The sequence below is a fragment of the Alkalihalobacterium alkalinitrilicum genome (genome assembly GCF_002019605.1).
In the GTDB taxonomy this organism is placed as follows: domain Bacteria; phylum Bacillota; class Bacilli; order Bacillales; family Bacillaceae_F; genus Alkalihalobacterium; species Alkalihalobacterium alkalinitrilicum.
The window spans coordinates 2,257,245-2,314,915 of sequence record NZ_KV917368.1; the positions used below are offsets into that span (position 1 = coordinate 2,257,245).

Annotated in this window: 59 protein-coding genes, 2 pseudogenes and 3 riboswitches (2 of these 64 cut by a window edge); of the genes and pseudogenes, 10 read left to right on the plus strand and 51 right to left on the minus strand. The window is 36.1% G+C overall.

Annotation, left to right across the window (positions count from 1 at the left end):
- The 23 genes and pseudogenes from BK574_RS27000 to BK574_RS10645 form a co-directional block, all read right to left on the minus strand.
- Nucleotides 1-303 (minus strand): annotated as a pseudogene (locus tag BK574_RS27000) (IS200/IS605 family accessory protein TnpB-related protein); it reaches 443 nt to the left of the window's first position.
- Nucleotides 304-554: 251 nt separating this feature from the next.
- Nucleotides 555-1,874: a diaminopimelate decarboxylase gene (gene lysA, locus BK574_RS10540; protein ID WP_078428575.1), complete on the minus strand. Its 1,320-nt coding sequence runs from the start codon at nt 1,872-1,874 to the stop codon at nt 555-557.
- Between the two features lie 97 nt (nt 1,875-1,971).
- A riboswitch (Lysine riboswitch) is annotated at nt 1,972-2,150 on the minus strand.
- 96 nt (nt 2,151-2,246) lie between these two features.
- Nucleotides 2,247-3,725 carry a spore germination protein gene (locus BK574_RS10545; RefSeq protein WP_078428576.1) on the minus strand — a complete coding sequence of 493 codons (1,479 nt, stop codon included), beginning with the start codon at nt 3,723-3,725 and terminating at the stop codon, nt 2,247-2,249.
- A complete protein-coding gene (gene spoVAEA, locus BK574_RS10550) occupies nt 3,718-4,290 on the minus strand; it encodes a stage V sporulation protein SpoVABEA (RefSeq protein ID WP_078428577.1) in 573 nt (190 codons plus the stop codon). The genes BK574_RS10545 and spoVAEA overlap by 8 nt, the downstream gene beginning before the upstream one ends.
- A 4-nt stretch (nt 4,291-4,294) precedes the next feature.
- Entirely contained in the window at nt 4,295-4,645 is a 351-nt protein-coding gene (gene spoVAE / locus BK574_RS10555; protein ID WP_075384869.1) for a stage V sporulation protein AE, read from the minus strand.
- On the minus strand, nt 4,645-5,661 hold the full coding sequence (spoVAD, locus tag BK574_RS10560) for a stage V sporulation protein AD (RefSeq protein ID WP_078428578.1): 1,017 nt from the start codon (nt 5,659-5,661) through the stop codon (nt 4,645-4,647). The genes spoVAE and spoVAD overlap by 1 nt, the downstream gene beginning before the upstream one ends.
- 91 nt (nt 5,662-5,752) lie before the next feature.
- Nucleotides 5,753-6,214, minus strand: coding sequence for a stage V sporulation protein AC (spoVAC, locus tag BK574_RS10565; protein WP_075384871.1), 462 nt, complete (start codon nt 6,212-6,214; stop codon nt 5,753-5,755).
- 18 nt (nt 6,215-6,232) lie between these two features.
- Entirely contained in the window at nt 6,233-6,655 is a 423-nt protein-coding gene (locus tag BK574_RS10570) for a stage V sporulation protein AB (RefSeq protein ID WP_075384872.1), read from the minus strand.
- A complete protein-coding gene (locus BK574_RS10575) occupies nt 6,645-7,268 on the minus strand; it encodes a stage V sporulation protein AA (RefSeq protein ID WP_075384873.1) in 624 nt (207 codons plus the stop codon). Before BK574_RS10575 ends, BK574_RS10570 begins: the two co-directional genes overlap by 11 nt.
- A gap of 157 nt (nt 7,269-7,425) precedes the next feature.
- Nucleotides 7,426-8,184 carry an RNA polymerase sporulation sigma factor SigF gene (gene sigF, locus BK574_RS10580; protein WP_078428579.1) on the minus strand — a complete coding sequence of 253 codons (759 nt, stop codon included), beginning with the start codon at nt 8,182-8,184 and terminating at the stop codon, nt 7,426-7,428.
- A gap of 12 nt (nt 8,185-8,196) precedes the next feature.
- Nucleotides 8,197-8,637: an anti-sigma F factor gene (spoIIAB, locus tag BK574_RS10585; protein WP_075384875.1), complete on the minus strand. Its 441-nt coding sequence runs from the start codon at nt 8,635-8,637 to the stop codon at nt 8,197-8,199.
- 2 nt (nt 8,638-8,639) lie between these two features.
- On the minus strand, nt 8,640-8,990 hold the full coding sequence (spoIIAA, locus tag BK574_RS10590; RefSeq protein WP_075384876.1) for an anti-sigma F factor antagonist: 351 nt from the start codon (nt 8,988-8,990) through the stop codon (nt 8,640-8,642).
- A 298-nt stretch (nt 8,991-9,288) separates the two neighbouring features.
- Nucleotides 9,289-10,452 carry a D-alanyl-D-alanine carboxypeptidase family protein gene (locus BK574_RS10595; protein ID WP_075384877.1) on the minus strand — a complete coding sequence of 388 codons (1,164 nt, stop codon included), beginning with the start codon at nt 10,450-10,452 and terminating at the stop codon, nt 9,289-9,291.
- Between the two features lie 217 nt (nt 10,453-10,669).
- Nucleotides 10,670-11,971 (minus strand): pyrimidine-nucleoside phosphorylase, encoded by a 1,302-nt coding sequence (locus BK574_RS10600; protein ID WP_142247943.1) that lies wholly within the window; start codon nt 11,969-11,971, stop codon nt 10,670-10,672.
- A 13-nt stretch (nt 11,972-11,984) separates the two neighbouring features.
- Nucleotides 11,985-12,812, minus strand: coding sequence for a purine-nucleoside phosphorylase (locus tag BK574_RS10605; protein WP_078428580.1), 828 nt, complete (start codon nt 12,810-12,812; stop codon nt 11,985-11,987).
- A gap of 16 nt (nt 12,813-12,828) precedes the next feature.
- Nucleotides 12,829-13,629: a purine-nucleoside phosphorylase gene (locus tag BK574_RS10610; RefSeq protein WP_420796992.1), complete on the minus strand. Its 801-nt coding sequence runs from the start codon at nt 13,627-13,629 to the stop codon at nt 12,829-12,831.
- Nucleotides 13,630-13,662: 33 nt separating this feature from the next.
- Nucleotides 13,663-14,844 carry a phosphopentomutase gene (gene deoB / locus BK574_RS10615; RefSeq protein ID WP_078430837.1) on the minus strand — a complete coding sequence of 394 codons (1,182 nt, stop codon included), beginning with the start codon at nt 14,842-14,844 and terminating at the stop codon, nt 13,663-13,665.
- Between the two features lie 205 nt (nt 14,845-15,049).
- A complete protein-coding gene (gene xerD, locus BK574_RS10620; RefSeq protein ID WP_078428581.1) occupies nt 15,050-15,940 on the minus strand; it encodes a site-specific tyrosine recombinase XerD in 891 nt (296 codons plus the stop codon).
- Between the two features lie 30 nt (nt 15,941-15,970).
- Nucleotides 15,971-16,201: a YqzK family protein gene (locus tag BK574_RS10625; protein ID WP_075384880.1), complete on the minus strand. Its 231-nt coding sequence runs from the start codon at nt 16,199-16,201 to the stop codon at nt 15,971-15,973.
- A 243-nt stretch (nt 16,202-16,444) separates the two neighbouring features.
- The gene (gene fur / locus BK574_RS10630; RefSeq protein WP_078428582.1) at nt 16,445-16,909 is read right to left on the minus strand and encodes a ferric iron uptake transcriptional regulator; all 465 of its coding nucleotides are present in this window, start codon (nt 16,907-16,909) and stop codon (nt 16,445-16,447) included.
- A gap of 113 nt (nt 16,910-17,022) precedes the next feature.
- Nucleotides 17,023-17,670, minus strand: coding sequence for a stage II sporulation protein M (spoIIM, locus tag BK574_RS10635; RefSeq protein WP_078428583.1), 648 nt, complete (start codon nt 17,668-17,670; stop codon nt 17,023-17,025).
- Nucleotides 17,671-17,744: 74 nt separating this feature from the next.
- Nucleotides 17,745-18,905 (minus strand): endonuclease Q family protein, encoded by a 1,161-nt coding sequence (locus BK574_RS10640; protein WP_078428584.1) that lies wholly within the window; start codon nt 18,903-18,905, stop codon nt 17,745-17,747.
- 5 nt (nt 18,906-18,910) lie between these two features.
- A complete protein-coding gene (locus tag BK574_RS10645) occupies nt 18,911-19,456 on the minus strand; it encodes an NUDIX domain-containing protein (protein ID WP_075384884.1) in 546 nt (181 codons plus the stop codon).
- Between the two features lie 96 nt (nt 19,457-19,552).
- Between BK574_RS10645 and mciZ the strand changes: the two genes are divergently transcribed.
- Entirely contained in the window at nt 19,553-19,684 is a 132-nt protein-coding gene (gene mciZ, locus BK574_RS10650; RefSeq protein ID WP_078428585.1) for a Z-ring formation inhibitor MciZ, read from the plus strand.
- On the opposite strand, the gene BK574_RS10655 is transcribed toward mciZ, so the two are convergent.
- Both BK574_RS10655 and BK574_RS10660 read right to left on the minus strand, forming a co-directional pair.
- A complete protein-coding gene (locus BK574_RS10655; RefSeq protein WP_078428586.1) occupies nt 19,681-20,760 on the minus strand; it encodes a DUF3866 family protein in 1,080 nt (359 codons plus the stop codon). The two genes, mciZ and BK574_RS10655, sit on opposite strands and share 4 nt — an antisense overlap.
- A gap of 164 nt (nt 20,761-20,924) precedes the next feature.
- Entirely contained in the window at nt 20,925-21,473 is a 549-nt protein-coding gene (locus tag BK574_RS10660) for a TlpA disulfide reductase family protein (RefSeq protein ID WP_075384886.1), read from the minus strand.
- A 199-nt stretch (nt 21,474-21,672) separates the two neighbouring features.
- Between BK574_RS10660 and uppP the strand changes: the two genes are divergently transcribed.
- Entirely contained in the window at nt 21,673-22,503 is an 831-nt protein-coding gene (gene uppP / locus BK574_RS10665; RefSeq protein ID WP_075384887.1) for an undecaprenyl-diphosphatase UppP, read from the plus strand.
- Between the two features lie 79 nt (nt 22,504-22,582).
- On the opposite strand, the gene BK574_RS10670 is transcribed toward uppP, so the two are convergent.
- The gene (locus BK574_RS10670) at nt 22,583-23,548 is read right to left on the minus strand and encodes a CobW family GTP-binding protein (protein ID WP_158211616.1); all 966 of its coding nucleotides are present in this window, start codon (nt 23,546-23,548) and stop codon (nt 22,583-22,585) included.
- Nucleotides 23,549-23,741: 193 nt separating this feature from the next.
- Here BK574_RS10670 and BK574_RS10675 point away from each other — a divergent pair, with 193 nt between their 5' ends.
- Nucleotides 23,742-24,761: a permease gene (locus BK574_RS10675; protein WP_078428589.1), complete on the plus strand. Its 1,020-nt coding sequence runs from the start codon at nt 23,742-23,744 to the stop codon at nt 24,759-24,761.
- 26 nt (nt 24,762-24,787) lie between these two features.
- Nucleotides 24,788-25,726, plus strand: coding sequence for a TIGR03943 family putative permease subunit (locus BK574_RS10680; RefSeq protein WP_078428590.1), 939 nt, complete (start codon nt 24,788-24,790; stop codon nt 25,724-25,726).
- 269 nt (nt 25,727-25,995) lie between these two features.
- On the opposite strand, the gene trpB is transcribed toward BK574_RS10680, so the two are convergent.
- Together trpB and cimA are read right to left on the minus strand one after the other, a co-directional pair.
- Entirely contained in the window at nt 25,996-27,168 is a 1,173-nt protein-coding gene (trpB, locus tag BK574_RS10685) for a tryptophan synthase subunit beta (RefSeq protein WP_078430838.1), read from the minus strand.
- A 100-nt stretch (nt 27,169-27,268) separates the two neighbouring features.
- Nucleotides 27,269-28,897 (minus strand): citramalate synthase, encoded by a 1,629-nt coding sequence (cimA, locus tag BK574_RS10690; protein WP_078428591.1) that lies wholly within the window; start codon nt 28,895-28,897, stop codon nt 27,269-27,271.
- Between the two features lie 232 nt (nt 28,898-29,129).
- On the opposite strand from cimA, the gene BK574_RS27465 reads away from it, so the two are divergent.
- Entirely contained in the window at nt 29,130-29,306 is a 177-nt protein-coding gene (locus tag BK574_RS27465; protein WP_158211617.1) for a hypothetical protein, read from the plus strand.
- Nucleotides 29,307-29,641: 335 nt separating this feature from the next.
- Here the strand turns inward: BK574_RS27465 and BK574_RS10695 are convergent, their stop codons facing one another.
- The 5 genes from BK574_RS10695 to BK574_RS10715 all read right to left on the minus strand — a co-directional run bounded on the left by BK574_RS10695 (nt 29,642) and on the right by BK574_RS10715 (nt 34,151).
- The gene (locus BK574_RS10695; protein WP_078428592.1) at nt 29,642-30,829 is read right to left on the minus strand and encodes an acetyl-CoA C-acetyltransferase; all 1,188 of its coding nucleotides are present in this window, start codon (nt 30,827-30,829) and stop codon (nt 29,642-29,644) included.
- A 190-nt stretch (nt 30,830-31,019) separates the two neighbouring features.
- Complete coding sequence (locus tag BK574_RS10700; protein WP_078428593.1) at nt 31,020-32,621, minus strand: carbon starvation CstA family protein; 1,602 nt, start codon at nt 32,619-32,621, stop codon at nt 31,020-31,022.
- A gap of 16 nt (nt 32,622-32,637) precedes the next feature.
- The gene (locus BK574_RS10705; protein ID WP_078428594.1) at nt 32,638-33,147 is read right to left on the minus strand and encodes a DUF8052 family protein; all 510 of its coding nucleotides are present in this window, start codon (nt 33,145-33,147) and stop codon (nt 32,638-32,640) included.
- Between the two features lie 11 nt (nt 33,148-33,158).
- On the minus strand, nt 33,159-33,467 hold the full coding sequence (locus BK574_RS10710; protein ID WP_274379461.1) for a CC/Se motif family (seleno)protein: 309 nt from the start codon (nt 33,465-33,467) through the stop codon (nt 33,159-33,161).
- Nucleotides 33,468-33,641: 174 nt separating this feature from the next.
- Nucleotides 33,642-34,151: a PTS sugar transporter subunit IIA gene (locus BK574_RS10715; protein ID WP_078428596.1), complete on the minus strand. Its 510-nt coding sequence runs from the start codon at nt 34,149-34,151 to the stop codon at nt 33,642-33,644.
- 284 nt (nt 34,152-34,435) lie between these two features.
- A riboswitch (purine riboswitch) is annotated at nt 34,436-34,537 on the plus strand.
- A 148-nt stretch (nt 34,538-34,685) separates the two neighbouring features.
- Here BK574_RS10715 and BK574_RS10720 point away from each other — a divergent pair.
- On the plus strand, nt 34,686-35,273 hold the full coding sequence (locus tag BK574_RS10720; RefSeq protein ID WP_078428597.1) for a xanthine phosphoribosyltransferase: 588 nt from the start codon (nt 34,686-34,688) through the stop codon (nt 35,271-35,273).
- 18 nt (nt 35,274-35,291) lie between these two features.
- The gene (locus BK574_RS10725) at nt 35,292-36,809 is read left to right on the plus strand and encodes a uracil permease (protein ID WP_078428598.1); all 1,518 of its coding nucleotides are present in this window, start codon (nt 35,292-35,294) and stop codon (nt 36,807-36,809) included.
- A gap of 103 nt (nt 36,810-36,912) precedes the next feature.
- On the opposite strand, the gene BK574_RS10730 is transcribed toward BK574_RS10725, so the two are convergent.
- Nucleotides 36,913-38,301: an MFS transporter gene (locus tag BK574_RS10730; protein ID WP_078428599.1), complete on the minus strand. Its 1,389-nt coding sequence runs from the start codon at nt 38,299-38,301 to the stop codon at nt 36,913-36,915.
- Between the two features lie 271 nt (nt 38,302-38,572).
- On the minus strand, nt 38,573-38,794 hold the full coding sequence (locus BK574_RS10735; protein WP_075384899.1) for a YdbC family protein: 222 nt from the start codon (nt 38,792-38,794) through the stop codon (nt 38,573-38,575).
- Between the two features lie 513 nt (nt 38,795-39,307).
- Here BK574_RS10735 and BK574_RS10740 point away from each other — a divergent pair.
- Entirely contained in the window at nt 39,308-40,519 is a 1,212-nt protein-coding gene (locus BK574_RS10740) for an FxLYD domain-containing protein (RefSeq protein ID WP_142247945.1), read from the plus strand.
- Nucleotides 40,520-40,534: 15 nt separating this feature from the next.
- Complete coding sequence (locus BK574_RS10745; protein ID WP_078428601.1) at nt 40,535-41,674, plus strand: S1C family serine protease; 1,140 nt, start codon at nt 40,535-40,537, stop codon at nt 41,672-41,674.
- Nucleotides 41,675-41,723: 49 nt separating this feature from the next.
- Here the strand turns inward: BK574_RS10745 and BK574_RS10750 are convergent, their stop codons facing one another.
- The 10 genes from BK574_RS10750 to BK574_RS10795 form a co-directional block, all read right to left on the minus strand.
- The gene (locus tag BK574_RS10750) at nt 41,724-42,587 is read right to left on the minus strand and encodes a TIGR03943 family putative permease subunit (RefSeq protein ID WP_075384902.1); all 864 of its coding nucleotides are present in this window, start codon (nt 42,585-42,587) and stop codon (nt 41,724-41,726) included.
- Nucleotides 42,588-42,629: 42 nt separating this feature from the next.
- On the minus strand, nt 42,630-43,628 hold the full coding sequence (locus BK574_RS10755) for a permease (protein ID WP_078428602.1): 999 nt from the start codon (nt 43,626-43,628) through the stop codon (nt 42,630-42,632).
- 314 nt (nt 43,629-43,942) lie between these two features.
- Nucleotides 43,943-44,191 (minus strand): spore coat protein, encoded by a 249-nt coding sequence (locus BK574_RS10760; RefSeq protein ID WP_078428603.1) that lies wholly within the window; start codon nt 44,189-44,191, stop codon nt 43,943-43,945.
- Between the two features lie 12 nt (nt 44,192-44,203).
- Nucleotides 44,204-44,431: a hypothetical protein gene (locus BK574_RS10765; protein WP_078428604.1), complete on the minus strand. Its 228-nt coding sequence runs from the start codon at nt 44,429-44,431 to the stop codon at nt 44,204-44,206.
- Nucleotides 44,432-44,491: 60 nt separating this feature from the next.
- The gene (locus tag BK574_RS10770) at nt 44,492-45,496 is read right to left on the minus strand and encodes a CobW family GTP-binding protein (protein ID WP_158211619.1); all 1,005 of its coding nucleotides are present in this window, start codon (nt 45,494-45,496) and stop codon (nt 44,492-44,494) included.
- A gap of 109 nt (nt 45,497-45,605) precedes the next feature.
- Nucleotides 45,606-46,454 (minus strand): class I SAM-dependent methyltransferase, encoded by an 849-nt coding sequence (locus BK574_RS10775; protein WP_078428606.1) that lies wholly within the window; start codon nt 46,452-46,454, stop codon nt 45,606-45,608.
- Nucleotides 46,455-46,607: 153 nt separating this feature from the next.
- Nucleotides 46,608-47,459, minus strand: coding sequence for an ABC transporter ATP-binding protein (locus BK574_RS10780; RefSeq protein WP_238458000.1), 852 nt, complete (start codon nt 47,457-47,459; stop codon nt 46,608-46,610).
- 12 nt (nt 47,460-47,471) lie between these two features.
- A complete protein-coding gene (locus tag BK574_RS10785) occupies nt 47,472-48,551 on the minus strand; it encodes a FecCD family ABC transporter permease (protein ID WP_078428607.1) in 1,080 nt (359 codons plus the stop codon).
- 13 nt (nt 48,552-48,564) lie between these two features.
- On the minus strand, nt 48,565-49,719 hold the full coding sequence (locus tag BK574_RS10790; protein ID WP_078428608.1) for an ABC transporter substrate-binding protein: 1,155 nt from the start codon (nt 49,717-49,719) through the stop codon (nt 48,565-48,567).
- 236 nt (nt 49,720-49,955) lie between these two features.
- Nucleotides 49,956-50,150, minus strand: a riboswitch (cobalamin riboswitch).
- 60 nt (nt 50,151-50,210) lie between these two features.
- Complete coding sequence (locus tag BK574_RS10795; RefSeq protein ID WP_075384909.1) at nt 50,211-51,410, minus strand: GTP-binding protein; 1,200 nt, start codon at nt 51,408-51,410, stop codon at nt 50,211-50,213.
- Nucleotides 51,411-51,534: 124 nt separating this feature from the next.
- Between BK574_RS10795 and BK574_RS10800 the strand changes: the two genes are divergently transcribed.
- Entirely contained in the window at nt 51,535-51,876 is a 342-nt protein-coding gene (locus tag BK574_RS10800) for a hypothetical protein (protein WP_078428609.1), read from the plus strand.
- A 137-nt stretch (nt 51,877-52,013) separates the two neighbouring features.
- Here BK574_RS10800 and tnpA read toward each other — a convergent pair.
- From tnpA to BK574_RS10830, 6 genes and pseudogenes are all read right to left on the minus strand, one after another.
- Nucleotides 52,014-52,444 (minus strand): annotated as a pseudogene (tnpA, locus tag BK574_RS10805) (IS200/IS605 family transposase).
- A 174-nt stretch (nt 52,445-52,618) separates the two neighbouring features.
- Complete coding sequence (locus tag BK574_RS10810; RefSeq protein WP_078428610.1) at nt 52,619-53,011, minus strand: (2Fe-2S) ferredoxin domain-containing protein; 393 nt, start codon at nt 53,009-53,011, stop codon at nt 52,619-52,621.
- 278 nt (nt 53,012-53,289) lie between these two features.
- On the minus strand, nt 53,290-54,219 hold the full coding sequence (locus tag BK574_RS10815) for a CobW family GTP-binding protein (protein WP_078428611.1): 930 nt from the start codon (nt 54,217-54,219) through the stop codon (nt 53,290-53,292).
- A 121-nt stretch (nt 54,220-54,340) separates the two neighbouring features.
- A complete protein-coding gene (locus BK574_RS10820) occupies nt 54,341-55,333 on the minus strand; it encodes a CobW family GTP-binding protein (protein WP_078428612.1) in 993 nt (330 codons plus the stop codon).
- A gap of 67 nt (nt 55,334-55,400) precedes the next feature.
- Nucleotides 55,401-56,564 carry a nucleoside recognition domain-containing protein gene (locus BK574_RS10825; protein WP_238458001.1) on the minus strand — a complete coding sequence of 388 codons (1,164 nt, stop codon included), beginning with the start codon at nt 56,562-56,564 and terminating at the stop codon, nt 55,401-55,403.
- Between the two features lie 48 nt (nt 56,565-56,612).
- Nucleotides 56,613-57,671, minus strand: partial view of an NAD(P)/FAD-dependent oxidoreductase gene (locus tag BK574_RS10830; protein WP_078428613.1) — the 3' portion only. It continues 66 nt past the right edge of the window; 1,059 of the gene's 1,125 nt are visible here — the last part of the coding sequence; its start codon lies off the right edge, out of view; its stop codon occupies nt 56,613-56,615.

Genomic DNA, 57,671 nt, shown 5'->3' on the forward strand with positions numbered 1-57,671 from the left:
CAATAAGCCTACGGCTTGTGGCATACGAATTTAAATCGAACCGAAACGTTTTCTAAATTCAACGTTCATCGGAATTGACCAGTACCCGTCTTTGTCTACTTTCGGAACTTGATAGATTTCGATTATGCGTTTCTCAGTAGTGGAAGAATACTTCGGGAATTGTGGACGACCTGTGAAAGCATCTGAATTCGTCTTCCATTTTTTTAGCGACTCAAAAAAGCTCTTCACGTCCGAATACAACGTTCGGCGAATCGATTGAACGGAGTTTGATTGAACACCCAAATAATTAACATCTGCCTTCATACACTATTTGTTAGTCTAATACTTATTATATCATTGGACAAAAAAATAAGCGAACGTCAGTTCTTTAGAAAATGGAAAATGATTTCAAATAAGCAAAAGGATTAAACCTATCGGTTGACGGCAATTCATCTCCACCTGAATTGTTGGGCTAACGCCCTTAACACAAATCAGATGGAGTCTTCTTGCCTAAAAGGATAAAAAAAGAGCTCACTTCTCATAATTGAAAATAGAGAGTGAGCTCTAAATAATCTTTACACTTTTTCTTTCGTATTTAACGGTAAATCATAGCGAACTAAATCTTCGTACGTTTCTCTTTCTATAACTATCTGCACCTCTCCATCTTCAACGAAAATAACAGCTGGCCGCGGAATTCGATTATAATTATTCGCCATTGAATACCCATATGCCCCCGTACAGAAGACAGCCAAAATATCTTGGTGATTAGCTTGCGGTAACGGTAAATCCCAAATAAGCATATCACCACTTTCACAACATTTTCCAGCAATTGAATACTTCGCTTGAACTGAATCATTGGCACGATTAGCAAGTATTCCTTCATATTTGGCTTGATATAGTGCTGGACGAAGGTTATCAGTCATTCCACCATCTACAGATAAATAGTGACGAACATTAGGAATATCTTTTTGTGAGCCTAGAGTATATAACGTGGTTCCGGCGTCACCAACGAGTGAGCGACCAGGCTCAATCCAAATTTCAGGCATAGATAAGTTCAAGTTCTCTACATGTTTTTGAACAGCTTCAATCGTAGCCTTAACATAATCTCCTACTGGTAATGGCTCATCACCTTCGATGTAACGAATGCCGAAACCGCCGCCTAAATTTAATACTTTCAAATCAAAGTTTAATGTTTTGGACCAGCTTTCAATATAACTATAAAGCTTTTCAACCGCCATCACAAAACCAGTTGTTTCAAAGATTTGCGATCCGATATGACAATGAATTCCGAGTAGATCTAGCTCTTCACAATCCAGCGCCCATTCGATTGCTTGATTGACTTGGCCGCTTAATAAATCAAAACCAAACTTCGAATCTTCTTGCCCCGTAGTAATATAATCATGTGTGTGTGCTTCCACACCTGGTGTTGTTCTTAATAAAATAGATACTTTTCGTTGGTGTTGAACTGCAGCTCGCTTCAACAATTCTAATTCATAAAAATTATCAACAACAAAACAACCAATATTTGCTCGAACTGCCATATCTATTTCTTCAGGACTTTTGTTATTTCCATGAAAATGAACTCGTTCCATCGGAAAACCAGCAACCATTGCCGTATATAATTCCCCACCAGAAACAACATCCAAACTTAACTCTAGTTCATTTGCAAGTTGAACCATTGCAACGCAACTAAATGCCTTACTAGCATAAGCGACTTGATTCTTAACTCCTAATTCGTTAAAAGCCTTCTTAAACGCTTTCGCTTTCTCACGAATTAAAGCTACATCATAGACAAAAAGAGGAGTGCCATATTTGTTTGCAAGTTCAACTGTATCTAAACCACCAATTTCCAGGTGACCTAAGCCATTAATTTTACTTGTACCGTGTAAATGCATCGTTTCTCTCTCCTATCTTCACATCAACTAACCCCAAAAAACAGCTAATGTAGTTACACCAGCTGTTATGACCAAGCCATAGCAAGAGTAACCTCATTTATAGAATAGTACTCCACTGAAATTTCCAGTGACAGTGTATCATTTATTCAATAACACACCAGTAAAAGAATAGATGGTACTATCCCTTTACTTCGGCAAATCGACCTTTCTGTCTGTTTCATTGCTCCCATCTCGCTCATCAGACATACTCATTCTCACTGCACCTCTACCCCGTTTTCATAATGAAATGAGGGACTTATATAATTATTAGGTCCACTTTAACATAATCCTTACTAGGTGGCAATATTCTTTATTGTTAGTCTTTCTATACCTTTAAGGTTGTTTAATTGGATCTTTAGGACTCACGATACTAGGGCGGCGTTTAATTGAAGGTACTGAGACACGAACGAGTATTTGCCAAAACGCCGCAGGGTTAAATGGCATTAATGGCCATAAATATGGTTTATTTAACGATTTAATAGCTGTTAAAAATAAAATAAATAAAGTTGTGCCGATTACAAATCCAGGTAACTTAAAGATCGCAACGACAAATAATAAAACTAGTCTTGCGATTTTCATCGCAATTCCTAACTCATAACTTGGGGTAGCAAATGTTCCAATTGCTCCTAACGCGACGTAAAGAATAACCTCAGGTACAAAAAGTCCAACATTTATCGCAATTTCACCGATTAATAGTGCTGCGACTAAACCTAACGCTGTTGCTAATGGTGACGGGGTATGAATTGCCGCCATTCTCAATAACTCAATCCCTAGCTCGGCAAGCACCATTTGGACAAATATGGGAACATTTGTTGTTTCATTTGGACCGATAAAGTCTAACATTTCTGGTAATAAATTCGGTTGAATAACTAGAAGTAACCAAAGAGGAAGAATAAACATAGCAAGTACCATTCCCGCAAAACGTACCCATCTTAAGAACGTCCCAACTGCCGGAGCTTGTCGATATTCTTCCGCATGCTGGACATGATGAAATAAAGTAGTAGGTGTAATAATGACACTTGGTGATGTATCCACCATTATAAGAACATGACCTTCAAATAAGTGAGTTGCCGCAACATCTGGTCGCTCTGTATAGCGGACTAACGGAAATGGATTCGAGCCTTGTTTAACAATATATTCTTCAACCACTTTATCTGCCATAGTTAGTCCGTCTATTTCTATCGATTCTAACTCTTTTTTTATGATTTTAACTAGATCAGGGTCAGCAACATCTTCAATATACGAAATACAAATATCTGTTTTTGAGCGAACTCCAACTTGCATAATCTCATTTCTTAATCGCTCATCCCTAATTCGCCTACGTGTTAATGCTGTATTTTGAATGATATTCTCGGTATAACCATCGCGAGCTCCTCTTACCACTCTTTCTGTATCTGGTTCATCAGGTCCTCTTCCTGGATAACTTCGAACATCGATAACAAAGGCCTCATCTTCTCCTTCGAGAAGGATAAAGATTAAGCCAGATAACATTTGTGTAATTGCATCGTCTATCGTTTTAACCATTTCAACTTGTTGATGCATTAAATGGTTTTCAATTGCCTGTTTAACATTTGTCGTTTTTTCATTTCTTACATCAAGCTTGCTCAACTCTTTAAATATCTCAATAATATATTGGGTATCACTCAAGCCATTTACAAAATATACTTGTATTTGCTTTCCTAAAATATTGAATTTCCTAATACCTACATCGAAACTTGTTCCAATCCCTATGCGGTTTTTTATCGCAGTTTCATTATCAAAAATATTATTTGTAATCGGTTGTTTCTCTGGATTCAGTAACCGTTTACTCATGCTTCCATCCCCTCCGTTCTAAAATAATTTCTACTGCTTTCCTTGTAATCGGTGCTCCTCTTTCGACAGTATCAAAACCTCCCATTTTCCCAATATCTCCAACACCTACGACAATCGGAATTTTTAATTCATCTAAAATATAAACAGTATCGCCATCTATTCTCCCAATTTCTAAATCTGGTAATCCGTTTTTATCAACACCAAATTCTGTTAATTTCCCGAAGCGATCAATTGATACATCCACTTTTGTCCATTCAGCAAAATGCGTATGAGAAGCTACAGCAATTGCACCTATAACTTCGACGTTTGGATGATTGACTACGTACTTCATCGCTTGTTCTCCTGGACCTTCCATTTTGTATCCACAATCATCAAACATTACTAAAATAGGATCATAAGGAGTTTGTCCAATTAACTTGACAATTTCATCGCCTGTTAACGTTGATGGATTGCCTGCAGAACTAGAAATACATCGTCCACCAATTTCTTTCGCTACATGTTGAACAGCTTTCTTAGCTGATTCATCACCATCGGTAATTAGTATCACTTGTCTTCGTGGTTTCATCCTATTACCCCTTAGGTTTGAATATAACGGCAACTAAAAAACCAAATAAAATTGCCGTGGAAATACCGACAGAAGTGACTTCAAAAATCCCCATCCCCACACCTAAAAATCCGTAACGTTCAGCTTCTGTCATTGCACCATGGACTAAGGAATGTCCAAAACTTGTTATCGGAACCGTTGCACCAGCCCCTGCAAAATCGATAAGCCTATCATATAAATGAAACCCATCTAATAGTGCACCTGCAACCACAAGGGTACTCATCATATGTGATGGAGTCATTTTAAAAACATCGAGTAGTAATTGTCCCACAAAGCAAATTCCACCACCTACTGCAAATGCAATAAAGTATTCCATCACGGATCAATCACCTCTGATTCGAAGACAACTCCGTGCGCTACACACGGGATCGACTCTTTTTGCTGCATCATTGTCGGACTCATTAACGCTCCAGTTGCCACCACTAGCATTCGTCTGATTTTTCCAAGTTGCATCTCTTTTAATAAATGACCATATGTCACAACAGCTGGGCATGCACATCCACTTCCTCCTGCAAAAACAGGTTGATCACGACTAAAAATCATAACACCGCAGTCTTGATAATTATTTCTTAGTTTAATTCCTTGTTCTCTAAGTAACTCTTTCAGAACTTTACTCCCAATGATTGAAAGGTCACCTGTTACGATTAGATCATAATCACTATCTGACCTCCCTGTATCTTTCAAATGCGTCATAATCGTATCTAACGCAGCAGGAACCATTGCTGTCCCCATATTGAAAGGGTTTTTGATCCCCATATCAATCACTCTTCCAACAGTTGCGTGGGTCACTTTAATAGACGTAGGTTTTTTACTAAGAAGTAAGGCACCGGCACCTGTAACTGTAAATGTCGAAGTATCTGGCTTTTGTCCACCAAATTCTGTCGGATACCGAAACTGCCTTTCAGCTGTTGCGTTATGACTACTTGTGGCTGCAATCACTCTGTTACTGAAGCCACCACTAATCAAAGAAGCACCTATTGCTACGGTTTCCATTGCAGTTGCACAAGCTGAAAATGTACCAAGATAAGGGATTTTTAACTGCCTAGCTACATAATTGGATGTGACATTCTGATTTAAAAGATCACCCGCCAGTAATACATTAATTTCTTTTTCTGTTTTATTTGCCTTTTTTAAACAGATCGAAATGGCGTCCATCATTAATTTACGTTCAGCTAACTCCCAGTTATCCTCACCACAATATAAGTTGTCATAGCACTTATCGAAGCTCTCGGTTAATGGTCCATTACTTTCATAAGGCCCTACAGCTGTTCCTGTTGCTTCTACATATATATCCTCCTTGAAGTGCCATGTTTGCTTTTCGTTTATATTCATTCGTTTTCTCCAATTCATTAGTGTTAAAAGGAATACAAATTAAAACCCTTAATGATAAATGAGCAAGTTTGTAATCCAGTGAGCACCATCATTACGTTATTAACGTTTGAACTAATAACCGTGTCAAACCGACTAAATAAGCGGAAACAACTCCAAAAGCAATGACTGCACCTGCAATTCGAAACATATTAGCACCAATTCCAAGAACAAGCCCTTCACTCCGATGCTCTAAAGCCGCACTTGCTATTGCATTAGCAAAACCAGTGACTGGAACAATTGCACCAGCTCCTGCAAACTGACCGAGTCGATCAAATATACCCAAACCCGTCATTAATGCAGCAATCAATATTAGTGTGGCAATTGTTGGACTAACAGCAGTTGTCTCCGTTAAGTCGAAAACTCTCAAATAAAAGTTAGAAATTCCTTGTCCAATGGCACAAATAATACCACCAACAACAAAGGCTTTACTTCCATTTTTTATATAGTGAACTTTTGGTTGGAAAGGTTTAATTTTTTTCTGGAACTCTTTTTGTAACTTGGTATTGTCCTCCATCTCTCCATGACCTTCCTTCTACTGATCTACAAAATAAATCCAATGGAAAAGTGATCCAAATACTTTCCCTAAGACTATCGCCATCATAAGTACGATTATTTTTTCCGCAATTCCAAGACGCTTAGCTAGAATAGGAAATACGTTTAATACTTCTGTCAAGGCTGCTGCTAATAATCCAATAAAAATTCCTTCCGCTAAGCCGATTGGAATAAGTAGTAAAGCACTAAGATGTAAGACGATATTATTTAAACTAAACAACGACCCTGTTAATGCACCTAATATAACTGCCCATTCATAGATATGAATATATTTACCTGTTTTAGATAATTGGGTAAGTCGTGGTACTACTCCAAGTACCGTTAAGAAAGCGACAAAACCACCTCCCACCGCAAACCCACCTGCTAAACCGATAAGAATTGATAATACAGCCTCAATTGTCATTCAATTTCGTTTCACTTTCACTATTTTCATGATACGTAATATACTGATCTAAATCTTGTTGATACTTAAACATCTCAACTTCAAGAGGACTTGGTTCTTCATTCAGTCGTTTACGAAAAACATGATTAAAAAATAGGATCATTCCTAACCCTAACCCTATTGAGTAAGGTATTTGCAATATTAAAGGTTTAGCGATTTCGTTACCGGTTACCGTAATAAACATCCGTTGATGAACTTCTCTCATGCTAACATCCTCATGAAAATTCATGATCGCCATTCCAGCACCTATAAATAAAAGCAACCAAATAAATACAAAGTATACTGGTTCTATTTTTTTAGTAGGTAATCTTACTTCAAGGATTGTATGTGCCGCACCAATGGATTGGACATCACTATCAGGAAATACTTTATTAATGGCTAAGATAACTTTCATTACATCAATTAAAACAAAATTTTTATCACTCGGGTCCACTTTGTGAATTGGAAGATGAATGATCTTTTCTCTTATAGAAGGATCAGCAATGACTTGTGCTAAATCACCGATTTTTACTTGCTGTTTTACTTTTACTTCTACTTTATGCCTCATTCGGATATAGACTACTAGCTCACTCATACCTCTCCCTCCAAAGCATGAAATACTTATATCGTTAGGTTTTGCATTAAATACTAAATTATGTATTTCTAGTTAAGAAAAGCTTCCACATTGCTTTTATACTTATTACGAATTATTGTTTAGAAAGAAATTAAAGGCACAAAAAAAGACCAAAGGGCTATTCGCCCATTTGATCTCTAATTTGTTCGAGTATTTTCTTTTCAAGTCTTGACACTTGTACTTGAGAAATCCCTAAACGATCGGCCACTTCCGATTGTGTTTGATCTTTGTAGTATCTCAAATACACAATTAGACGTTCTCTTTCATCTAAATGTCGGATCGCTTCTGTCAGTGCAATCTTATCGAACCACTTATTTTCCGATTGGTCCGCAATTTGATCTAACAATGTAATAGGATCCCCATCATTTTCATAGACAGTTTCATGAATCGACGTTAAAGAACGACTCGCTTCTCCTGCAAATACAACTTCTTCAGGTGAAATTTCTAATTTTTCTGCAATTTCATTTACGGTAGGTACCCTACCTAGCGTTTTTGATAGTTCATCTTTTACTTTACGGATTTTATTGCCTAACTCTTTAATCGAACGACTTACCTTAACCGTCCCATCATCTCGTAAAAATCGCTGTATCTCTCCAATGATCATTGGTACAGCATAAGTTGAAAACTTCACATCGTAAGAAAGGTCAAATTTATCAACTGATTTGATTAAACCAATGCAACCAATTTGAAATAGATCGTCAGCTTCGTATCCACGATTTAAAAAACGTTGAACAACAGACCAAACTAGGCGAGTATTTCGGTTCACAATTAAATCCCTTGCCTCTGAATCACCTGCTTGACTTCTTTCAATCAACTTTTTAATTTCATCATCTTTTAAGTAGGCATCGTTATTTCCATGCTTAACCTCCACATCCATAGGCAGGACTCCTTAATTGCACATGGCTTTGCTTTTTGATAGATATTTCTTTAAATATACAGTTGTTCCCATCATCGGTTCAGAGATGACTTGAAGCTCATCCATGAAGTTTTCCATAATCGTGAAGCCCATTCCAGACCGTTCTAACTCAGGTTTTGTTGTATACAACGGCTGTTTAGCTTCGTCGATATTATCGATGCCTACACCTTCATCACGAATAATGAGTTCAATTGTATCTTGTTCAAGTGTTACTGAAATAAATACAGTTCCTTCTGGTTGGTTATGGTAGCCATGTATTATCGCATTTGTAACGGCTTCTGAAACCACCGTTTTTATTTCCGTAATTTCTTCCATCGTCGGATCAAGTTGTGCAACAAATGCACCAACAGTTACACGAGCAAACGCCTCATTTTGACTTAAAGCTGAGAACTTTATCTCCATAGAATTCTTCATAATTAAGCCACCCCCAACGTTTGTAAGGCGAACTGTTCACTTTCTTCAAGCCTCACAATTTTAAACAGGCCAGACATTTCAAATAATCGTTTCACTGTTGGTGAAATTGCACAGACTACCATTTCGCCGCCAATATTTTTCACTTGCTTATAGCGACCTAATATAACTCCAAGACCAGAACTGTCCATAAACGAAAGCTGTTCAAGATTTAAGACAATATGCTTCAGTTCTTGCTTTTGAAACTGCTCTTCCACTTGCGTTCTTAACAGCTCAGCAGTGTGATGATCAAGTTCTCCTTCTAGACGAACTAATAAAACACTGCCTTTTTGCTCTAAATCAACGATTAAACTCACAGATCTCACTCCCTAAATGGTAGTAGGAACAATAGAAATGTTTTAGAAAAATACGATTGATCGCCAAGGATGGCTGTAATCGCTCTTTCTTATCCTTTAACCCTTATAAGAAGTAAATCTCCCTAAAGGGTTAAATGTTCCAATTGTTATGCTAGAGAGAGTTTCTATATAGTTAGTGATTACTCCTGCTCACTGACAAAACTAGTGTTAATTAGTGTTAAATAGTAAAAATTTTAGTTTCCTTTCGTCAAAACGCAACAAAAGTTTTTAAAGTCTACGTTATCCTGAATCCTACTTATTACTGTACTTGTCCAAATTTCCCAAGTGTTCGTTTAAATAACTTCCACCATGAAGCCGAATGTACATCTTCAGCTGCAACTAAATCGGTTTCTGAAACGACTTTTCCATCATTTTCAATAATAAGTGCACCAATTTTATCTCCCTTTTTGATAGGTGCTTTTAAATCTTCAACTATCCTTACGTTTTCAATCATATCTTCAACGGTTTCACCTTTTTTCGTTAGTAATGAAACAGGTTCAGCCGTTACTGCACCAACTTTATTCAGTGCACCTTTACTTACTTTGACTTGAGCTAATTCGTGTTCACGATCGTATAACTTATGAGTCATATATTGACTAAATGCATAGTCTAACATTTCTGTAATTTGCCTATTTCGCTCTTTTGGAGATGGAGCCCCCATAACAACTGCGATTACACGCATTCCATTTTTCTCAGCTGTCGCCGTCAAGCAATATTTTGCTTCACTCGTATAGCCTGTTTTCAGGCCGTCTACACCTGGATAGAACTTCACTAACTTATTTGTATTGACGAGCCAAAATTTCTTTTCAGTGTTTTGACGTAAATAATCTTCATAGATCCCTGTAAATTTAGTAATGTCTTGATATTTTAGTAATTCTTTAGACATTAAGGCTAAATCTTTTGCAGTCGTGTAATGGTCAGGCGAAGGTAAACCATTCGAGTTGTTAAAGTTTGTATTTTGAAGTCCAAGCTCTTTAGCTCTTTCATTCATCATACGAACAAACTCTTCTTCAGAACCTGCAATGTGTTCCGCCATAGCTACTGACGCATCATTTCCAGATGCTACTGCAATGGCTTTTAACATATCCGTAACCGTCATTTCCTCTCCAGGTTCTAAAAAGATTTGTGAACCTCCCATTGAGGCTGCGCGTTCACTTGTACGAACTTTATCATCGTACCTAATCTTACCTTTATCAAGTGCCTCCATAATTAAAAGCATCGTCATAATTTTGGTCATACTTGCTGGTGGTAACTCTTTGTCACTATTTTTTTCAAATAAAATGGTGCCTGTATCACGTTCAATTAATATCGCTGAAGAAGATTCTGGTGCTAGTTGTACCCCTTTTTCAGCAGCTAAACCGCTTGTAGCAAACATACTCATAACGAGTACGAACGATAACAATGATGAAATGATAGCCCTCATGATTCCAATGACCTCCAATTTTGTGATTGATTTTCTAGATAGTTAAGACAAGACAATAGCTTTTCTAATAATTTTTTCCAATTAATAAAGGTTTATACATTAGAACGACACGATTTTATCGTCAATTGATTAAATCGATATTTTTTCTGATAATTTTTAAAGAAATTAATCTTTTTGGCGTAAAAAAAAGACTAACGTAATGTTAGCCTTAAAAAAACTATGAAATGGTTTCGTATATTAGTGTTGGAGCAACGACTTTTTCTTGAACAATCGTATATGACCCTTGTACTAACTCAATAACACTGTCAACATTTTCACTGTTACTATAAAGGGTCGCTATCGTTTCGCCTTCTTTTACTTGATCACCAATTTTTTTATGGAGTTTAATGCCAACAGCTAAATCTATAATCGACTCCTTCGTTGCTCTCCCTGCTCCTAATGTCATCGCTGCTAATCCAATTTTGTCAGCAACAATTTTAGCTATATAGCCACCTTTATCTGCTTTAACAGGAATTGCAAACGACGCTTCTGGTAACTGATTGGTGTCATCAACTACAGAAGAGTCACCACCTTGAGCCTCAATAAAAGTTTTTAATTTCTTAATTGCCGCACCAGTTGCAATCGCATCTAATAGTTTTTCTCTCGCCTCATCTATAGAGGAAGCTTGATTGGAGAGATATACCATATAGCTACCAAGTGTTAAACATAGTTCTAATAAATCATCTGGACCTTTACCTTTTAGCATTTGAATCGCTTCTTTTACTTCTAAAGCATTTCCAACCGCAAATCCAAGTGGTTGATTCATATCTGATATGATGGCCATTGTTTTTCTTCCGAGGTTATTCCCAATTGCAACCATTGCTTCGGCCAATTCTTTCGACTTTTCAAATTCTTTCATAAACGCACCAGATCCCGTTTTGACATCTAGTACAATTGCATCTGCTCCAGACGCAATTTTTTTACTCATGATAGAACTCGCAATCAACGGTATTGAGTTAACCGTAGCTGTTACGTCACGAAGCCCGTATAGCTTTTTATCAGCTGGCGTTAAATTTGCAGTTTGACCGATGACAGCGACTTTATTTTTATTCACTAACTCACTAAATTCGTTCGTATCTATTTCTACATGGAATCCTGGAATCGCTTCAAGCTTATCGATGGTTCCTCCAGTATGTCCTAATCCACGACCAGACATTTTAGCTACTGGAACTCCGACAGCCGCGACTAGTGGTGCTAACGCAATTGTTGTTTTGTCGCCGACCCCACCAGTTGAATGCTTATCTACTTTAATTCCTTCAATTGACGCTAAATTGATTTGGTCACCAGATTCCACCATCGCCATCGTTAAAGAAGCTCTTTCTTGCGGTGTCATATCTCGGAAAAAAATCGCCATCGCAAGGGCAGACATTTGATAGTCAGGAATTTCTCCTGTTGTATAGCCCTGAATAATAAATTCAATTTCTTCTTTTGATAGTTCTGCACCGTCCCGTTTCTTTTCTATTAAATCTACCATTCTCATCGCACTTCACACCTCACAACTTGATGTCCCCCACAATTTGCTTTACAAGCTTAATAAACCTCGGTTTCGTGCGATTGGCTACTTCAACCACTTGCTCATGGGTAATTCCTTCTAGTTCTTCACCGATCGCCATATCTGTAATACATGAAATCCCTATAACCTTCATTTGGGCATGACTCGCTACGATAACTTCAGGAACCGTTGACATCCCAACGACATCGCCCCCTATATTTCGTAACATAATCAATTCTGCACCCGACATATAGGTAGGACCAGTAACACCTGCATACACACCTTTTTGAAGTTTAATATCAAGGCTCTTCCCAACTTGTTCGACAAAACTTACCAACTCTGGTGTATAGGCGCTACTCATATCCGGAAAGCGTGGACCTAGTTCATTATAGTTCGGACCGATTAACGGATTGTCCCCAGTCATGTTTAAGTGATCGGTAATAATCATTAAATCTCCAGGAGCAAATGTTTTATTCATGCCACCACAAGCATTCGTTACAGCTATTAACTCTACACCTAACTGTTTCATAACCCGGACTGGGAAAGTTACTTCTTGCATTGAATACCCTTCATAATAATGAAATCGACCTTGCATCGCAATGACTTGTTTTCCTTCCAGTTGGCCAATAACAAGTTGACCAGCATGACCTTCTACTGTAGATACGGGAAAATTAGGAATTTCTCCATAAGGGATTTTCACTGGATTTTGAATTTCTTCTGCCAATTCTCCGAGACCAGATCCAAGAATTAACCCAATTTGCGGGTTACCTGAAATTTTTCCTTCTATATATGCTGCTGATTCATTAATTTTGACTAACATATTTTCCATATGATAAACCCCTTTCTTATATATCTTTCACAATAGTTTTTACTAATGATAAGAAATGTTCTTTTACCTGTTCCGTCGTTTCAATAACCTCATCATGCGTTAATGGTTGATCTAAAATCCCTGCTGCCATATTTGATATACATGAAATTCCAAGGACTTCCATTCCTGCATGACGAGCAACAATCACTTCGGGAACCGTTGACATTCCAACAGCATCTCCACCAAGCTTTCGGATCATCCGCACTTCTGCCGGTGTTTCATAACATGGCCCTGTATTACCAACATAGACGCCTTCTTGAAGTGAAATATCTAATTTTTGTGCTACATTTTTAGCGAGGCGCCGTAAGTTAGGAGAATAAGCATTAGACATATCTGGAAAGCGAACACCAAATTCTGGATCATTTTTACCTATCAATGGATTTTGATTCATATTATTAATATGGTCACGAATGATCATTAAATCTCCAGCTTTAAAGCTTTGATTTACACCACCTGCTGCGTTCGTAACAATCACCGTTTTGACACCTAGTTCTTTAATAACTCGAACAGGGAATGTAACCTTCTCTAAAGCATATCCTTCATAGAAATGGAATCTTCCTTGCATCGCAACGACACTTTTACCTTGTAAAGTACCAAGTACGAGTTGACCAGCATGACCTTCTACTGTCGATGTGGGAAAATTAGGAATTTGATCGTATGCGATTTTAACTGGATTTTCGATTTCTTCTGCTAATACTCCTAATCCTGAGCCTAAAATTAACCCAATTTGCGGCTTTGAACTAAATTTTTCACGAATAAAATTGGCTGCTTCGGTCATTAATTGTTTATTGATCATAATAATCCCTCTTCCTTAGATCTCATTTAAAAAACTAGTGCCGTGTGCAGGCATTTTAACAGAGAAATTGTCTGCAACAGTAGCCCCTACATCAGCGAACGTAGTACGAATAGACAAATCCTTTCCCTTTTCTAGGCCTTTAAAATAAACAAGAAGCGGTACATATTCTCTCGTATGATCTGTACCGTGATGTACTGGATCATTTCCGTGATCAGCTGTGATAATGAGTAAATCTTCTTCGTTTAATTTATCCAAAACTCCAGCTAATTGTTGATCAAATGTTTCTAACGCTTTTCCATAACCTTCAGGATCACGTCTATGGCCAAAATTAGCATCAAAATCAACTAAATTCAGAAAACTAATTCCTTTAAAGTCCATGTTGATGCTTTCTAGTAATTTGTCCATCCCGTCATCATTTGACGTTGTTCGGATCGACTTTGTTATTCCTTCACCGTCAAAAATATCGCTGATCTTTCCAATCGCTACCGAATCTAAATGAGCATCCACTAATTCATTCATAACCGTACGACCGAACGGTTTTAATGCATAATCATGACGGTTGGCCGTTCGTTGCCATTCTCCATGTTCACCAATAAAAGGTCTGGCAATAATTCTTCCAACCATATATTTGGGGTCCATTGTAAGTTCACGGACTTTTTTACAAATATCATACAACTCTTCAATCGGAACCACTTTTTCATGAGCAGCAATTTGTAGAACTGAATCTGCTGAAGTGTAAACAATGAGCGCACCAGTTTCAACATGTTTTTGACCTAATTCTTTAATAATTTCTGTCCCACTCGCTACTTTATTTCCAATCACGTTTCGCCCAGTTTGTGTTTCAATCTGTTTAATCAAGTCAGGCGGAAAGCCGTCTGGAAAAGTAAGGAAAGGTTCTTGGATATTTAACCCCATAATTTCCCAATGTCCTGTCATCGTATCTTTACCATTTGAAGCTTCTTGCATCTTTCCATAGTGAGCTAATGGCTTAGCAGCTTTTGCTACCCCTTTTATTTCTTTAATATTACTCAAACCTAACTTTGCCATAATCGGCATATGTAACCCATTCATATGTTCTGCAATATGTCCTAATGTATCTGCTCCTTCATCATTAAATTGAGCAGCATCAGGTGCTTCACCAATTCCAACTGAGTCCATTACAATAATGAATATTCTCTTAAAACGGTAATTTGCCATCGTATAACCCCCATTAAAGTCTTCTTGTCCGTTAAACACGATGAGTCATTCCTCTTTTACTATACCCTAACGTATTAGGAAATAATATACATTTACAAAGGTAATTATAATAGTGAAATTTTCGTACGGTAATCAACACCAAATATATCGGTTGCATTTAAGAAAACTAAGTTGTCTGATGTCAGACGACTTAGAAGAAAAATAATTACGCCCTAGGGTGATACTGGGCGTAAACATCTTTTAGTCTTGTTTTTGTTACATGAGTATAAATTTGTGTCGTTGAAATATCAGCATGTCCAAGCATTTCTTGTACTGCGCGTAAATCCGCACCATTTTCAAGTAAATGTGTAGCAAAAGAATGTCTTAATGTATGAGGGGTTAATTCTTTTTTTATGTTTGCTTTTTGAGCTAATCCTTTCAATACCTTCCAAAACCCTTGCCTTGTTAATGGTTTTCCATGATGATTGACAAAAACTTTTTGATGATTGTCTTTTTTTAATAGTTTGGACCTAGAATTTGCTAGATACTTTTCAAATGCTTCACTAGCTTTTGACCCGAGAGGAATAATTCTTTCCTTGTTTCCTTTACCAATACAGCGAACAAACCCCATCGTAATATGTACATCTTGTAATTCAAGCTGACATAACTCAGATACACGAATCCCCGTCGCATAGAGCACTTCTAACATCGCTTGGTTTCGAAGATCTAGTTCAGAGTTACCATTAGACGTGTCAAGCAAAGCCTCAACTTCGTGTGTAGAAAGAACTTTAGGTAACCGTTTCTGCGCCTTTGGTGTTTCAATATGTACAGTAGGGTCTTTATCAGAGATTTTCTCTCTTAGACAAAATTGATGGAAAGAGCGAATTGAGGCAATTGTTCTAGCAATCGTCGTATCCGCTCTTCCTTTATCTTTCAAGAAATATAAATAGTTTAATATTCCGTTACGATCAATAAATTCAATCGCATTCATTTGCTCTACTTCTTTCATATACTTTATATACTGTTTTAAATCTCTTCGATAAGATTCGATCGTATTATTTGAAAGTCCACGTTCTACCATACTATAGTGGATAAACTCTTCAATATGCTCTAGCATGGCCATTTCCCCTATCCAATAATAGTAATTTTACTCTCCAAAATGATAGAAAAGTAAGAGCCTATCAAACCAACTTGGCTGTTCACTCATTTGCTCCATTTGAATGACTTTTACAGCCCTACCTTTAGGCTCATCATATCTATGATAGCTTTCATATTCTTCACTTACCCATAGAATACCATAATAGAACAAAAGTGTGCATCCCATAAATAACACGAATACTTTAAATGTATTCCAAATGGCTTCAAACCATGAATTCATTTAACCCAACCTCCTAACCACCACTATAAAAACGTTTATCATCTATACACAACTCTTTTATTACAAGGTATGCCAATATAAAATACGTTTATACCTTATAAGTACAAGTTTCTGTAAAAAATAATAAATCTACTTTTTGGTTTGGAGTAAAAATATTAAAAACAGTTGTTGAATTTCAAGAAAATCCAATTGCAATTGTTACACATTTTTGGATAAAAAAACCCTTTTAGGTAAGTAAAAGGGTTAGTCATTGTTTTCTTCAGTTGGTTTATGATCATGACACCTATGACAAATCCCATGAAAAGTCAGTCGGTGATCTTTTATTTGAAAATTCCAATCAAGCTCTACAATTTTCTCAACATCACCTAAAAGGTCTTCTTGAATTTCATCCACCGAACCACATTCAATACAAACTAAATGGTGATGAAAGTGGTCTGCACCTTCTTTTCTTAAGTCATAACGTGAAACACCGTCTCCAAAGTTAATTTTGTCCACTACTTTTAGTTCAGTCAATAACTCTAGCGTTCTATAGACCGTCGCTAAACCTATTTCTGGTGACTTTTCTTTTACTAGAAGGTAAACATCTTCAGCACTTAGATGATCTTCTTCATGTTCAAGAAGAACTCTAACTGTTGCTTCTCGTTGTGGTGTTAGCTTATAACTTTGTGAATGAAGTTGTTTCTTTATTCGATCTACTCTTTTCTCCACTCGTTTACCCCCCCTGAAAACACGCTAATCTGTATATATTATAATGTTTCCAATTAAAGGTGTCAAACGATAGTCATTATCAATAACTAACTATAATTATTATAATTTAATAATCACATAAAATTATTAATTACTACTTTCATCAAAAACGGAGATACATACGCTTCGAAGGCCGAAGCTAATGCAAGTACAGCACCTACGCAAAGTATTAACATTGAATATTTTGTAAAGAGAGGGAAAATAGGTTGGTTGCTCCTCTTAATAAACTGGTTACGGATCATGATTAATGAAAATGAAATCGCACCAGTTCCTACTATAATAAAGGCTGGAACAAGCACAAAATTTTGTGGCATGATTGAAACAAAAGAAAGGAGAAACCCTGACATTCCCATTTGATTCACTAAAAAGCCGACAGTAAACCCTACGACAACTCCTTTTAAAAACAATAAAATGAGGATTACTGGTAGTCCGATAATTGATAACCCTAGGATCCACATTAACCCAACATACTTTGCATAGTGGGCAAAGCTTTGCGTAAACATTGCAGACGATTCGGCAATTTGGCCATCTGCAACTTGCCCGAAAAATTGATTTAAATACAAATATAAATCATTTTTTTGAGTAAGACTTAAACTGTTTACGACAATGGCACCAAATATAATCCCCATCAAAAATAATATAATCGTAAAAATATAAATAGAGCGATTTTCATCTATATGACTAGCTACAACTTGTCCAAAGCGATTACGTTTCCCTCTCATATATGCCCCTCCTAAACACCTGTTAGTTCAATCTATGATGTTTAATAGAGGTCTATGACTGTAATCTATTAACTTTATTCGATTTTGCCGTACTTCCCTGCTCCCCCTGCAGAAATGGACACCCCCCCTGTACGACTAAGTACGATCATCTTTGCAATTTCATCATTGACGACCTCCCTTAATTCATTGTAATTCGTATCGTGAATAATGCTCATATCATTTCCAAAGCGATCTCTTAATTTCATTAACGTTTTAGGTCCCAGCTTTGGTATAAATTCTAAGGGGATATGATGAATATACGGTGGCCGTAAACCAGTGTTATCGTTAGGATTAGCCAACTCCTGTAGTCTTTCAAATACACCTTTCGTAATTCTCCTACTTGAGCAATTAGGGCAGACTTTGCCATCTTGCACATTAGTAAAGCATAATTCACAACATGTGTGATAATATTTACCTAACCGTGGATTTAAACCAAAGTTCTTTACAATATGTCGCCCTTGTTTTTGATGTAGCGCGAACTGGAGTTCCCTGAAACTCGCTTGCTTCATCTTAATTAATTGATATTCTCGGCCGATTTTTTCTAACGAATGAGCATCTGAATTAGATAAGAAGGAAACGGTATTTAATTCCGCAATATCTTTTACTAGATTTGTATCAGAACTTAATCCAAGTTCAATTCCGTCGATATCATTCAGTTGAAACACTTCCGTTAGACTCTTTTTTACCCCTTTTCCGTATAATCCTTTATGGGGTGTAAATGCATGAGCAGGGATAAACAAACCATCCAATTCTTTTACCTTCAATTGAATTGCTTCACTTTTTTCATAAACTCTTTGAGTACTTAATGTTACATTTGTAACTCGTTCGGAAAGCCAATAACTAAATTTTTTCATTGATTTTATAGTAGGAAAATACGTTAATACATGAAATGGACCATCGCAATTTTCATTATATATTTCTAATTCCGATCCTAAGATTAGTAAAATCCCATTTTGAAACCGAATACCTCCTCCACTAACTTCTTCAGCGGAGTAATCCCGTATATAATCTTGTATTTCTTCTAACACCTCTGGGGAGTGACAGTCGATAACCCCAATCATGTCTAATCCTTTTATCTTTTTACTAAATTCAATAACTTTCGGTAAAGTTAATAATTTCGATGCAGTAATTTTTACTGGTTTCCCTGTTTTTGTTCTTCCGATATGAATATGTAAATCCACAAAGTACTCTTGCAATTACATCACCTATTTTGGTTTCTTAATTTTAACCATTGAACAGCATATGCTGTTTTTGCATCGAAAATCTCATTCGTTAAGATCATTTTCTCAGCTTCTTCCACCGTCACTTCTAATTTCTCTACAAACTCATCTTCATCCGGATTTACAACTCCTTGCTCAAGCTGATTAGTAAAATAAATATGGACAAACTCATCTGCAAAGCCAGGTGATGTATAAAAAGAAATCACTTTTTCCATATGATTAGTCTTATAGCCCGTTTCCTCTTCCAATTCTCTCATTGCACATACTTCAGGCTTTTCCCCAACTTCTAATTTCCCTGCAGGGATCTCAACGATATTTCTTTCTAACGCTTTTCTAAATTGTCTAATCAGCACCAATTTCCCTTCTACGGTCACAGGAATGATCGCAACTGCACCTGGATGTTTTACGATCTCACGTTTACTCATTTTACCGTTTGGTAACTCTACATCTTCAAGAACAAGATCAATAATTCTTCCTTCATACAAAGTTTCAGATTTTAGTGTTTTTTCATAGAATTGTTTTGACATACAATCTCCTCCAAGTTCTAAACAATTTGAGTCTCTCATACAGTCTATCATAGCCATTTCTACTTCATGATGCGAACAATTACAGGAGGTGATTTTATGAAGGTTTATGTAACGAGTCAAGGTGTTACGTTAGTAGGGAAAAGCTGGCAAATTAATGCAATCCTAAAACAGTATATGAAAAAATATGAGACCATTGAGCAATGGCGAAATGATATTTCCAAACGCTAATCTAATGTGTTTATATGATATGCAGTATAAACAGCGGCCGCAACCGAATAAAAAAACGTTGGGTCATCATTATACGCTCGCCCCATCGTTGTAATTGATTTAGGATAACTTTCTAGAGCTGCTTCTAATATCGGCTTGAAATCTTTCTGTTCTACCCAATTAACCATATGCTTTTCTTTTAATTTGTCAGCTTGTTCTGCAAGGACATGATAGTGGCTATTCGCTAGATGCGGTAAGGGAACAATACTTTTAGTGTATGTAAATTTCATTAGTGGGGTGATGGTATGATGACTAATTCCATAGTGTCGTTCTCGACGGTCTTTAAAAGATACTCGCGGAACCCATACAGGTTGCCCATTTAAACTACTGACGATATTAGCCCAATTAGCTAATTCCATGCCACTAAATCCATAAACCGTACCTGTCCCAACAACTCCTGGGCCAAGACTAATCATGATGATATCACTTTTCAATTTTTGAACTGCAAATTGCAATGCAGTAATTAAGTTTACCGCCTCAAACTCTCCACCAAACGCCTGTCCGACTGTAATGGAATGAAAATCTTTTTCCTTCTTTAAAATTCTCATATGTTCACTTAACATAAGAGGTAATGCTGCTTCATCACTAATAATGACCGATAATTTCACATTTGGATCAATTTTTTTCATAAGAACATAGACCAGTGGAATCATACTATGTAATTCTGCTAACAAAATTGGTTTTCCCTCTAAATTAAACGTCGACTGAAACAGAGCATGATCTTCGCTTTCTTGTGCTTCAACAGAAAGTACACTATGTTGATTTGGCATATATCTTGCTTTCATAATATGCCCGTTACTAGTCACCTCCTGATAAGGTAATGTATCGGGAACAGATTTCACAATGTCCCAACCACCTGTTCCTAAGTGAAGTAAAGTGGCTGTTACATTGACAATTACATTTTTCCCTTCTTGTACACTTGGAAAGAAATTTCTATATAATAACGCTCTACCCGAGCCACCTGATGTTTCTAATAATTGTATACTATCGTCCTCATAAATAATCCTCTTAACAAAAACTACCTCATCCGCATACATAACAACACTCCTACATCATAGAAAGCACCACTATTATCATATCCAGTATTTAACAAAATATGTATCATGTGTGCAGATTCATTAAGTGTCTATCCCTATATGTTGGTAAGCTAACTGACTTCTATAGTATTGAAGTAGGCTCAAAAACTTAAAAAGAGACTGATTTAATCAGCCTCCTTAGCAATTGGTAGCACTAAATGTTCGAGCATTTCGTAATTGACTTCTCCACGAACAACTTGTTGGATCACACGGTCCTGGTCGATAATGTACGTCATCGGGAAACCTGGTGGTTGATACGTATCATTCACTACAGCTTCAATATCGAGTAACGTCGGTAACGTAACATTAACTTCTTCCATAAATTCTTTTATATCTTCTTCAACTGTGGCTCTTCTTTCGTAATAGTACATATTCACAGTTACTACTTCGATACCAAGTTGACCATAATCTTCTTGAAACTGCATAAAATCTGGCATTTCATCCTTACAAGGAGGACACCAAGTCGCCCAGAAATTTAATATAATTATGTTGCCTTCATAATCAGATAAAGACGCCTCTACGCCTTCTTCTCCCCAAACAGGTAAAGTAAAGTCGATCGCTTTTAACCCTTTGTCCACACCTAATGCCTTTTCACTATTTGTAGCTATTACAAAAATAATTAACCCAACAGCTATTATTAAAGTTAAAATACTGATCAATCGTCTATTCTTCAATCCTATTACCTCATTTCTATCCGAACTTTCCATCTTTTTATATCATATCACGGTTTAAGCATCTATATATAATAAGAGAGTGACAATCTCCTTACATTCTGAAACTTTTTCATAATTTTATTCTTTATTAATCAGTGAGTATTTGCTAGAATGAATTCGGCTTAGTTTATTTTTGGTTATATGAAGAGAGGGGCTTTTTATGTCTATCATCGAAGCATTAATTTTTGGTATCGTCCAAGGAATCACTGAATTTCTACCAGTATCAAGTACAGCACATATCGTTATTACACAAATGATTTTTGGATATACATTTCCTGGTTTAGCCTTTGAAATTTATTTACATATGGCTTCAATATTGGCTGTAATCATTTATTTCCGAAAAGACATTATTGATGTATTAACGGGCTTTTTTAAATATTTAGGGAATCGCTCTAAGGAAAATAAAGTCCATTTCTTCTTTGGTATTTATATCATTGTTGCAACAGGAATTACAGGCGGGCTTGGTCTAGTTTTAAAAGACGTTGTTGGTGACACGATGAAGACCCCTTATTTTATTGCAGCTGCCTTAACTTTTACAGGCCTTTCACTTATTTTGATTGAACGGTTCCACAAATACGGTTCACGAACAGAAGAGGATATGACATTTAAAGATTCGATTGTTGTTGGTTTAGGTCAAACGCTTGCTGTACTCCCTGGTATCTCAAGATCTGGTGCAACATTAATTGTTGCCCTATTAGCTGGATTGAGTAGAGATACTGCGGTACGTTATTCTTTCCTACTAGTCATCCCAGTTATTCTTGGATCGTCAGTCCTTGCCATAGACGAAATCGGTTCAGGAATGTTTAGTGCGATCGGTGCCCCAGCACTCATAGTATCTTTTATAGCAACATTTATTTTTTCGTGGTTAGGAATTGTTTGGCTCATTGAATTCTTAAAGAAAAGCAAGCTATTTTACTTTGCAATTTACTGCTTTATTGTTGCCATCCTAGTTGCCCTATTTATTAATCCTGAAACCATTATGGATATTTAAGGAAAAAGCGCTGACCTTTGGATAGGCCTTAGCTAGAAAGACGGACACAGCTGTGTCCGTCTTTCTTTGCAACCTTATTTTATTTACCAACTAACTGTTGAAAGGTTCTTCTAATTTCTTCACCATTTAATTCGTTTCCTATTAAAATAATGCAAGGTTTAACGGTTAATTGATCCTTTATGTGACTTAACATAAGTTGGCCTGATGCGTATTGATATTGAAATGTTTTTGGCGTTTCATCAAATTGTAATATTCCTTTACTCCTTACTACTTCTGGCATACTTTTTAGCCAGTTTTCAAAATGGATCCGATTCACAGCTGGTATATCTCTTAACGTGATTGCCTCAAACATATGATGATGGTGGTGGTTATTATTATCATGACGATGATGATCACCATCAGAAGAAACCGAGTAATTCAGATTTAATACCCTTTTCTTTAAAAGGACATCTTGATCTACTTCACCGTGTGTTGTCTCAACAAATTCTGCTCGTTCATCAACGAGGGCTTCGATCTTTTTTTTCACTTTTACTAACTCTTTATCTTTTATTAAATCGACTTTATTCAGTATGACTAGAGAGGATGAGCTAATTTGTCTCTTCAAAATCTCTCTAATTTCTTTTGAACTTGAAAATATACTCTGATATTCTAAATACTTGCTCCCATCTACCATACCTATCGTTGAGACTAGGTTTACTTTATCTATTAAAGTAGGGTGGGTCAAAGCTTCGACTATTTCAGCAGGATCAGCGACTCCTGTTCCTTCAATAAAAAGAATGTCCACATCTTCATTTCCTTCTAAAAAAAGTGAAAGTTCCCTTGTCATATCAGCAGAAATGGTACAACAAATACAACCGTTCAGCATTTCAACCATCTGTTCTTTAGCAAATAATCCTTGCTCAACGTTCACTTCTCCTAATTCATTTAAAATGAGTGCAGGCTGTAATCCTTTATTTTTTGCTGCCTGAACAGCCTTTTGCAGTACTGTTGTTTTTCCACTTCCTAAAAAACCAGTTATCAAATATACTGGAATTGGTTTTGCCATCGTTAGAACCACCTTTACTAACATAATCTATTGAAATAAGCATACAATATACTAGTTATTTTAACAAATAGGAATCATTATTATTTGTGACTTTCTTTTCATTTTCTTAACAAATAATTCTTCTTCTACGAAAAGACTAGCATCTATGATAAAATACTATTTAGCTAAAAATCTACCTTTTTAGGAGAGAACTATGAATTTGAAAACTTCTATTTCATCTTGGTTGAAAGACTTGTTTGGAGTCGTATTACTTGTTTTCTTCCTTCTTCTATTTTTTAACATCGAACGATTTAAAGAAGGTATATTTCCGATTTCAGATGTTCTGCTGAATATAAATACTATTTTTCTTGGAATTGTCATTGAGGCTGTTCCTTTTATTTTGCTTGGTGTGTTTGTTTCTGCACTAATTCAAATTTATGTATCAGAAGATGCATTACAACGTTATTTACCGAAAAACGCTTATATGGCCTTATTACCTGCGGCTGTGTTAGGAGCGATCTTTCCCATTTGTGAATGTGCGATTATTCCAGTTGTTCGCCGTCTCATTAAAAAAGGAATGCCACTTCATGTCGGAGTTGTTTTTTTAGTAGCTGCTCCTATCTTAAACCCAGTCGTTGCCGCGTCTACTTTCTATGCATTTCGAACAGACTTAACGGTTCTATATGCGAGAATGGGACTTGCATTTGTGTTAGCGATCATCATTGGTGCAATCATTTACGCTATATTCAAAAATAAAGATCAACTAAAATGGACGAAAGAAGAATTAACAGGGCGTGTAATGGTGCCAATCGGAACGACTCAAAAACCAAACCGAGTAAAACAAACCCTGTACCATGCAGCCGATGAATTTTTCCTCATGGGGAAATATTTAATAGCAGGAGCATTTATTGCAGCTTTATTTCAAACGTTATTAGATCGAAATATTCTACTTGCGATTGGAAGTAATGAATGGTCGTCAACAGCTGTTATGATGGCATTTGCGTTTATCCTTTCATTATGTTCTGAAGCGGATGCTTTTGTTGCCGCCTCTTTTGGCAGTACATTTACAACAGGATCTATTATTGCGTTTCTCGTTTACGGACCGATGTTAGATTTGAAAAACACGATCATGCTATTTGCCTTTTTCCGAGCAAAGTTTGTCATTATCTTTATGGTCGTTGTAACTGCCATTGTATTTATTTCAGTTCTATCACTACAACTATTTGTATTATAATAGATTAATATACGAGGAGGGTGAACATGAATAAAGAGAATACTGACGTTAGCTTCCATAGTTATATTCGGGGGATTATCCTTCTTGGATTTTCACTATTATTACTCGCGTTTATCGTTTCTGGCAACATTCGCTACTATATTGCACCTAAAATGATGCCATTTATGTACTTTGCTTTAGTTGTATTTATTATTCTAGGTGTTATCCAAATCATTCGAAGTACGAGGAAAAACGATCAAGATATCGATTGTGATTGCGGGGAAGACCATTCAATGACGGGCTCACCTTTAATAAAACTTGCCATCTACTCTATCTTTGTTGCTCCAATTGTGATGGGCTTTGTTCTGCCAGATAAAGCTCTAGATAGTTCCGTTGCTGCAAATCGTGGTGTACAATATGGTAGTGGAATTTTAACAAAGCCGACTGAAGCTACAGAACCAGTGAGTAGCACCTCAAGGGCTGAGGCATTCCTTGATAATCCTGATGAATATTTTGCTAGTTTAGGAGAAGAAGAAGAGCATTATTCCGTTGAAGACTTTTACACTGAAGAAGGCTTTAATCAATATTATTTAGAATTGGCCGAAGAGATAGAAGAGCAAGAAAGAATTATCGTTACGGATGAAAACTATTTAGATATAATGACGGTCTTAGACATACACATGGATCAATTTATAGGAAAAGAAATTGTTATTACGGGCTTTGTATACCGTGAGCCTGAGTTTGAAGATAACCAAATGGTTGTTGCTAGGTTTGCGATGACTTGTTGCGTTGCCGATGCTGCAGTTTATGGAACATTAATTGAAACGAACTTAGCTCAAGAATATGAAAATGACACATGGGTACATGTTTCAGGAACTCTCGACAGGACAGAATACAATGGATATCCTATACCACTCATTCACTTAAGAGAGATTACAGTCATCGACGAACCTGATCAACCCTACGTATTTCCAAGCTTTAGATAATTTTAAATGAGACTAACTCATAAGTGCCTAGTTCATTTTGTAATGATACTTGGCACTTTTCGTTCGTTAACATGATTAATTGCAATTACTGAACACATAAATCAGATATGACGACTATACCCGATTATATTTTCACATTACGGTTTGAACACACAAAAACTGTTACAAATCAGTCGCTCCTAGAGACCGTAAATAATGTTCGTTCCAATAAAGAAAAGCTGTCTCAAACCAGTCGCTATATGCGAATTTTTGAGACAGCCTCTTATTATTTAATAGCCTTCTTGTAATAAACGCTTCACTTCATTTACATCTTTATCTCCACGGCCTGAGATGTTAACAATGATAATGTCCTCACTCTTTAACTTACTTGCTTCCTTTAACGCATAGGCAACCGCGTGCGCACTCTCAAGCGCTGGAATAATTCCTTCTGTTTTCGCTAATGTTTGGAATGCATCCAATACTTCCTTTTTCGAAACTGCATAATACTCAGCTCGCTCTGTTACTTTTAAATAACTATGCTCTGGCCCGATACCTGGATAATCTAATCCTGCAGAAATTGAATGTGTCGGCAATGGATTACCTTCCTCGTCTTGTAAACAGAGGCACTTAAAGCCATGAATAACACCCGGTGTCCCTTTTGTTAAGGTCGCAGCTTCTTCAGGCTCAACACCTACTAGACGAACACCTTCTTCTGGTATATATTCGGAAAATGCGCCAATCGCATTACTTCCACCGCCTATACATGCAACGACAACACTGGGTAGTTTCCCTTCTTTTTCGAGAATTTGTCGCTTTGACTCTTTACTAATGATTGACTGAAAGTGGTGTACCATCGTTGGGAATGGGTGTGGCCCAACCGCTGAACCTAAAAGATAAAATGTATTTTCGTAGTTTTCTATTAGATCATTTAACGCTTCATCTACCGCATCTTTCAAACGGCCCTGACCTTTATGAACTGGGACGACTGTTGCTCCTAATAACTCCATACGGAAAACATTTAATTCCTGACGACGCGTGTCTTCTGCACCCATGTAAATGATACATTCCATTCCAAGCATAGCACATGCCGTTGCTGTTGCTACCCCATGCTGTCCTGCCCCTGTTTCTGCTATAACACGATGAGCCCCCATGTTTTTCGCAAGCAAAATTTGTCCAATTACATTGTTAATTTTATGGGCACCTGTATGGTTTAAATCTTCACGTTTTAAATAGATTTTTGCTCCACCGCAATTTTTTGTTAACCGTTCAGCATATGTTAATGGATTTTCACGTCCTACATATTCTTTTAAATAATACAAATATTCCTCAACAAATTTTGGATCATCTTTGTACTTCTGGAAATTTTCATCTAAACGGTCTAGCACTGCGTTCAACTGTGGTGGCACAAAACTTCCACCAAACTCACCAAAATATCCTTTTTCATTCTTCTCTACTGTACTCATCTCTACTTTACTCATGCTAAACTCTCCTTAAATTAACAAATATTATAATATTATGATAATTTATATTTTAACAGGTTTATATTTTTGTAGCAATCATTATTTAATGATTGCTAACACCGATAGTCGACTCCGTTTTCGGTTGTTGGACTACTTCAAGTTGATCATCTTGTTTTAGTAAATAATACTGAACACTATCAATTAAAGCATACCAGCTCGCCTTAATAATGTTTCCTGAAACACCGATAGTGCTCCACTTTTCCTTCCCATCAGAAGACTCAATTAGAACACGTACTCTTGATGCTGTTGCATCCGTTTCATCTAGCACACGTACTTTGTAATCCGATAGATACATCTGATTAATACAAGGATAAAATTGTTCAAGCGCTTTCCTTAATGCGTGGTCTAGTGCATTAACAGGTCCATTACCTTCTGCAGCTGTCAGCACTTCCTGATCGTTAACAACTAGCTTAACCACTGCTTCTGTCGTAAACGATTGATTACCATCATTTTCAATCAAAATTTTAAAGTGATCTAATTTAAAAAACTCCCGATGCTCACCCAATCCTTTTTTAACAACGAGTTCAAAGGATGCTTCAGCTGCTTCATACTGATATCCATTTAGTTCCAATTCTTTGATTTGTTCAATGATTTCCTTAGTTGCTGGATTATTCTTATCTAAATCTAAATTCCACTCTTTCGCTTTAAATAAAACATTACTTTGTCCTGATAGTTCCGAAACTAGTACTCTTCGTTTATTTCCAATCGCTTCAGGCTCGATATGTTCGTAAGTTTCAGGATGTTTTAATACAGCACTAACATGCATACCTCCTTTGTGGGCAAAAGCACTTTTCCCTACAAAAGGTTGATTGCTAGGTGGTACTTGATTGGCAATTTCATGAACATACTTAGATACAGATGTTAAATTGGTCAGTTCCTGACTTTCAATACATTCATATCCCATCTTAAGCTGCAAGTTAGGAATTAATGAAATAAGGTTAACATTGCCACATCGTTCACCATATCCGTTAATTGTTCCTTGTACTTGGGTGGCACCAGATTGAACCGCTACAAGTGTATTTGCTACAGCTAATTCTCCATCGTTATGACAATGGATGCCAACTTGAATAGAAAGCTCTTGTACGACGTGCTGTACTATTGATTTCACTTCATCTGGTAATGACCCTCCATTCGTATCACAGAGGGTAACACAATCAGCACCAGCTTCTTCTGCTTTTTTTATCGCTTTGATGGCATATTCCGCATTTCTCTTATAGCCATCAAAAAAATGTTCAGCGTCAAATATGACTTCTAATCCGTTTTCCTTTAAGTATTTTACCGAATCATAAATCATACTTAAATTTTCATCTAATGTTGTTTGCAAAGCATGCGTCACTTGAAAATCCCATGTTTTTCCAAAAATTGCAACAGATTTTACACCACTCTCTAAAATTCGTTGTAAATTTTGATCTTTATCAGGGGTAACTCCCATTCGTCGAGTACTTCCAAACGCTGTGACTGTTGCGTTCTTTAATTTAAGATCTTTCACTTTTCCAAAAAAGTTCATATCCTTTGGGTTACTACCAGGCCAGCCACCTTCTATGTAGTGTATTCCCAATTCATCAAGCTTTTTAGCAATTTTCAGCTTATCCTCGACAGATAAACTTACCCCCTCACCTTGAGTTCCATCGCGAAGGGTTGTGTCATATAAAAACACTTTTTGGCTAGTCATTTTGTTCTCCCTCTCTCCTAGCATACTCTCTACTAAAAACTGTGTTATTTTAATTTTAATATTTATCTAAATATTGCATTAAAGTATATCATATGAATAACAAATTGACTATGCAACGTTCTAAATTTTCAGTAATCTTCCTTATTCTTAAGTGGCCATTATTAAAGATTAAGAATTCACTTTAAAAGATATTCGCTCATTATATTTTATAGAAGGTTACGATTTACCTAAAATGGTTAAATATTTCGCTAAAGAAGAAATTCTGGTACTAGAAGCAAAGAAATTAGATTTAGATGTAACGAATAAAATTGAAAGTTTCGAGTTGCTATTTCCATTTGGGGAAACTGGAAACGAGGAGTTTTTTTATCCAAGAAAAATATTTAGGGATTACTATAAAGGAGTACTATGAAATTTATTTTAAAAAACGAATGGAACGTAATGCCTATATTATTAAACTCATTAACGAAGTGCTGGATTTATCCATTTACGAAGTTGATGAAATAGAAATGGCTAAGCATGAGATTAACGAGTATATCAACAACCTTTAAAAAAAATATGAAGACGATATAGAAATCCTCTAGCTATTTCTTGTATCAAAAAGTCGCATTGGCTTGTAAGATCCAATGCGACTTTTGATTAATATAGCTTCTTCAATCCAAAATTAGCCATCAATTGATATGTTAATTTTCAATTTACTTCTTCTCAACCGTACGTATAAACAGTAGTCAACTACTGTTAATTCGATTACGCTTTTTCTACGATTGTTGCTACACCTTGACCGCCACCAATACATAAAGTAGCTAGTCCGTATTGACCATCACGACGCTTTAATTCGTGTAGTAGGGATACAAGTATACGAGCTCCACTTGCACCAATTGGATGTCCAATTGCAATCGCTCCCCCATTAACGTTAAGAATTTCTTTTGGAAACTCTAAATCGCGTCCTACCGCTAAAGCTTGAGCAGCAAAAGCTTCGTTTGCCTCAATTAAATTCAAATCTGATAATGAAAGCCCTGCTTTTTCTAATGCTTTTTTCGTAGCAGGTACTGGGCCAATTCCCATAATTCTAGGGTCAACTGCAGCACTTGCATTTCCACGAATAACAGCAAGAGGCGTTACACCTAGTTCATCCGCTTTTTTACGACTCATCACGACAACCGCAGCTGCACCGTCATTTAATCCTGATGCATTTCCAGCTGTAACACTACCATCCTTTTTAAATGCAGGCCGTAACTTTCCTAGTTTCTCAGCTGTCGTTCCAGCCTTCACGTATTCATCTGTATCAAAGACGATTGGATCTCCTTTACGTTGTGGAATTTCAACTGAGACGATTTCATCTTTAAATTTTCCTTCCGCAATCGCCTTTGCCGCTTTTTCTTGACTCCAAGCAGCAAATTCATCTTGCTCCTCACGAGTCAGTTCATACTGATCACATAAGTTTTCAGCTGTTACACCCATATGATAATCATTAAATGCACAAGTTAATCCATCGAATACCATAGTATCAATTAACTTTTGATCACCCATACGGAACCCATCTCTTGCTCCCATAGCTACATACGGTGATTGACTCATATTTTCCATACCACCAGCAACGACAACATCAGCATCACCTGAAAGAATAGCCTGTGTTGCTAAATGAACCGCTTTTAAACCTGAACCGCAAACCTTATTAATTGTCATAGCAGGCGTATATTGAGGTAATCCAGCTTCAATTGCCGCTTGGCGTGCTGGATTTTGCCCTAAACCTGCTTGAAGAACATTCCCCATAATGACCTCATCAACTTGATCGCCAGCAACTCCTGCTTTTTCTAACGCAGACTTGATGACCGTTGCACCTAACGTTGTTGCTTTCACTCCTTTTAAACTTCCACCAAAACTTCCAACCGCTGTCCTGACAGCGCTTACAATGACAACCTCTTGATTACTCATTATGATATCTCTCCCTTCAAATCTTTTAACCTATAAAAAATATATTCGAATCGTACAAATAAGTATTACCCAATTGAGCGTTCGCTCAGTATGTTCCCTTTATAGTATACACAAAAGTAGAAACATATGTATAGTATTATCTCAATATTCAGGCTCCTTTTGTAAAAAGGAGCCTGACCTTTATTCTTAATTATGATACTTTCGTTCGTTTCCCAATGGACCTCCAACCTTCAATACCGAGGAAAATACATAAAACAAATAATACTAACCCCGATCCAAATAATAACCAGTTTTTTAATATGAAGTTATTATACATGAGAACACCGAGTGCGGACACCGTTACGACAAACATAAAGAACATCGGGATCACGACATAGTATGCTTTTGCTCCTATTTTAATTAGCCAAACAGAAACGGCTAGTAAAGCCAAAGCACCTAACATTTGGTTCGCTGAGCCGAATAATGGCCAAACTCTTTCCCAAGTTCCTGATAGCGCTAGAGCACCAGCCCCAATTAGACCAGCAATCGTTGCAACATGGTTATTTTTAACGGCTGGTATATGTTCCTCTCCCAATTCTTGAATTGCATAACGCATTAAACGTGTAGCCGAATCCAATGTCGTCAATAAAAAGGCTGAAGCCGTGAGCGCCGTAAATGTTGTCGCAATTGTTAAATCGATACCCCAGTGGGACATAAAATAGCCAATTCCCGCTGAGAAAGTACCGATAGGACCCCCTAACTCTGTCATTCTAGCAGCGAAATCGGCTTGAGTTAAATAGGCGACAGCTCCAATTGCAATGATAGCTAGAAATGCTTCCAATAGCATAGACCCGTAAGCGATAAACTTTCCATTCCTCTCATTGTCCAGCTGTTTTGCTGTCGTTCCTGATGAAACGAGTGAGTGGAAACCTGAGATGGCACCACATGCGATCGTTATAAATAATATTGGGAATAAAAAGCCTAGTGTTTCATGATTAAATCCAGTATAAGCAGGTAATTGAATGGTCGGTGCGGCAATAATAATTCCAAGAGTTGCCCCTGCAATCATCCCATATAATAAAAAAGCATTTAAATAATCGCGAGGTTGTAATAACACCCATACAGGTAAAGTTGATGCAATGTAAGCATAAATAAGAAGAATAATTGACCAAGTGACAGCACTTAATTCTAACGGAAATGAAATTCCGACCCATACACTAGCAAGCATAGCAATGACACCAAGAATACTTGCTGCAGGTAAGCTCAACCGAATTTGGTTGATAATAAAACCAAATACTAGTGCCACTCCAATAAATAATACGGATGCAGTTGCTGCCTCTGGCACGGCAACAAACGTATTGGCAACTAGAATAATAAAAACACCGACAATTAAAATTAAAGTTGCGATCGAAAAAATAAGGAATAAAACTTGGCCACGCTTCCCAATATATTCGCGAATAATTTCTCCAATCGATTTCGCTTTGTGACGTACAGAAGCTTGTAAAGATGTATAGTCATGGACCCCACCAATAAAAATACTACCGATGAGGATCCAAAGAACGGCAGGTAACCAACCAAAAAAAGCCGCAGTAATTGGTCCAACTATCGGACCTCCACCTGCAATCGTTGCAAAATGGTGTCCTAACAGAACTGGTTTTTTAGCTGGCACATAATCTACTCCATCATACAGTTCATTCGCTGGTGTTTTTCGATTCGGATCGACCTTCATTTGTCTTTCTAGAAATCTACCATACGTAAAATAAGCAATAAGTAGAATAATACCAGAAATTAATAACAAAGTGAGTAAATTCATCTCTTAAGTTCCCCCTTTAGTGGACTTTAAAATGCTGCATATACTCTCTCCCTTTTTTATTTACATAAACTTCATTGTCATCAACATGGACTAGCCCTACATAACATTCAATCCAACCGTTCATACCAAACTTTAAGAATTTAAGTTTTCTTAATTTCTTCACCTCCTTAATTACATCTTTTTCTAGAGGCTTGTTCGTTAAAATAACACCTAGAAGAATGGAAGACATATGTTCACTATGAGAAGGAACATATGAAGCGCTATTTCTTAACAACTCTGTTGCAAACGTTTGGACATCTCCTTTCGTTACTTTCGTTTCTTTTTCCCATACAAATACGTACTGCTGATTATCGACGCCCCAAATAGGAATGGACTTTGTCATAAAATACTTTTCATCACGTCTTTTGTATTCTGCATAAAAAGAAAGTGGAATTGAACCGAGTTCTTTACTTGTAAATACATTAAAATGACGACTATACTTTCCTATTAAACGATCTAAATAACTTTTTGAGATAATTACACTCAATTACTTCCCTCCTAAAACCGCCTTAAACCTGTAGCTGTAATCCCTTTTAAAAAAGGGATATTGGAGAAACGAAAATCGATTTGATTATTTTTTAAAGTTAAGCCCTTTTCTACAAAGACTTTAATTCCTTCATAGTCATGTTTTACATAGCGCGCTTGATTCGATGGTTCTTTTAAATAAACTTGCAATTCCTGAGTATTTCCTACACAGCAACTGATGGCGCTTTCAAACAACCAAACAGTTAACACATTCCCTTTTCTTCTCACCCATTCTAATGCTTTTTCACTAAAACAAAATTTTAAGTTTGTATTCCCAACAATTACCCCTCCTTTTTATTCCTATACATATTATGAACAAGTAACAAATATTAAAGTTTTCTGAATAATATTTTACCCAAACAAAAAAGTTAACTCCTATAGACTAGACAAAAGCGCGCTTTATTTCTGCATTTTTTACTCAATGTCTAGATCTATTGGAATTAACCTTCTAAGGCATTATTCAGTTTTCATAGAAAAAATGGCTACTTGTGTTTCGCCTGCTACAACCTGTCCTGCTGGTTCTACGTTGATCGACTTGACCTGATCAAAATTCGTGATTACAACAGGTGTAATCGTACTCACCGCTTTTTCTTTAACTAAGTCGATCGAAACCTCTACTAACTTCGCTCCCTTTTCTACTTTATCCCCTTCTTTAACAAAGACTTCAAATCCTTCACCCTTCATGTTCACCGTTTCAATGCCAATATGGATAAGTACTTCTGCTCCACCAACCGAACGAATTCCAATCGCATGTTTAGTAGGAAAAACTTGAATAACTTCCCCTTTAATAGGTGAAACCACAATTCCATCAGTCGGTTCAACAGCAAATCCATCTCCAATCATTTTTTGAGCAAATGTTGGATCTGGAACGTTTTCCATTTTTACGTATGTACCATTCATAGGAGAATATAGCACTTCTTCGCTTAGTAACTCTTTTTTTCCAATACCAAATAATTTTTTTAACAACGTTACCACCTCAACTTGTATATACAATTTTTAATATTTAGCCTAATACTTTAAGCAGTGTTTGTCAAAGGTTTAATTCCTTTCATATGTAATGTCCCCTAATTTATGAAAATCAAACTATTATGCATAGACAAAAAATTCATAATTACCTAACAAAAGTTTCATAAATCTCACAAAATTAACTTAAATCCGAATGATTTTTCTTTAAATCAAAAAAAAGTTCGTTAAATATGATAAATAATCTTACATTCCAAAAATGAATATGCTATAATCACTTCATCAACTGATGAAATAATAAAATAACTCGTATAATTGTGGGGATATGGCCCAAAAGTTTCTACCGAATTGCCGTTAACGATTCGACTACGAGTGAACATATGACATCGAAGCGTAACTACAAATAGTTGTTACTTTTTAATAGATACGCTTTTAGTTCGGATTTAACCCGAATGTCAGAATTCACTCGTTTTACAGTGAACTGACATTCGGGTTTTTGTATTTGTAATTAGCCATGTTAAAGGAGGATTTTCTAAAATGAAAATGCTTAAAGATGAAATTTTAAGTAAAGGAATTGTTTTATCTGAAGGGGTATTAAAAGTGGATTCATTTCTCAACCATCAAATCAACCCTGTACTATCTTTAGAAATGGGGAAAGAATTTGTAAGTAGGTTTGATCAAACATCTTTTACAAAAGTATTAACGATTGAATCTTCGGGCATCGCCCCAGCATTCACAACGGCTTTAGAGCTTGGAGTAGAACTCGTATTTGCTAGAAAGAAAAAGTCATTAACAATGAGCGATCACGTGTATACAGCGGATGTTTACTCCTTCACTAAACAAGAAACGAACACAATTACCGTTTCAAAAGATTTTATTAATGAAAGTGATCAAGTACTAATTATTGATGACTTCCTTGCAAACGGACAAGCAGCACTTGGACTTGCAAAAATCGTTGAGCAAGCTGGAGCTAAAGTCTCTGGAATTGGGATCGTTATTGAAAAATCATTTCAACCAGGACGCCAAGTTCTTTTAGATGCAGGATACAACGTAGAATCATTAGCAAGAATTCATTCATTAAAAAACAATCAAGTCCGTTTTGTCGATGAAACGGTGCTAGTTTAAGTCAGGGGAGAGAAATTTATGTCTACTAAATCAGTCAACTATCCTTGGTATAAAAAAGAAGATACAGATGCTTTTTTTTCACTGTTTCAAAACAATTTAGCAAACTTTGTACTAATTACAATTACTTTACTTGCGGCTGGTTTTCCAGCTAGTATCGTCTTTGGAAAAATCATTCCAGGTGCTGCTGTAGCTGTCATTGTCGGTAACTTATACTATGCTTTTTCTGCAAATCGTTTAGCCCAAAAAGAAGGACGGACCGACGTTACTGCATTGTCTTATGGAATTAGTACACCTGTTATGGCCGTATTCTTATTCGGTATCATGCTTCCAGCCAATGCCATTACAGGTAATCCAGAACTAGCTTGGAAAATTGCGTTAGCAGCTGCATTTCTTAGTGGATTACTTGAAGTATTACTAAGTTTTTCAGGAAATTGGATTCGTAATCATATTCCACGCCCAGCTATGCTAGGTGCACTTGCTGGTGTTGCCTTAACATTTATTGCAGGTGAAATGTTATTTAGAACGTTTGAAATGCCAGTTGTAGGTCTTGTTGTTTTAGCTATTATTCTTGTAGGGATTATTGGAAAACTAGCGATGCCTTTTAATATTCCTTCATCACTATTTGCAATTATCATCGGAACGGTTTTAGCTTTTACAATCGGTTATTCTGACACAAGTAAAATTAGTGAAGGGTTATCTAATATCGGAGTTTATCCTATTTTACCAACATTAGCACCGTTTGAAGGTATCGGATTATTATTCACAACTTTTATTGGACTTCTTGCCGTTATTTTACCGATTACCATTTATAATGCAATTGAAACAATGAACAATGTCGATGCCATGGCTGCTGCTGGTGACAGTTATGATATCCGTGAATGTCAAGCTGTCGATGGTGCTGGTACAATGATTGGAGCCATCTTTGGTGGGCCGTTTCCAACGACCGTTTATATCGCGACAGTAGGTTCGAAGTGGATGGGTGCTGGCCGTGGTTATAGTATTTTAAATGCTGTCGTGTTCTTCTTTGCTGCATTATTCGGGTTAATCGCTGCGATTTCTGCTATTATTCCAGTATCAGCAATTGCTCCTATTCTCGTATTTGTCGGTATGTCCATGGTAGCAACAGCTTATCAAACAAATGCTTCAAAATATTATCCAGCAGTTGCCGTTGCCATGTTACCTTATCTTGCAAACTACATTATGACTCGTTTTAACAACGCAGCTGGTGAAGTGGTTGCTAACCTTTCTCAAGGGATTGTACCACTAGGACAAGGTGCGATGTTCACTGGAATTATTTTAGGTGCGATTACTGTATTTATTATTGACCGTCACTATATTAAAGCAACGATTTTTGCTCTCGTTGCGGCATTATTCTCATTTGTAGGATTAATCCATGCACCATCGTTAACCATTAATGCCGCTCCAGACTTTACATTTGGTTATATCGCGATTGCTTTATTCTTTGTTTACTGTCATTTTAAAGCTTCGAAATCAACGATTGAAACTAAAACTGAAAGTGAAAAACGAGCAGCTTAATAGAATTATAAAGAAGAGATAGGACAACTCCTATCTCTTCTTTATATATTAAATGTAAGAAAACATTACCTTTCGCTATCTTGCGGTATAACATATTCCTCATCTATTCTTTACCATTGTTCTTGTTTATTACTACAGATTTTTTTAAAAAATAAAAGCTAATTAATGCTAAACATGAAATAATAACTAAAAAGAAATAGCTAATACCAAATGCTTGAATGCCATGATTCCAAAACGGGATATACATACTAGTAAAGAACTCCGATTCTAATAGCTTTCCAGAAACAGAAACACCAAACGCTCCACCTATGAATTGACAGAGTTGCAAAATTCCTATACTCGAGGCAAATTCTTCACTACTTAAGTAATTTGATAAATAGTTTGGTAAGCTCATAGTAATAGAAGAAAAACCAATACTCGAAACAAGATAAAAAAAGATTACGGTTATAGAAGTAATATGACTAAATAAGGTAAATAAACTTGTTGCAACAAGTATACAACTAATTCCGAACCCGATAATAACCATTGAGCCAACTCGATCCATCCACCTTCCAATAAAAATGGAAAGGATAGCAGATAACATTGCACCAGGGAAAATAATCAGCCCTATCATAGCACTTGAGCTATTAAAAACTTTTGCTAAAAGTAATGGACTTAAAAACAAAAGAGAAAAATTAGTAAAGAAAATGCAAAATCCGATAAGAATAATAAAAATGTACACTTTATTTGATAATAAATTTGGTGGAATGATTGGATTTTTAACCCTTTTTATATGTAACCAAAATAAGAAAAAACATAATATACCAAGAAGTACAATTGAATAACTTGTCGTTACAAAAATGAGTAATGATACAACCCCTATTAATAAATAAAGGATACCTAAAAAATCAATGGACTTTGTTTCTGATGGGTCTTTCGGTAGATAATATAAATAAAGGGGAACAGTCAACACCCCTATTAAACTAATAACAAACAAAAAAGACCAACCTAAATATTGTGTAATAAATCCTCCTACGAGTGGACCTAAGCCAAAACCTAATGTCGAAGCCGCAGATACTACGCCCATGCCCCTACCTCGTCGTTGAATGGGAATATACCGTGAAATAATGACAATCCCTAAAGCTGAAACACAACAAGCACCAGAAGCTTGGATCACTCTTGCAAACAATAATACTGCATAATTTGCTGATAATATACCCACAATAGAACCTATCCCAAACAAGATGAGGCCTACTGTGAGAAGTGAGGATATTGATTTCATTTGTGAAAGTTTACTATACAAAACCGTTCCGACAGCAAATACAACCGAATAACTTGTTACGATCCAAGACGCCGTTGTTGGAGTTAAAGAAAAATGAAAAATGATTTCAGGTATGGCTACATTAAACATCGTTGTATTCATGACAACAATTAGGATGTTTATAAATAATCCTACATAAATGAACTTCTCACTTTTCAAATTTAAAGTTGATTTATTTTGAACGAGCTCCATTTCACACCTCTTTTCACAAACGCCCCTTTAATTGTCTTAATATATATTATTATCAGAAAACTAAACATAACTCAATAAAATAATAAAAGTGGTGTACGATACCTTTTGTATCATACACCTTATTTTAATACTTATATTAGGGTAAAAATTTTTTTATATGTATTAAGCACAAGACTCTATTATGTTTCTGTTAATTTTAATGAATTAAATCTATCCTTTAAGGTATGCAAAAATAAAAGCTGCGAATACCACTCGCAGCTTTTATTTTATTTTACATTTCAAGCTGATTGAGTATTGTTTTCAATTCTATGATTTCTTCCTTTGATAAAGTTAAGCCTTTTCCCATCTTCTCATGGTTAGGGGCCCAGTCACGTAGATCAAACTTCGCTTCACGTCCATTCCAACTGACTAAATTCAGTTCTTTCTTCCACCCTTTTGCATTTTCAGATAAAATGCCCAGAGTTTCTTCAATTTCAAATTTAATTTCTGCCATAAAAATTCCTCCAGTATTATTATTTTTCATTTTTCTAGTATGTCAGTCAGGTTCTTTAGTCATACCACTTTCTACTAATCAATACTACTTTACTTTAACTCAATTCATTTGTAATTGTCATTTGATATTAAAAGAGGTTAGAAGCATACTTTTAGAAGAAATCATTAGAAGGAGACTAGTCTCATGAGGACATCTGCAAATAGGGGAGCGAACTCGTTCTTGCAAGCTGGAACATCGGGGAATCAGATAGAGTTTCAACTCCACCTACGCTACGCTAAGAGGTGGGTCTTTACCCTAAGAACTTAACCAGGATAAAAATACACATTTCTTATTCAGAATTAAGGACATCACATTGGTATAATTTAAGTTTGTCACCTCCCAATTAATAATATATACTAAGTAACTTGTAAATTGTTTTAAAGAATTATTAATTTTTTGTTGATACTATTGGTCTATTAGAATTCCTTTTATTTTGTACTATAATGTCACTATGTGTATTTTTATATAGGAAGGTTGGAAAACAACATGTTCTGTCACTCGTGTGGGAATAAGCGCTTAGACAACGAACGATATTGTCAAAAATGTGGAACAGGATTTATAGACAGTAAAGAAGGAATCAATTCGACTGTTGAACAACAGTCAGAATCATCCACTACCCTACCTAAAAACCAACAGAGCAAATGGAAATCGTTGAAACTTTGGCTTTTTCCATTACTAAGCACCTTGATCATTTTGATCGGACTACTTTTTTATTCTTATTATGAAATTTCTTTAAACCAAAGGGTTCATGCGTTAAATAGTCAAATCGAATTTAGTATTTCAATTGGTGATTATCAGAAAGCTGAGCAACAAATTAACGAAGCTCTTCAATTACGAGACATCGTTACATTACAACAAATTAATGATGTTATTGAAAAAGCACTCTTCTATGAACAGGAATTAGTTGAAATTGAAGAGTTAATACAAAGAAATGCTGTCGAGAAAGCCTCATATCAAATTGAAACATTAAAAAAACATCTAAACGAAACCAATTACCTTTCTTTATTACAACCAATCGAGCACAAATTGGAAAAAGCTGAGATTACAATAACAGTTGCCGGAATTAAAATGGAACTAAATGAATTGGACACTGTTGAAGAATTAGCACAAAACCTATCAAGCATCTCTTCATTAAGTGACGAAGAAGCTTCAAAAGTAAAGGAACAAATAACTAATAAAATTGTCCAACTATCTTATGAAAAAGCAGAAAAACATTTGCATAAGCATGAGTTTTCCAATGCTATTTATGCTTTAGAAATTGGCCTTCAATATGCAATAAATGATGAAAAATTACTTTCATTTATTGAGAGAGTAAATAATGAAAAGCTAGCTTTTGAAAAAGCAGAAAAAAATCGACTTGAAGAAGCAATGGTTGCAGCAGCAAAAGAAGATTTAAGAAATCGTACTGAAGCCGTAGAAATTACTTCTATTCATATTGAGATGGACGAATACGGAGATGTTTATTTATATGGAGATGTCGTGAATAATGGGACAACAACTATTTATTCAATCGACATTCATTATTCTACTTTTGATAAATCGGAAGAAAAAGTTGGGAACGCCGTAACTTCTGTCTATCCATATGATTTATCACCTGGAGAAATTGGACGATTCAGTCACTCCTATTATGGTGTATTTGAAGATTTAAACGTTAAAGTTGACAATATTACTTGGCAAATTGAATAAAGGACGGATTAACAAATGAACAGTAAATGGTTAGTTAGCATCCTTTCGACTCTTCTTATTTGGGTGCTAGGAATTACAGCATTTTTCTTTTTATCTGATTGGGTACCTGCACAACTCCAAATTGAATCAACATTACTTACCGAAGAAGAATCAGATCCTTCCGAAGAATATAAACAAGAAAAAAGTTTAAAAGAAATCATTCACGAAACTCAAAAATCGGTTGTGATGATTGAAGTAGAAAAAACAGGTTCTACTGGGTCTGGTTTTTTTTATAACAACAAAGGTGATGTAATTACAAACGCCCATGTTGTTGCCGGTGCGCAAGAAGTAAAAGTTAAGCTTGCAGACACAAGTGAACACATAGGAACGGTCATAGGAATTAGCACCGATATAGACGTGGCACTTGTACGTGTTACTGATTTAGAAGGTATCAAACCATTACCACTTGCAAAAGAAATTTTTGCTGAACTAGGTGATGAAGTACTCGCATTAGGAAGTCCACTCGGTTTTCAAAATACAGTAACGACTGGTATTATTAGTGGTGTTAACCGTAGCTTTGAGTTAGAAAATTATCAATATGATAATGCCTATCAAATTTCTGCACCCATTGCTAAAGGAAATAGTGGTGGTCCACTAATCTCTCTTTCCACTGGAGATGTAATTGGAATTAATTCAGCTGCAACAGATGTTGGTACAATTGGGTTTAGTATCCCGATCTTAAATATTATCTCACTTGTCAATACATGGTCCGAAACGCCAATGAATTCACTGCCTTCACTAGAAAATTCAATCAATATAATCCACGACAGCTCATCAACAGAAAAACTCGCATTAAATCTTGTCGACTATTTTTATGAAAGTATTGATCTTCAAGATTATGTTACGGCCTACTCTCTTTTAGGGCACTCCTGGCAGTTAAATATGAACTATGAACAATTTAGGCAAGGTTATTTGAATACTCGATCTGTAAGAATTGAGGATATTTATTCCATAACAAATGAGGAAGAAGTAAAAGTTATAGCAATTATAAGTACCGAACAACAACGGGAAAAGGATAAAGAGATTACTACTCAAAAATATAAAGTAACGTACGAAGTTGGTTATGAAAATGATCATTTAAAATTGATTAGTGGAACAGGAGAAGAAATACAATAACAACGATGGAAGCTTGCAGAAAAAGGAGTGTCTATTAGCACTCCTTTTATTATGGATAAATATACGGTTCTTTCGGCTTTTCAATAACCTCTATTCGTGTGATTTGAATGATTGGAATTGGGGCTAATTCGCGTCCATTGGAACGAACATCTAGGACCCCTTGCACACTCACCCAACTCCCCTCGAAAAGGTGAACTTCCTGTTCCATTTCTGCTAAAAATCCGATAACCGTGGCATCAGCTACACAATGGGTGATTAAAAACCGGCCAATAAAAATCTGATCCTTTTTTTCCTCCTTTAACACAAATCCCTCGACTGCAATATTTCTACCACTTACCACTTCTGGGTTTTTAGTAATCGCATAGAATTTCTGTGCAAAAGACGCTTTCTCCATCACAATTAGGTCGTTCTCATGTTGTAGTAACTCTCCTTCCGTTGTATCTAACGGTAAACAAATAGCTTCCGGAACATGGTCGGAGTGAAAATGGATATGGTCATTGTGATTAGGGTATATTTCTACCTCGCTAGGTTGCTGCATGAGAGCACCTCTATTTAACGCAATCGAGGCATCCAATGATTTAGCAGGCAACAATACACCAGTAATAACAGGGAGGCCAATAATAGCATAAATGATTCCATTTCGAAACGTCATACGGTTTGTATAACCATCTTCATGATTACAGCCCCAAGGACCACAGTTCTCATCGTGCTCTTCTACTCTCCTACTACTCCAAATGCGCGGGACTTGTATAAAAAAGAGAAACAAGAACAATATGGAAGCGACTTGACTAAATCCAATATATTTTGGATTTATATAGTGTGAAATTTCTTCAAAATAGTGTAATTTAAATAAAAAGCCTGCAAAACTGAGTAAAATAAGAGCTCTTATCGCTTGATGAATATAAAAATACATAAGTATATCCGACCCCTTAATGTAAGTACTTTCGCTCACTACCTATAATAATGGATGGGTGAGCATTAACACCCCCAAAACCGTAAATGTAATCAATAGCATTAAAACGATGACAAACCGAAAACGAAAGACAGCAAACAACATGAGTGAATTTTTTAAATCTAGCATCGGTCCATAAATTAAAAAGCCTAATAGTGACGTTTGTGAAAATAGGTGGCGAAAAGAAGCGGCAATAAAGGCATCTGCTTCGGAACACAATGAAAGTAAAAACGCCAACCCCATCATGATGACGGTAGACATAAGAATTCCATCCCCAAGACCTAGTAATGAGGGTGACGAAACAAATGTTTGAATAAATGCCGCTAACAATGCTCCAATCATTAAATATTTTCCCATTTCAAAAAATTCGTCTACCGAATGGTGCCACATTGCTTTTAACCTTTCGTATATTGGTAATTTTTGATGATTGTTCACAATCATCGAGGCCTGTGTTTTTCTAAACTGGTTACCTTTGTATAAAACACTAATAAGAGCACAAATGATCAAAGCGATTACTAATCCTAATCCCATACGTAAAAGCGCTATTCGTAAATCATTACCAAAAGCCATATACGTCGACCCAACGACAATTGGGTTTATTAATGGGCCTGTTAATAAAAATCCCACACCAGCAAATATTGGGACTCCTTTTGCGACTAACCGACGAACGATTGGGACAATTCCACACTCACAAGCAGGAAAAAGCGCACCAATTAGACAACTGACTACGACAGCAAGTGCTCGATTTTTCGGAAGCCAACGCTGAATATGCTCTTCAGTAATAAACACTTGTATAAGACCAGCAATAAATACACCAATTAATACAAATGGAATCGCTTCTATTAAAATACTTAAAAAGATCGTATTAAATATGAGTAAGCTATTTGGTAAACTTTGTCCATGTTCAACGATGGTAGGACTATAAAAAATAAAAAGAGAAACCATGCCTAACAATATAAATCCTGTGATTTCTACTATATAGGGGTGGGTACTTTTTTGCATTCTAACCTCCTTTCCATTACTCTTTTAAGATTTATATGCGGACAAGGTAAAATCATGTTATAAAAAAGAAACATTACGATTTAAAAGATGAAATACAATAACGTAAAATTCAAACAGTATTAAGCCATGCTTTACTCAAAAAAGAAGACTCCATTATAATTACAGCTGCTCCATTCAAATCTAAAAAAAGAAATAACGAGTACTAAAACCAAATTAGGAACACATTTTCTATTTTAAGAAAAAAACTATAACTCTCTTCTTTAAGTAAAATAAGAAAAGAGCTAACTCTATGTGTTAGCTCTCCTTCCGATGTTTTATTGACCATTTAATTCCATTTTTACTTGTTGGATTTCGTTCATTTGTGCTGGTGCTGCTGGCTTATAATATCCTTTTTGCTTAGAGGCATTATAAACTGCATACTGACGAGCTTCATCTTGATTTCTCATTTGTTGCAAAGTTTGACGCAGCTGCGGATTATCGGTTTGAGCTATAATTGAGGCATAAGTTGTTAAGCTACCATTGATCATCGATAAATAATCATTCATCATATCTTTTTCATTCATAGGATAACCTCCTTATTGCTGATTTAAAAACGCCATTAGTTGTTGTTTTGAATTTCTAGCGGCCTGTGCATCATTTTGTAACATCTGTACGATTTGTGGGTCAGTACAATTGGCAGCATAAGCATCAAGCTTCTTAGCAACCGTTTCATGTCCCCCAATTAAATGACGCAAATTTTGTAGCTCTAATTCATTAAGTGGCACTATACATTCTCCTTTCGCATCGGTAATAACTACACCCATTATTATCTAAACTAAAGTGAGAATTATGTGCATTTAAACATTAAAAGGTGCCAGGCACCCTTAGTTTACTAATGTGGCCTGGCACTTTGTTATTTTATTCCATTGTTTTGTCAGGTCTTCTTTGTCAATATCGATGCCGATAATGACTAAATAATGTTGCTCAGCATCATTCGTAGGTTCCCAATTTGTTCGTTTAACAACATGTTGCATTAAGTACGTTTCCTTTTTTCCATCTACTGCAAGATATCCTTTTGCCCTTAAAATATTGGCTTTACATTTTTTGAAAAATTTTTCCACATCTTTCTCCCGAACAGGTTTCGAAATGGGTAAAGAGAATGTTTGGATTCGAGAAAATGAACGCTTATGTGGAGCTTTTGTTTGATCCTGTTCTTGCTTCATTCTTTTAATATTAACTTTAACTTTAATTGCATCATTAGACGAACGATTTTTTATTTTATCAAATAGTGGTTCGATATTGACTGCACTGTACGACGTAAAATAAATTTCAGCTTCATCATTTTGCTTTTTTAACATTTTTTTAATTTTAGCTTTCCTAGCTGAATCTGCCAAATCAATTTTATTAATGACTAGCCAATCGGCCACTTCTGTTTGTCTTCTAACCGTTTCCACTAAGTGACGATCGGCTTCAAATATACTATTATACTCCAGCACATTTTCGGCATCTAAAATCGTAATTACTCTTTCCAAATATAAGCGTTCGATAAATTGGGGTTCTGTAAAAGAATCGACGACTTCTTCTGGATTAGCTACTCCAGTGAGTTCAATAAAAATTACATCTGGCTTTTGTAAAACTAACTTCTCCATACTCTCAACAACTTCACTCTTCTTGTTACAGCAAATACATCCATCTAATAATTTCTCAATGATTTGCTCATTACGCTCATTTGATATAATCGCCCCATCAGTATCTGTACTTCCTAACTCATTCATTAATACTGCTGGTTTGATTTGACGCCTAGAACATTCTTCTAATAACCGTAACAATAGCGTCGTTTTACCACTTCCTAAAAAACCACTTAAGATGAACACAGGAATTTTCGCCACCGTAATCCTTCCCTTCAGAATGATTTTCGATCGTTCCAATTCCTAACTATATTACAATAAAACAGAATTATTCCGATTTTATAATATCCTTCCTTAACTTTCCCTTCAGTCAACTCTCACTGTTTGGCTTCCAAGAAATAATTGCTGCATGAAAAGAATGTTCATAAATGTATTTATCATCTTTGAATTGAATCAAATCACTAAGTGACTCTTCGACGTCCGCATGTTTATACTCATTTGAAAGAATCTTACTCGAATTGGCTCGTATCAGTTCTTCATAACTCGAATATTCATATGTTCTTACTAACGGGATCATTTTACAATCTGCATAAATCCCTAACTCATACAATACATGCAGTAAATCGATATAATCTCTTCGCGGAAACTTAATATCATATCCATATTGTTCATGAAGTTTTAAATAATGCGGCTGGATTGGCCCAGTCGTCATCCCAATCACTGCTAATCGGTCGGCATGTTGATGAATTAATGATAACGCTTTTTTTATTTCATACATTCGATAAAAGCAATTCACACCAAAAATCACGTCGTAATTTCTTTCAAGCTTTACATGTTCCCATTTTTCATGCAGATAGTTTACATTGTTCAGGTCGCGTTTACTTAATGCATCTTGTAAATACTCGAGGATCGCTTGAGAACTATCAACGACGGTTAACTGCTTTACCTTTTCTGCTACAGAAAAAGTATAATTCCCCCAACCAGGTCCAATTTCAAGAATGTCATCTTTAGAGGTAAATAGATGAGTAATTTCATTAAATATTTCTTTGGCATACGGATCTGGAACTTCTTGATTCTCTCTTTCCTTAATTAAACGCTGCCAAAATACTTCTTCACGATGATCATCAATCATTCTTTTAGGTAGTTTTCCTTCCCAATCTTTCATTCCTTCTTGCCACTTTGCTTCATAACTAGTTGTAGAGTTAACCTGTATTTCCATTCACATCGACCTCTTTCTTCTTTATAGAGGATGTTCAAAAAGTCCGGGAAAAATCTCTGTCAGTAGTAGAGCTTCGACTAAGGTCCCCACGTCCTGTGGGAACGTCGAAGTCACCACATCCTGTGGTAGCTCGTCAGCTTGCTCCTCCGCTCCTCACGTATTAACACCATACGCTCCAGTGCTCGGAGACTGCGCTTCCTCGAACTTCTCGGATCTTTTTGTCCTCCTTTTTGAACTTACATTTATAGGTCTTTCTACCGTAATTTTCATACCTAAATTCGTTTGATTAATAATTGCTTCTACCCCGTAAACATCTCGTAAACTTTTTGTAGTTAATACTTGGTTTGGAGTCCCATCCCCCCAAACTTTTCCTTCCTTTAGTAAAAGCATCGTATCCGAGAAACGCGCCGCTAACTCTAAATCATGTAGTACAAGAATAACTAAATGACCTTTTTCAATCGCAAGGCTCCTTACTAGCTGTAACACTTCAAATTGATATCTTATATCTAAAGCCGATATCGGTTCATCTAGCATTAAGATTTGAGGTTCTTGAGCTAATGCTCTAGCAATACCAGTTTTCTGCCGCTGACCACCACTAATTTCATCTAAATACCGATCAGCCAAATCTTCTAGCTCAAGGTCCACTAAAACATCATCGACAATTTGTAAATCTCGCTTTTGAACCCCCCACTTAATATAAGGTTTTCTTCCTAATAATACCGTTTCCATCACCGTTAACGGGAATTGCTGACCACTCGCTTGTGGCACATAACCAATCAACTTGGCACGGTCTTTTAACGAATAACTATATAAATCTTGATCATTAACAAAAATGGTCCCTGGAGAAGAATAAACTCCTGCTAGACACTTTAACAGCGTTGTTTTTCCAGCACCATTCGGCCCAATGATCGTCGTAACTTCACCTTGTTTAAAATGAGCAGAGATGGATTGAAGCACGGTCCTTTTCCCTAATTTCATTGATAAATTTTTTACTGAGATATGCAAAAATAACCACCTTCACGACCAATAATCTTTTCTTTTTTGTAACAATAAATAAATGAAAAACGGTGCACCTATAATAGAGGTAATAATACCTACTGGGATTTCAATTGGCGATATTACTGTTCTTGCAAAAGTATCTGATAATAATAATAAAATCGCTCCAACTAAACAGGAACAAGGAAGTAAAAAACGATTATCAATGCCTATGAGAATTCGACTAATATGTGGTGCGACTAAACCGATAAACCCAATGATTCCCGTAAAAGCAATCGTTGCTGAAGCAATAAACGTTGAGACGACTAATGCAGATAGCCTTAATCGTTTGACATTGACACCTAAAGATTTGGCGACTTCTTCTCCAGAACTTAAAGCATTTAAATCCCATGATGTTTTTAATAAAAATAAAATAGCGAGTATAATGATCGGAAACAAAAACTGGATCACAGACCAGCTTGCCCCCCAAAAGCCACCCATGAGCCAAACGACTAAATCTTTGAGAGCTTCATTATTGGAGAAATATTTTAATGTAGAAACAGCAGCTGAAAATAACTGACCGATCGCAACTCCAGCTAAAATTAATACGGTTGTTGACCCATTCTTTAACTTCGCAATGCCATATACGGCAAATACAGCAATACAACCAAAAATAAAAGCATTGACAGCGATTAACCATTGACCTTTTGCAACGACGTTTAAGCCGAAGACACTCGTCCCAAGAACTATCGCGAGCGCCGCCCCAAAAGCCGCCCCGCTTGAAACTCCTAACGTAAATGGACTTGCTAATGGATTACGAAGTATTGCTTGCATAATTACTCCCGCACTGGCTAGAGCCATTCCTGTTAAAACAGCCATGACAATTCTCGGTAAGCGAATTTCAAATAAAATATATCCATTTGTGCTTAATTCAGATCCAGAAAAGAATTCTCGAAAAAGAAAAAACAATTCGCCATAGGAAACATCTACTGTCCCGACACGAACGGAATATAAAATCGAAAGAATTAAAAGTAGAAGTAAAATAAAAAGTAGCGTGATTTTTTTCTTAGTAGAGGCGTAATAGTACGCCTCTATGTTTATCTCATTTTTAACACTATTCATTTAAAATACCTTTCTACTGCTTAGGTGAGTAATACCAAACACCTTTATACTCCACACCTAACCAATTTTCAAAGTATTCGCGTGCATATTGTTCTGGATCAATATCAGTAAAGCGGTCAGGATATAAATCTTTGGCCAATTGCAATACACCAATATACCGTTTATCAGACCCTATTAAATTCGTATGATAGATAAAGATATCTTTGTTTTCATACGCTTTTAGTTGGGGAACAGATGTCGAGTTAATAATATTTTGATAAACTTCTTCATGCTCCTTTGCATCCTCTGTTTCATAGCCACCAAGCCACGTACCATGTAGTGTAAGCACTTCTGGATTCTTTTCTAAAACATATTCTTCATCAACTAAAATCGTTGTAGACTCTTCACTCGCATCCCATTTCACATCGGCCGCATCAATACCACCAGCTAGTATTGTTGCAAATCCTTCGCCTACACCAGGTTCTCCTTCAGTCGTTTCACTTGGGAAGATTCGGTACCCTCCTTGTGAATTAAGAAAACCGACGGATAATGCCATTACTTGTTTCTTTTCATCTTCAGGAATTTCATTGACACGCTCTGCTAACTTCGTCTCTAAACCTTGCTTCCACTCTAAAAAGGCAGTAGCCTCATCTTCTTTTTCAAATAATGTACCAAGAAGTTGAAGCTCTTGATCCATTTGGTCAGGTAAGTAATTATTAAGGCGAACAACAGTAATTCCCGCTGGCTCTAGCTTTTCTTCCAAAGTAGAATCTGGACGATTGGTATATGTAAATACAACATCTGGCTCTAGACTTATGATTTGCTCTAAATTCACTTCACTTGTTTTTCCTACATCTGGTCGGTCGTCAAAACCTAAATATGAATTGTTCTCAATCGTCGTATCCCCTGTCGCCACAATTTGTTCATCTACACCGAGTACTTTTAATGCTTCAGCAGTATTTCTATTGATTACAACAACACGCTCTAATGGTAATTCCAATGTAATTTCTCGTCCTGTACTATCTTCAAAAGTGACTGTTTGTGACTCTAAATCACCTTGTTCATCAGCAAGCTTTTCTTCATTTTCCTCAACACTCTTTGATACTTCTTCATTCCCACTAGATGCACATCCAATAAATGTGAACACTGCTATTAAAATCATAAATAAGACAACAAGTTTTGCTTTCATAAGATCCTCCTGGTTTTTAAATCGTAATGATTGCGTTTTTCGTTATAACTTCTTAGGCCTCTTTTTACAATGTTTAGTACATATTTTTCTTATACTTCTTAATGTGTAAACAAAAAAACCCTTCCCAGACGGAAGAGTTCATATGATAAAACGGCTATATTTGACAATAGGAATAAAAAAGGAAAAATCCACATCTCAATTAGTCTATGCCGTTTCACATCTCACCCCCCGAAGAATTGAAACTAGAATCATAGGCAGGTCTCCTGACTTGTGCTTCATCTTACTTTGAGCCTTCCCATATATGCACCTTCAAAGCGATATATACAGTGGTCTTCTCATTTCATCTGCACTTACAGTTGCGGGGACAGTCTTGGATTTTCACCAAGTTCCCTATTAAGTCTTTAATAGACACCTAATTTTCTAATTATTGTATATAAAATTAAATAACGTATTTATCATAGTATAAACTTTCTAAACTATCAACTTTTAATTCACTTTTTTTGTAAATTCCAATTGAATCGATCTTCTAGCTCCTGCCAATCCATTACCATTTCACTATCTGTTAAAAGACATCCATCTAATTCCCTTGTAATTTCTGCTATATCTAGATAGGTACCTATGAATACAAGCTTTGTATGGCGATCTCCATATTCAATATCCCACTCTTCAAGTACGTGTGGATTTTGTTTTAATATTTGTTTTTGTTCTTGCAACGGAAGACTTGCTACCCAATAAGAAATAGGCTCAATGGAAACAGACGGACCTGCTTGAGACATCATAAGCGCTAAATTATTTCTTGTGGCACACCATGCAATTCCTTTCGCTCTTACAATATTATTTGGCATAGAATGACACCAATTTTGAAAGCGAACAGAATGAAACGGCTCTCTTCGCATATACACAAAAGAAGAGATACCATACTCCTCCGTTTCCGGTGTATGATGCTTGTGCCCAGCCGTTAATTCACGAAGCCAGCCAGCTGAATTACTTGCTTTTTCAAAATCAAATAAATGGGTATTTAAAATCTCCTTCGGTTCTATCTCGGCATGAATCGATCGAATTATCTTTGCTTCAGGTTGTAATGTACGGAGGACTTGCTCTAACCTATGTAAATCTTTTTCTAATACAAGATCGCATTTATTTAATATCAATACATCGCAAAACTCAATCTGATCAATAAGTAAATCCGCAATCTCTCGCGTATCATCTTCCCCGATCGCTTCTTTTCGCTCGAGTAAACTATCCCCTGAACGAAAATCATGCCAAAATCGATTTGCATCAACCACTGTAACCATCGTATCTAATCGACAGTATTTTGTTAAATCAATATTTAATTCCTCATCAATGTATGAAAAAGTTTGAGCAACTGGTGTTGGTTCACTGATACCTGTAGATTCAATAACAATATAGTCAATATTTCCAGATAACGCAAGCTTTTTCACTTCTACTAATAAATCCTCCCTAAGTGTACAGCAAATACAACCATTTGACATTTCCACTAGCTTCTCTTCCGTTCTTGAAAGTTCTCCACCCTGTTTAATTAATTCAGCATCAATATTAATCTCACTCATATCGTTAACGATTACAGCAATTTTTAATCCCTCACGATTTTTCAGTAGGTGATTGAGTAACGTTGTTTTTCCTGATCCTAAATATCCACTTAATACAGTGACTGGTATTTTATTATTCATATAAAGCCTCCTAAGAATTCCATTATAAGTTGTGATAATTTAGTAAAAACTTAAAATTTTTATGGTTTGAAAAAGCTAACTTGAGAACACTAAATAAACAATAAAAAGAAAGGAGGTTGACTTAATGGGGCAAGAACATCATATTCATGAAAACCATCCACATAAACATAATTTATCGTGCGGTCATACAAAGATTAAGCATGATGATCACATTGATTATGTACACAATGGCCACCTTCATCATGAACATAACGGCCATTGGGATGAATGTAAAATTCCTATAACGAGTATAAACCCAGATGAATGTAAACCGATGAATTGTGGATGTAATCATGATAAAGATTGCGGTCACGAGCTAGTTCCTCACGGAGATCACATGGATTATTTAGTAAATGGTAGATTGCACCATGTTCATGGTGATCATTGTGATGATCATGGTCCAGTTGAGTTAATAAGTGTTAACTAAAGGGAAAACCACCCCTTAAACGACCACCTGCTAAAGCAGGTGGATTTGGACATAAAATGTCGACGACTAAAGTCGTTAATTATGACTCAAGTCATCTTAAAGTCCCAATGCTTAAGCAATCTTAATTTTGACTTAACTCATTCCTCAATCGTAAATATATCGTTCTTTTCTCCATTAAACTGATTGGCAATATAATTTCTAATTGTTTCTTCATCCACTGTTCCTACAGTTACACAAAAATAGCCTCTTGCCCATAAGTGTTGACCCCAATATTTCTTTTTTAATTCTGGAAATTGATCTTGAAGTAACCTTGATGACCTTCCTTTTAGATATTGCATGATTTGACTTGGGGCAAGACTTGGTGACAGGATAACAAAAAGTGGATGTGATCTTTTCCAATACTTCCCTGCAATATTGTGATTCCTCTCGCTTCGCATCCTTGCCTAATTAACTCCCGTGTTCTTATGGCAATAGGACCATGTAATACCTTATACCTGTATTTTGTTACCCAGATAACATGATATTTGATATCAAAAACTGCATGACTATTCTTTTTGTAGCCGTCCATACTTTTCACCTCATCCTCAAGTATGGACATCGAGGTATAAGGCTAAAAGCGGATACCGTCTAAAGACGGTGGAGTTAGACCGCGAATTTGGAAATTAAATGGATAAACCATCATTTAAGGGGCTTGATTTCTTAAAAAAAAGTTACTCACTACTCATGAGATTAATTTTCTACGTTATAGTTTCTTTGAAACTTTCTCTACGATTTTCTCATCTTTTTCTATGCCTAGAACTGTACCAGCAGTTGGTTCAAAACATGCTCCATTATATGAATGACTGATTTTTTCTTCCATACCATCTCCAGTTATTAGACCCTCAATAAATCGAGGTGCGTCCGCACTCGTCATTTCTTTATACCAACGTCCTACTGGATACGAAATCAAAACACATTTATCATGGCACCGTCCATTACAAAGCGTTCTCGAGGTATGAATAACGGGATCCAACCCCTTTTCAGCAATTTCACTTCGAATTGATTGTGTTAAAGCTTCTGCCCCTGCCTTCTTGCAGCTACTCCCATTACAAATCAAAATATGATGTTCCGTTTTGGTTAAATTCCATGTCGCCATGTTTTCACCCCAATCTTTTTATTTAATTTGTATAAAATTGATTATCAGATCTTAAATTAGTATAACACACAAATCGAAATGATTACTATTATCAAAATTTAAAAATCCCATTCCTGTAATTTTTTTGAAACCTCTGAGAGTGAGAACAGAAAACTACTTACTTTTAGACTGCTTATAAAATTCAATCGCGTGTAAGCCAAACATCGACTTGACAAACGGTTGAAGCGAGTATCCATAAACTTTAGAAAAAGAGCCTGCTATTTTAGCAGGCTTAAAACTTATAATTGATCGATCTCTTCCTTAATCTCATCATGGTATAATTCTTCCCCAATAAAAACTAACACTGGTTCGTATTTCTTATCAAAAGAATATCGCTCAAACATTGGCATACCATAAGCATAATTAAACAAAAATAAACCTGGGGTCTCTTCTAAATATATAAAGCCTTTCGCTCGATATAGCTGTCCATCAAAGTTTTCTAACCATCTTAAAAAACTCACACGATTAATAGGTTTTTCGATAGAAAATGATACGGTTCTTAGATGAAGGTGATGATGAACATGCGTTTTCTTTCCCTCATTAACCGTGTTTTGTTTCGTTTGTAAAGAAAAATCCTCGTAAAGGGCAGGATCGAACTTTGAAAAAGTAACAGTTGAAATGTCCGCTTGAGGATTAGCAGATCTAATTGTATCTCTCACTTCGTGTAGTTGTTCTTTACCGATTTGGTCGCATTTATTAATAAGAATAATATCTGCATATTTTACTTGATCAACTAAAAGCTTTTTAAGTTTAATACTCAAACTATTTTCCAACCACTGCTTAGCATTTACCACAGTAAAAACACAATGAATGTTTACTTTACTAACTAGCATTGGATGTGTACAAGCCTCTAGCACTTCTAATGGATGCGCCGCTCCTGTAGATTCTATTAAAATAGTATCTAATTCGTTCTCATCTAGCATTGAGCGCAATTGCAAGCTTAATTCGCCTTGAAGAGTACAGCAAATACACCCATTTAACATTTCTTTAAATGGCGTTTCTTTAGGAATAATGGCAGAATCTATGCTGATATCTCCTAATTCATTCATTAATACCCCGATTCGCTTACCTTTGCTTTTCTCTAGAGAGATCAACTCTTTCAATAGAGTACTTTTTCCACTCCCTAGAAAACCACTTAGTATGACGACCTCTACCTTTTTATTATCCATAATACTACTTTAAATCCTTTCTTCGATCTGTTTTATATGTATTTCATTGTTACAGGTTGTACTCCTAATACTAAAATGTTTCATCAGCAAAGTCTTCTTCTTCACTGATGAAACAGATCGATTAGGCTGAAACACAATTTTCGAATTGTTCTTGAAACCACTTTTCATCTAGACCTGTCCCTATGACAACCATTTCACTGACTCTTTTTTCGTTTTCTTGCCATTTTCGATCAGCGGTTCCAGCAAATAGCATATGAACTCCTTGAAAAACAACCCGCTTGTCTAAATCTTCAATATGAAAAATGCCTTTATATCGGTACATTTGTGGCCCAAGCTCAGCTAATACCGTATTCATCCACTGCTCTACTTTCGGTAGGCTTAATGGTTTTTCTGATCGAAGAACAATTGCTTTTACATGGTCATCATGGTGATGGTGGTGATCTTCTTTTAAAAAGTTAGGAGCTATTTCTAATTTTTGATCAAGGTCAAATGAGTACAAGTTTAATATTTGATCTAAATTAATTTTACTATGACTTGCTTGTACTAGCTTCGCAGTAGGGTTCATATTTGTTAAACGTTTAATAACTGTATTCAAATGTTCCTCTTCCACTAAATCAATTTTATTAAGAACGAGTACATCTGCAAACGCTATTTGTTCTTGTGCTTCATGCGATCGATCTAATTGTTCATGAACATGGTATGTATCAACAACAGTAACGATAGAGTCTAAATGATAATACTTGGATAACTCTGGGTCGACAAAGAACGTTTGTGCAACAGGACCTGGGTCAGCGAGGCCAGTCGTTTCAATAACCACTCGATCAAACTCTAGTAATTTTCCTTGTCCTTCACTGCGTTTTTCTTTCAAGTCACGTAAAATGCGGATTAAATCGCCACGAACTGTACAACAAATACAACCATTATTCATCTCAAAAATTTCTTCATCTGCACCGACAACGAGTTGGTTGTCAATACCTACTTCTCCAAACTCGTTAACGATAACGGCAATTTTCTGCCCATGGTTTTCCGTTAAAATATAATTGAGCAAGGTTGTCTTCCCTGCTCCTAAAAAACCTGTTAATACAGTAATTGGTACTTTCTTATTCTTATTCATCTGATTCACTCCTTCTCTTGTTAAAACAATACCCCTATTCTAATCGTAATTATCACGATTTAAACTCTTAAAAAAAGAATACAAACATTTTGTATAAAATTAATAAACTAAAGGCAGAAACGACGGATGTTATCGCTTGTTTATACGAATGTTTTAAAGCATAAAAAAATCCCATCTCTTTAGCTATTGCCCACATTGTTACAAGGCAGGCTGTTAATGTTGAGGCTAAATAAACTAATAAAAACAACTCTACAGTTGTAATTGAAGCTATTAACTCGCCACCACCTTGATTAAATAATAGCATACCATCTTTGCGAATTACTGAAAAAAGTAAGCCTACGCTCGCAGCTGCAGGAATAGAAAGTATAGTTAATACAGGTTCTACAAATCGTATTAATTTTTCTATTATTCCTAAACCGTCAAGGATCGAAGCAATCACACAAATCGCTAAAAATATCGGCATTGCCTGTAGAAAAAATTGGGAAATCGTCCCCTTAATTTTCATCGAGAATTGCTGAAAACTACCTGTTTGTATTGGTGTAGACGGATAAAAATAATCAGCTGCTTTATTAGCGGATCGATACCATAGTCTAGTATGTACCGCACCAATAATAACAAGAATAAAAAGATAAGGAATAAAAAGCCAAGGTTTGCCCCCAACACTAAAAATAGACAATGTCGCGCCAATTTGATAGCTACAAGCCGCCCCGTAAGAAATCATCGATATACACTGTTTTCGCGTACACGCACTACAAGATTTCGTTTGAAAAACAGCGACGACATTACATCCATATCCTGTAAGTACTGGAATAAAATCACGTCCGCTTAGGCCAATTTTAATTAAGCTTGGTGTAATTTCTGCTGTAATTTTATCCTTTAACCCGACTTCTTCAGTAAAAGCAATACTCATCCCGATAAACAAGACGACTGGAAATGCCCAAAGGAAGGAATATAACCCTAATGTAAATAAACCAAAGTCTCCCACTAATACTTGTTCAACAAGAAAGGGTGTATGGGAGAAAAAACGTTCTATTGGTTCAATAAGTCCTCCCTCAACCACAGGCTCTAAAGTACTTGCCAATAAATAGGCAGCATATACAGGTAAGCCATAAATACTAATGACTAATAGTAAATATAGCAATACTTTACTGCTTGAGAACGGAAATTTCGGAAATTTGTAAGCTCGCTTATTTATAGGATAGGAAGCATGTTCTTTCCTTAGTTCACTCATGACTCTATGCCCCTTTTTGAAAATGCGTATTAAAACAGATTATTATCGTTAACACTGGCACGAGTTGTCACAACAAGATAGGTCGTCAAGGAGCATATTTGCTTTCTGATAATAATCAAACAACTCTTTATCGAGCTCCATGCCTAGTTGCTCAGCTATTTCCTTAGCGACAACCGCAAATCGTTGCCGAAATTTATAAATGAAACAAAAAATGACATCTTGATGTCGAACTTGTGGTCCAACTAAAAACAATCCTTCTGAGATGGTTGACTCGTCTTTTTCAGTTAATTGAATCCGATTTTCTTCATCATAATAAAAATGCTCCAATATTAATGAAAGACTGCTTTTAAATCCAGTCGCTAAGATTGGTTGTGTTGGACTGAATATTACTTCTCCATTTTCCAGAAAAATTGAATAACCAGCTTCTACTTGTTCAACTTTTACTACTTTGCTGTTTCCTCTTAGTATCAAGTCTTCACAATCAATAACTTCTTCAAGACGGTCAAATGTAAAAGGAGATAAAGAAATACTTGGATCTGGATCGTGACTTGACCATGTATCACCCTTGGCTAATACCGTTACTTGCTTTCCATAATGAACAAGATGGATGGCAGCATCGATCCCACTTTCATACCCGCCAATGATAACAGCTTCACTTCCTTCAACCTCTCCCCAAGAAGAGACTTCACTGTTGTGAATACAAAGGTTTGCACCAGGAAATACCGTTTTATTTGGATACTGAAATTCTCCCCCAGCCCATACAACAAACTGAGTATGATATATGCCATTATTTGTTTTAATTTCAAAGCTTTCTGTTAGTTTTTCTAATTCAAAAACATCAACCCCAAATTGAATAGGTAACTTAAAATGGATTGCAACAGCTTCTAAATACTCAGCATATTCTTCCCCACTCAAATGTTCAGTTTGAAATGTATACCCTGGAGATGTCGCAGGAACGACTGCATTTAAATCTAATAGACCAAACCCATGACCAGGAAAAGATGGAGTTAATAATCTCATTTCTTCAGGCCATTTTTTAAAAGAACTGCCAATATAATCACGTTCTAAAACCACGAAATTATTTAATCCCATTTGAATAAACAATGC

What these genes read in the sequence shown, in the direction of transcription:
- BK574_RS10610 (WP_420796992.1), bottom strand. Translation starts at nt 13,629, where the DNA reads ATGACCGAAGCAGCCAATTTTATTCGTGAAAAATTTAGTTCAAAGCCG.
- BK574_RS10800 (WP_078428609.1), top strand. Translation starts at nt 51,535, where the DNA reads ATGGGGCAAGAACATCATATTCATGAAAACCATCCACATAAACATAAT.
- mciZ (WP_078428585.1), top strand. Translation starts at nt 19,553, where the DNA reads ATGAAGGTTTATGTAACGAGTCAAGGTGTTACGTTAGTAGGGAAAAGC.
- lysA (WP_078428575.1), bottom strand. Translation starts at nt 1,874, where the DNA reads ATGCATTTACACGGTACAAGTAAAATTAATGGCTTAGGTCACCTGGAA.
- BK574_RS10785 (WP_078428607.1), bottom strand. Translation starts at nt 48,551, where the DNA reads ATGAATAGTGTTAAAAATGAGATAAACATAGAGGCGTACTATTACGCC.
- BK574_RS10755 (WP_078428602.1), bottom strand. Translation starts at nt 43,628, where the DNA reads ATGCAAAAAAGTACCCACCCCTATATAGTAGAAATCACAGGATTTATA.
- BK574_RS10605 (WP_078428580.1), bottom strand. Translation starts at nt 12,812, where the DNA reads ATGGAAAATATGTTAGTCAAAATTAATGAATCAGCAGCATATATAGAA.
- BK574_RS10545 (WP_078428576.1), bottom strand. Translation starts at nt 3,725, where the DNA reads ATGAGTAAACGGTTACTGAATCCAGAGAAACAACCGATTACAAATAAT.
- deoB (WP_078430837.1), bottom strand. Translation starts at nt 14,844, where the DNA reads ATGGCAAATTACCGTTTTAAGAGAATATTCATTATTGTAATGGACTCA.
- spoIIAB (WP_075384875.1), bottom strand. Translation starts at nt 8,637, where the DNA reads ATGAAGAATTCTATGGAGATAAAGTTCTCAGCTTTAAGTCAAAATGAG.
- uppP (WP_075384887.1), top strand. Translation starts at nt 21,673, where the DNA reads ATGTCTATCATCGAAGCATTAATTTTTGGTATCGTCCAAGGAATCACT.
- BK574_RS10775 (WP_078428606.1), bottom strand. Translation starts at nt 46,454, where the DNA reads ATGGAAATACAGGTTAACTCTACAACTAGTTATGAAGCAAAGTGGCAA.
- trpB (WP_078430838.1), bottom strand. Translation starts at nt 27,168, where the DNA reads ATGAGTACAGTAGAGAAGAATGAAAAAGGATATTTTGGTGAGTTTGGT.
- BK574_RS10595 (WP_075384877.1), bottom strand. Translation starts at nt 10,452, where the DNA reads ATGAGGGCTATCATTTCATCATTGTTATCGTTCGTACTCGTTATGAGT.
- sigF (WP_078428579.1), bottom strand. Translation starts at nt 8,184, where the DNA reads ATGGATGTGGAGGTTAAGCATGGAAATAACGATGCCTACTTAAAAGAT.
- spoVAE (WP_075384869.1), bottom strand. Translation starts at nt 4,645, where the DNA reads ATGGAATACTTTATTGCATTTGCAGTAGGTGGTGGAATTTGCTTTGTG.
- BK574_RS10730 (WP_078428599.1), bottom strand. Translation starts at nt 38,301, where the DNA reads ATGGAGCTCGTTCAAAATAAATCAACTTTAAATTTGAAAAGTGAGAAG.
- BK574_RS10575 (WP_075384873.1), bottom strand. Translation starts at nt 7,268, where the DNA reads ATGAGTGAGCTAGTAGTCTATATCCGAATGAGGCATAAAGTAGAAGTA.
- BK574_RS10655 (WP_078428586.1), bottom strand. Translation starts at nt 20,760, where the DNA reads ATGTATGCGGATGAGGTAGTTTTTGTTAAGAGGATTATTTATGAGGAC.
- BK574_RS10720 (WP_078428597.1), top strand. Translation starts at nt 34,686, where the DNA reads ATGAAAATGCTTAAAGATGAAATTTTAAGTAAAGGAATTGTTTTATCT.
- BK574_RS10825 (WP_238458001.1), bottom strand. Translation starts at nt 56,564, where the DNA reads ATGAGTGAACTAAGGAAAGAACATGCTTCCTATCCTATAAATAAGCGA.
- BK574_RS10625 (WP_075384880.1), bottom strand. Translation starts at nt 16,201, where the DNA reads ATGAATTCATGGTTTGAAGCCATTTGGAATACATTTAAAGTATTCGTG.
- xerD (WP_078428581.1), bottom strand. Translation starts at nt 15,940, where the DNA reads ATGCTAGAGCATATTGAAGAGTTTATCCACTATAGTATGGTAGAACGT.
- BK574_RS10760 (WP_078428603.1), bottom strand. Translation starts at nt 44,191, where the DNA reads ATGAATGAAAAAGATATGATGAATGATTATTTATCGATGATCAATGGT.
- BK574_RS10675 (WP_078428589.1), top strand. Translation starts at nt 23,742, where the DNA reads ATGAATTTGAAAACTTCTATTTCATCTTGGTTGAAAGACTTGTTTGGA.
- BK574_RS27465 (WP_158211617.1), top strand. Translation starts at nt 29,130, where the DNA reads ATGGTTAAATATTTCGCTAAAGAAGAAATTCTGGTACTAGAAGCAAAG.
- BK574_RS10695 (WP_078428592.1), bottom strand. Translation starts at nt 30,829, where the DNA reads ATGAGTAATCAAGAGGTTGTCATTGTAAGCGCTGTCAGGACAGCGGTT.
- BK574_RS10745 (WP_078428601.1), top strand. Translation starts at nt 40,535, where the DNA reads ATGAACAGTAAATGGTTAGTTAGCATCCTTTCGACTCTTCTTATTTGG.
- BK574_RS10645 (WP_075384884.1), bottom strand. Translation starts at nt 19,456, where the DNA reads ATGTCAAAACAATTCTATGAAAAAACACTAAAATCTGAAACTTTGTAT.
- spoVAC (WP_075384871.1), bottom strand. Translation starts at nt 6,214, where the DNA reads ATGGAGGACAATACCAAGTTACAAAAAGAGTTCCAGAAAAAAATTAAA.
- BK574_RS10815 (WP_078428611.1), bottom strand. Translation starts at nt 54,219, where the DNA reads ATGGATAATAAAAAGGTAGAGGTCGTCATACTAAGTGGTTTTCTAGGG.
- BK574_RS10680 (WP_078428590.1), top strand. Translation starts at nt 24,788, where the DNA reads ATGAATAAAGAGAATACTGACGTTAGCTTCCATAGTTATATTCGGGGG.
- BK574_RS10600 (WP_142247943.1), bottom strand. Translation starts at nt 11,971, where the DNA reads ATGAGAATGGTAGATTTAATAGAAAAGAAACGGGACGGTGCAGAACTA.
- spoVAEA (WP_078428577.1), bottom strand. Translation starts at nt 4,290, where the DNA reads ATGAAACCACGAAGACAAGTGATACTAATTACCGATGGTGATGAATCA.
- BK574_RS10735 (WP_075384899.1), bottom strand. Translation starts at nt 38,794, where the DNA reads ATGGCAGAAATTAAATTTGAAATTGAAGAAACTCTGGGCATTTTATCT.
- BK574_RS10725 (WP_078428598.1), top strand. Translation starts at nt 35,292, where the DNA reads ATGTCTACTAAATCAGTCAACTATCCTTGGTATAAAAAAGAAGATACA.
- BK574_RS10765 (WP_078428604.1), bottom strand. Translation starts at nt 44,431, where the DNA reads ATGGGTGTAGTTATTACCGATGCGAAAGGAGAATGTATAGTGCCACTT.
- spoIIM (WP_078428583.1), bottom strand. Translation starts at nt 17,670, where the DNA reads ATGAGAGGGAAACGTAATCGCTTTGGACAAGTTGTAGCTAGTCATATA.
- BK574_RS10670 (WP_158211616.1), bottom strand. Translation starts at nt 23,548, where the DNA reads ATGGCAAAACCAATTCCAGTATATTTGATAACTGGTTTTTTAGGAAGT.
- BK574_RS10810 (WP_078428610.1), bottom strand. Translation starts at nt 53,011, where the DNA reads ATGGCGACATGGAATTTAACCAAAACGGAACATCATATTTTGATTTGT.
- cimA (WP_078428591.1), bottom strand. Translation starts at nt 28,897, where the DNA reads ATGACTAGCCAAAAAGTGTTTTTATATGACACAACCCTTCGCGATGGA.
- BK574_RS10795 (WP_075384909.1), bottom strand. Translation starts at nt 51,410, where the DNA reads ATGAATAATAAAATACCAGTCACTGTATTAAGTGGATATTTAGGATCA.
- BK574_RS10570 (WP_075384872.1), bottom strand. Translation starts at nt 6,655, where the DNA reads ATGACAATTGAGGCTGTATTATCAATTCTTATCGGTTTAGCAGGTGGG.
- BK574_RS10790 (WP_078428608.1), bottom strand. Translation starts at nt 49,719, where the DNA reads ATGAAAGCAAAACTTGTTGTCTTATTTATGATTTTAATAGCAGTGTTC.
- BK574_RS10700 (WP_078428593.1), bottom strand. Translation starts at nt 32,621, where the DNA reads ATGAATTTACTCACTTTGTTATTAATTTCTGGTATTATTCTACTTATT.
- spoVAD (WP_078428578.1), bottom strand. Translation starts at nt 5,661, where the DNA reads ATGAATATAAACGAAAAGCAAACATGGCACTTCAAGGAGGATATATAT.
- BK574_RS10820 (WP_078428612.1), bottom strand. Translation starts at nt 55,333, where the DNA reads ATGAATAAGAATAAGAAAGTACCAATTACTGTATTAACAGGTTTTTTA.
- BK574_RS10750 (WP_075384902.1), bottom strand. Translation starts at nt 42,587, where the DNA reads ATGTATTTTTATATTCATCAAGCGATAAGAGCTCTTATTTTACTCAGT.